The sequence below is a fragment of the Nonomuraea sp. NPDC005983 genome (genome assembly GCF_040614375.1).
In the GTDB taxonomy this organism is placed as follows: Bacteria; Actinomycetota; Actinomycetes; order Streptosporangiales; family Streptosporangiaceae; genus Nonomuraea.
In genome coordinates, this window is the sequence record NZ_JBEXUP010000074.1 from 1 (window position 1) to 43,854 (window position 43,854).

The 43,854-nt window shown below is 68.9% G+C and carries 46 protein-coding genes and 5 pseudogenes; 37 read left to right on the forward strand and 14 right to left on the reverse strand.

Translation table 11 applies throughout. From position 1 onward, the window contains the following. Positions 1–108: 108 nt before the first annotated feature. Positions 109–534: a hypothetical protein gene (locus tag ABZ297_RS28230; protein WP_355351782.1), complete on the reverse strand. Its 426-nt coding sequence runs from the start codon at positions 532–534 to the stop codon at positions 109–111. A 203-nt stretch (positions 535–737) separates the two neighbouring features. Between ABZ297_RS28230 and ABZ297_RS28235 the strand changes: the two genes are divergently transcribed. After that, on the forward strand, positions 738–4,502 hold the full coding sequence (locus ABZ297_RS28235; RefSeq protein ID WP_355351784.1) for an AAA family ATPase: 3,765 nt from the start codon (positions 738–740) through the stop codon (positions 4,500–4,502). Between the two features lie 265 nt (positions 4,503–4,767). Here the strand turns inward: ABZ297_RS28235 and ABZ297_RS28240 are convergent, their stop codons facing one another. Beyond that, positions 4,768–4,917, reverse strand: coding sequence for a hypothetical protein (locus ABZ297_RS28240; RefSeq protein ID WP_355351786.1), 150 nt, complete (start codon positions 4,915–4,917; stop codon positions 4,768–4,770). 420 nt (positions 4,918–5,337) lie between these two features. On the opposite strand from ABZ297_RS28240, the gene ABZ297_RS28245 reads away from it, so the two are divergent. Then, complete coding sequence (locus ABZ297_RS28245) at positions 5,338–5,553, forward strand: hypothetical protein (protein WP_355351788.1); 216 nt, start codon at positions 5,338–5,340, stop codon at positions 5,551–5,553. Beyond that, a complete protein-coding gene (locus ABZ297_RS28250; RefSeq protein ID WP_355351790.1) occupies positions 5,540–6,121 on the forward strand; it encodes a DUF6262 family protein in 582 nt (193 codons plus the stop codon). Before ABZ297_RS28245 ends, ABZ297_RS28250 begins: the two co-directional genes overlap by 14 nt. 11 nt (positions 6,122–6,132) lie before the next feature. Here ABZ297_RS28250 and ABZ297_RS28255 read toward each other — a convergent pair whose 3' ends face one another. Both ABZ297_RS28255 and ABZ297_RS28260 read right to left on the reverse strand, forming a co-directional pair. Beyond that, on the reverse strand, positions 6,133–8,547 hold the full coding sequence (locus ABZ297_RS28255; RefSeq protein ID WP_355351792.1) for an FtsX-like permease family protein: 2,415 nt from the start codon (positions 8,545–8,547) through the stop codon (positions 6,133–6,135). After that, the gene (locus tag ABZ297_RS28260; protein WP_355351858.1) at positions 8,547–9,215 is read right to left on the reverse strand and encodes an ABC transporter ATP-binding protein; all 669 of its coding nucleotides are present in this window, start codon (positions 9,213–9,215) and stop codon (positions 8,547–8,549) included. Before ABZ297_RS28260 ends, ABZ297_RS28255 begins: the two co-directional genes overlap by 1 nt. Positions 9,216–9,390: 175 nt before the next feature. Between ABZ297_RS28260 and ABZ297_RS28265 the strand changes: the two genes are divergently transcribed. The 6 genes and pseudogenes from ABZ297_RS28265 (at position 9,391) to ABZ297_RS28290 (ending at position 14,082) form a co-directional block, all read left to right on the forward strand. After that, positions 9,391–10,065 carry a response regulator transcription factor gene (locus tag ABZ297_RS28265; RefSeq protein WP_355351794.1) on the forward strand — a complete coding sequence of 225 codons (675 nt, stop codon included), beginning with the start codon at positions 9,391–9,393 and terminating at the stop codon, positions 10,063–10,065. Then, a complete protein-coding gene (locus ABZ297_RS28270; protein WP_355351796.1) occupies positions 10,058–10,330 on the forward strand; it encodes a hypothetical protein in 273 nt (90 codons plus the stop codon). The genes ABZ297_RS28265 and ABZ297_RS28270 overlap by 8 nt, the downstream gene beginning before the upstream one ends. Continuing rightward, a pseudogene (locus tag ABZ297_RS28275) lies at positions 10,297–10,527 on the forward strand (HAMP domain-containing protein); the annotation flags it as partial. The gene ABZ297_RS28270 and the pseudogene ABZ297_RS28275, both read left to right, overlap by 34 nt. A 49-nt stretch (positions 10,528–10,576) precedes the next feature. After that, positions 10,577–11,209: pseudogene (locus ABZ297_RS28280) on the forward strand (Tn3 family transposase); the annotation flags it as partial. A 138-nt stretch (positions 11,210–11,347) separates the two neighbouring features. Continuing rightward, positions 11,348–12,916: an SMI1/KNR4 family protein gene (locus ABZ297_RS28285; RefSeq protein WP_355351798.1), complete on the forward strand. Its 1,569-nt coding sequence runs from the start codon at positions 11,348–11,350 to the stop codon at positions 12,914–12,916. Between the two features lie 308 nt (positions 12,917–13,224). After that, positions 13,225–14,082: a recombinase family protein gene (locus ABZ297_RS28290; RefSeq protein ID WP_355351800.1), complete on the forward strand. Its 858-nt coding sequence runs from the start codon at positions 13,225–13,227 to the stop codon at positions 14,080–14,082. Between the two features lie 51 nt (positions 14,083–14,133). Here ABZ297_RS28290 and ABZ297_RS28295 read toward each other — a convergent pair whose 3' ends face one another. Next, positions 14,134–14,808, reverse strand: a complete 675-nt coding sequence (locus ABZ297_RS28295) for a hypothetical protein (protein ID WP_355351802.1) — start codon at positions 14,806–14,808, stop codon at positions 14,134–14,136. 125 nt (positions 14,809–14,933) lie between these two features. On the opposite strand from ABZ297_RS28295, the pseudogene ABZ297_RS28300 reads away from it, so the two are divergent. Beyond that, positions 14,934–15,197: pseudogene (locus ABZ297_RS28300) on the forward strand (arginase family protein); the annotation flags it as partial. Between the two features lie 20 nt (positions 15,198–15,217). Here the strand turns inward: ABZ297_RS28300 and ABZ297_RS28305 are convergent. The 3 genes from ABZ297_RS28305 to ABZ297_RS28315 are packed head-to-tail and all read right to left on the reverse strand — an operon-like array spanning position 15,218 to position 18,337. Beyond that, the gene (locus ABZ297_RS28305) at positions 15,218–15,448 is read right to left on the reverse strand and encodes a hypothetical protein (RefSeq protein ID WP_355351804.1); all 231 of its coding nucleotides are present in this window, start codon (positions 15,446–15,448) and stop codon (positions 15,218–15,220) included. A gap of 15 nt (positions 15,449–15,463) precedes the next feature. Continuing rightward, entirely contained in the window at positions 15,464–17,443 is a 1,980-nt protein-coding gene (locus ABZ297_RS28310) for a histidine kinase (RefSeq protein WP_355351806.1), read from the reverse strand. A 9-nt stretch (positions 17,444–17,452) separates the two neighbouring features. Further along, positions 17,453–18,337, reverse strand: coding sequence for a hypothetical protein (locus tag ABZ297_RS28315; RefSeq protein ID WP_355351808.1), 885 nt, complete (start codon positions 18,335–18,337; stop codon positions 17,453–17,455). 508 nt (positions 18,338–18,845) lie between these two features. On the opposite strand from ABZ297_RS28315, the gene ABZ297_RS28320 reads away from it, so the two are divergent. The 10 genes and pseudogenes from ABZ297_RS28320 to ABZ297_RS28365 all read left to right on the forward strand — a co-directional run bounded on the left by ABZ297_RS28320 (position 18,846) and on the right by ABZ297_RS28365 (position 25,936). After that, positions 18,846–19,955: a hypothetical protein gene (locus tag ABZ297_RS28320; RefSeq protein WP_355351810.1), complete on the forward strand. Its 1,110-nt coding sequence runs from the start codon at positions 18,846–18,848 to the stop codon at positions 19,953–19,955. A 312-nt stretch (positions 19,956–20,267) separates the two neighbouring features. Beyond that, a pseudogene (locus ABZ297_RS28325) lies at positions 20,268–20,486 on the forward strand (DUF4158 domain-containing protein); the annotation flags it as partial. After that, positions 20,479–20,709, forward strand: coding sequence for a hypothetical protein (locus ABZ297_RS28330; protein ID WP_355351868.1), 231 nt, complete (start codon positions 20,479–20,481; stop codon positions 20,707–20,709). The pseudogene ABZ297_RS28325 and the gene ABZ297_RS28330, both read left to right, overlap by 8 nt. 309 nt (positions 20,710–21,018) lie before the next feature. After that, positions 21,019–21,189, forward strand: coding sequence for a hypothetical protein (locus ABZ297_RS28335; RefSeq protein WP_355351812.1), 171 nt, complete (start codon positions 21,019–21,021; stop codon positions 21,187–21,189). A 47-nt stretch (positions 21,190–21,236) separates the two neighbouring features. Beyond that, positions 21,237–22,124 (forward strand): RNA polymerase sigma-70 factor, encoded by an 888-nt coding sequence (locus ABZ297_RS28340; RefSeq protein WP_355351814.1) that lies wholly within the window; start codon positions 21,237–21,239, stop codon positions 22,122–22,124. A 100-nt stretch (positions 22,125–22,224) separates the two neighbouring features. Continuing rightward, a complete protein-coding gene (locus ABZ297_RS28345) occupies positions 22,225–22,962 on the forward strand; it encodes an NAD(P)H-binding protein (protein ID WP_355351816.1) in 738 nt (245 codons plus the stop codon). Further along, positions 22,959–23,357: a hypothetical protein gene (locus tag ABZ297_RS28350; protein WP_355351818.1), complete on the forward strand. Its 399-nt coding sequence runs from the start codon at positions 22,959–22,961 to the stop codon at positions 23,355–23,357. The genes ABZ297_RS28345 and ABZ297_RS28350 overlap by 4 nt, the downstream gene beginning before the upstream one ends. A gap of 34 nt (positions 23,358–23,391) precedes the next feature. Then, positions 23,392–24,576: a cytochrome P450 gene (locus tag ABZ297_RS28355; RefSeq protein ID WP_355351820.1), complete on the forward strand. Its 1,185-nt coding sequence runs from the start codon at positions 23,392–23,394 to the stop codon at positions 24,574–24,576. Positions 24,577–24,581: 5 nt separating this feature from the next. Beyond that, positions 24,582–24,779, forward strand: coding sequence for a ferredoxin (locus ABZ297_RS28360; RefSeq protein WP_355351822.1), 198 nt, complete (start codon positions 24,582–24,584; stop codon positions 24,777–24,779). Then, positions 24,776–25,936 carry an FAD-dependent oxidoreductase gene (locus ABZ297_RS28365; RefSeq protein WP_355351824.1) on the forward strand — a complete coding sequence of 387 codons (1,161 nt, stop codon included), beginning with the start codon at positions 24,776–24,778 and terminating at the stop codon, positions 25,934–25,936. The genes ABZ297_RS28360 and ABZ297_RS28365 overlap by 4 nt, the downstream gene beginning before the upstream one ends. Positions 25,937–25,972: 36 nt before the next feature. Here ABZ297_RS28365 and ABZ297_RS28370 read toward each other — a convergent pair whose 3' ends face one another. Next, positions 25,973–26,419: a recombinase family protein gene (locus tag ABZ297_RS28370; protein ID WP_355351826.1), complete on the reverse strand. Its 447-nt coding sequence runs from the start codon at positions 26,417–26,419 to the stop codon at positions 25,973–25,975. Between ABZ297_RS28370 and ABZ297_RS28375 the strand changes: the two genes are divergently transcribed. Both ABZ297_RS28375 and ABZ297_RS28380 read left to right on the forward strand, forming a co-directional pair. After that, a complete protein-coding gene (locus tag ABZ297_RS28375; protein WP_355351828.1) occupies positions 26,402–26,713 on the forward strand; it encodes a DUF6247 family protein in 312 nt (103 codons plus the stop codon). The two genes, ABZ297_RS28370 and ABZ297_RS28375, sit on opposite strands and share 18 nt — an antisense overlap. Before the next feature lie 15 nt (positions 26,714–26,728). Continuing rightward, entirely contained in the window at positions 26,729–26,956 is a 228-nt protein-coding gene (locus tag ABZ297_RS28380; RefSeq protein ID WP_355351830.1) for a hypothetical protein, read from the forward strand. A gap of 82 nt (positions 26,957–27,038) precedes the next feature. Here ABZ297_RS28380 and ABZ297_RS28385 read toward each other — a convergent pair whose 3' ends face one another. Both ABZ297_RS28385 and ABZ297_RS28390 read right to left on the reverse strand, forming a co-directional pair. Further along, the gene (locus tag ABZ297_RS28385) at positions 27,039–27,227 is read right to left on the reverse strand and encodes a tyrosine-type recombinase/integrase (RefSeq protein WP_355351860.1); all 189 of its coding nucleotides are present in this window, start codon (positions 27,225–27,227) and stop codon (positions 27,039–27,041) included. Positions 27,228–27,402: 175 nt separating this feature from the next. Next, a complete protein-coding gene (locus ABZ297_RS28390; protein WP_355351832.1) occupies positions 27,403–28,086 on the reverse strand; it encodes a helix-turn-helix domain-containing protein in 684 nt (227 codons plus the stop codon). A gap of 146 nt (positions 28,087–28,232) precedes the next feature. On the opposite strand from ABZ297_RS28390, the gene ABZ297_RS28395 reads away from it, so the two are divergent. The 7 genes from ABZ297_RS28395 to ABZ297_RS28425 all read left to right on the forward strand — a co-directional run bounded on the left by ABZ297_RS28395 (position 28,233) and on the right by ABZ297_RS28425 (position 34,479). After that, a complete protein-coding gene (locus ABZ297_RS28395; protein WP_355351834.1) occupies positions 28,233–29,441 on the forward strand; it encodes a cytochrome P450 in 1,209 nt (402 codons plus the stop codon). 5 nt (positions 29,442–29,446) lie between these two features. Continuing rightward, complete coding sequence (locus ABZ297_RS28400) at positions 29,447–30,391, forward strand: ATP-binding cassette domain-containing protein (protein WP_355351836.1); 945 nt, start codon at positions 29,447–29,449, stop codon at positions 30,389–30,391. Then, on the forward strand, positions 30,388–31,146 hold the full coding sequence (locus tag ABZ297_RS28405; RefSeq protein ID WP_355351838.1) for an ABC transporter permease: 759 nt from the start codon (positions 30,388–30,390) through the stop codon (positions 31,144–31,146). The genes ABZ297_RS28400 and ABZ297_RS28405 overlap by 4 nt, the downstream gene beginning before the upstream one ends. Positions 31,147–31,154: 8 nt before the next feature. Continuing rightward, the gene (locus ABZ297_RS28410; RefSeq protein WP_355351840.1) at positions 31,155–31,490 is read left to right on the forward strand and encodes a hypothetical protein; all 336 of its coding nucleotides are present in this window, start codon (positions 31,155–31,157) and stop codon (positions 31,488–31,490) included. A 308-nt stretch (positions 31,491–31,798) separates the two neighbouring features. Then, entirely contained in the window at positions 31,799–32,704 is a 906-nt protein-coding gene (locus tag ABZ297_RS28415) for an LLM class flavin-dependent oxidoreductase (protein ID WP_355351842.1), read from the forward strand. A gap of 50 nt (positions 32,705–32,754) precedes the next feature. Then, the gene (locus ABZ297_RS28420; protein ID WP_355351844.1) at positions 32,755–34,179 is read left to right on the forward strand and encodes an FAD-binding oxidoreductase; all 1,425 of its coding nucleotides are present in this window, start codon (positions 32,755–32,757) and stop codon (positions 34,177–34,179) included. 129 nt (positions 34,180–34,308) lie between these two features. Then, on the forward strand, positions 34,309–34,479 hold the full coding sequence (locus ABZ297_RS28425) for a cupin domain-containing protein (RefSeq protein WP_250575337.1): 171 nt from the start codon (positions 34,309–34,311) through the stop codon (positions 34,477–34,479). 60 nt (positions 34,480–34,539) lie between these two features. Here ABZ297_RS28425 and ABZ297_RS28430 read toward each other — a convergent pair whose 3' ends face one another. Then, positions 34,540–34,683: a hypothetical protein gene (locus ABZ297_RS28430; RefSeq protein ID WP_214327565.1), complete on the reverse strand. Its 144-nt coding sequence runs from the start codon at positions 34,681–34,683 to the stop codon at positions 34,540–34,542. A gap of 225 nt (positions 34,684–34,908) precedes the next feature. After that, complete coding sequence (locus ABZ297_RS28435; protein WP_355351846.1) at positions 34,909–35,601, reverse strand: TetR/AcrR family transcriptional regulator C-terminal domain-containing protein; 693 nt, start codon at positions 35,599–35,601, stop codon at positions 34,909–34,911. Positions 35,602–35,654: 53 nt separating this feature from the next. Between ABZ297_RS28435 and ABZ297_RS28440 the strand changes: the two genes are divergently transcribed. Then, positions 35,655–36,839, forward strand: a complete 1,185-nt coding sequence (locus tag ABZ297_RS28440) for an NAD(P)/FAD-dependent oxidoreductase (protein WP_355351848.1) — start codon at positions 35,655–35,657, stop codon at positions 36,837–36,839. Positions 36,840–37,200: 361 nt separating this feature from the next. Here the strand turns inward: ABZ297_RS28440 and ABZ297_RS28445 are convergent, their stop codons facing one another. After that, positions 37,201–38,151: a helix-turn-helix domain-containing protein gene (locus ABZ297_RS28445; RefSeq protein WP_355351850.1), complete on the reverse strand. Its 951-nt coding sequence runs from the start codon at positions 38,149–38,151 to the stop codon at positions 37,201–37,203. A gap of 238 nt (positions 38,152–38,389) precedes the next feature. Between ABZ297_RS28445 and ABZ297_RS28450 the strand changes: the two genes are divergently transcribed. The 7 genes and pseudogenes from ABZ297_RS28450 to ABZ297_RS28480 all read left to right on the forward strand — a co-directional run. Beyond that, entirely contained in the window at positions 38,390–40,027 is a 1,638-nt protein-coding gene (locus ABZ297_RS28450) for a serine hydrolase (RefSeq protein WP_355351862.1), read from the forward strand. 3 nt (positions 40,028–40,030) lie between these two features. Then, on the forward strand, positions 40,031–40,276 hold the full coding sequence (locus ABZ297_RS28455; RefSeq protein ID WP_355351864.1) for a hypothetical protein: 246 nt from the start codon (positions 40,031–40,033) through the stop codon (positions 40,274–40,276). 87 nt (positions 40,277–40,363) lie between these two features. Further along, positions 40,364–40,603: a hypothetical protein gene (locus ABZ297_RS28460; protein WP_355351866.1), complete on the forward strand. Its 240-nt coding sequence runs from the start codon at positions 40,364–40,366 to the stop codon at positions 40,601–40,603. After that, on the forward strand, positions 40,518–40,973 hold the full coding sequence (locus tag ABZ297_RS28465) for a hypothetical protein (protein ID WP_355351852.1): 456 nt from the start codon (positions 40,518–40,520) through the stop codon (positions 40,971–40,973). The genes ABZ297_RS28460 and ABZ297_RS28465 overlap by 86 nt, the downstream gene beginning before the upstream one ends. A gap of 259 nt (positions 40,974–41,232) precedes the next feature. Next, a complete protein-coding gene (locus tag ABZ297_RS28470) occupies positions 41,233–42,033 on the forward strand; it encodes a GntR family transcriptional regulator (protein WP_355351854.1) in 801 nt (266 codons plus the stop codon). A 124-nt stretch (positions 42,034–42,157) separates the two neighbouring features. Continuing rightward, positions 42,158–43,618: a carboxylesterase family protein gene (locus tag ABZ297_RS28475; RefSeq protein WP_355351856.1), complete on the forward strand. Its 1,461-nt coding sequence runs from the start codon at positions 42,158–42,160 to the stop codon at positions 43,616–43,618. Positions 43,619–43,706: 88 nt separating this feature from the next. Next, positions 43,707–43,854: pseudogene (locus ABZ297_RS28480) on the forward strand (IS630 family transposase); the annotation flags it as partial.

A 43,854-nucleotide genomic window follows, 5' to 3' on the forward strand; every position in this document is an offset into this window, starting at 1 on the left:
TCTACCGATGGGGACGGGCCCCGGGTCGCGCGGCCCCGGCGGTCCGGTCCGACGGCCTCCGTGGCGTCGGACCGGACCGGTTCCGCTGGATTACCGGCGGATGCGAGGCTACGCGGCGCAGTTTTCCCTTCTCCACTGGATCCGGGTGACGGTCACGGGGGAGTCGACCGTCTCGTGTCCCGCCCCGAGGTCACCGTCCTCGGCGCGGTGAATGCACTTCGAGTAGGCGGCGCCGTTCGAGTAGACGTATGAGACAAGGACGTGGTCATAGGTGGCGACCACGCCGTTGTTGAAGAAGGATCGGACGCCCTTATACGGGCTGCTGGCCGCGCTGACCGGCCCGTAGTCTTCGCCCCGGCCGATGCTGATCTTCGTGCCTTCGGAGATGACCTCTGTCGAGTACACGCAGAAGTCTCCGGCCGCGCAGCCGTACGCCTTGTAGGAGGAAAGGGCCTCCGCACTCGCAGGCGGCGCCAACGCCAGCCCTGCCAGGGAGGCGGCGACGACGACTGCCGGGAGGAACCTTCTCAGCATGACTTCTCCTCGCTTTGTTGCCTGGGCGGTCCCAGGTCCTGAAATGGCCGGCCCGCCGAGCGGATAACGGCAGGCAGTGGCCAGTCTTGGTGGCTGCTGAATTGTCTGGAACCCCGATTCGTCCCCTGGACAAAACTTGATCATCTTCATATGGCTGGGTATGTTGTGCTGGTTTGCCCGTATTCGGGGATATGGGGGATCGTGTGGGGCGTCGTGAACGGCCGGTCGATCCGGCGGACGGCCCGATGGCCGCCTTCGCCGTGGAACTGCGCAAGCTACGCCAGGAGTCGGGTGGCCCGTCCTATCGCGCGATGGCCGCTCGGGTGCCGTGCTCGGCCGCCACGCTGGCGAAGGCCGCCGCGGGAGACCTGTTACCCACCCTGCCGGTCACCCTGGCCTACGTGCAGGCGTGCGACGGCGACGTCGAGTGGTGGCGGACTCGGTGGGAGGAGGCCCTCGCCGCCGTCCGTGAGGCCACCGGCTCGGGCGGCGAGGTGGCGCGGGCGCCGTATCGAGGGCTGGCCAGATTCGAGACAGCCGATCAGGCGTACTTCTTCGGCCGGACCGCGCTGGTCGAGCGGGTGGCCGAACTGGTGGACGCGCATGGCCTGGTCGTGGTGGTGGGCCCGTCGGGCTGCGGCAAGTCCTCGCTGCTGCGTGCGGGGCTGGTACCGAAGCTACGGCCGCGCGCGGTCCGGGTGATGACACCGGGCGCCCACCCGCGGGCCGCGCTGGCAGAGGCCGGCACGGGCGAGGTGATCGTGGTCGACCAGTTCGAGGAGACGTTCACACTGTGCCAGGACCCGGACGAACAACGAACGTTCATCGACGCCCTGGTCACCGCCGGCACCGACGATCGAGGCAGCCGGGTGGTGCTGGCCGTCCGCGCGGACTTCTTCGACCACTGCGCACGCCATCCCGCGCTGATGGAAGCCGTCCGGGACTCCACGGTCCCGGTCGGACCGATGAGCCGATCGGAGCTGCGTGAGGCGATCACCAGACCGGCGGCGGCCACCGGGCTGATCGTCCAGCGTGAACTGACCGCCACCATCATCGAGGAGGTGGCGGGCGAGCCCGGCGGGCTGCCGCTGATGTCGCACGCCCTGCTGGAGACCTGGCGGCGCCACCACGGCAAGGCACTCACCCTGGCCGACTACCAGGCCACGGGTGGCATCCGCGGCGCTGTCGCCCACACCGCCGAAGACCTTCACGCCGACCTGGCCCCCGCCGAGCGGCAGCGGTTGCGCGAGCTGCTGCTGCGCCTGGTCACGCCGGGCGAGGCCGGCGCGCAGGACACCCGCCGCCCGGTACGGCGTGCCGAGCTGCTCACCGCCGGCCCTTTCGACCCTGGTCTGGTGCTGCTGGAACGACTGGCCGCCGCCCGGCTGATCACCCTGGACGACGACACCGCCGACCTGGCCCACGAGGCACTGCTGACCGCCTGGCCCCGCTTGCGCGACTGGGTGGAGGAAGACCGCGAACGGCTACGCGTCCACCGCCGCCTGACTGAGGCGGCCATGGCCTGGAGCGATCACGCCCGCGACCCCGGCATCCTCTACCGCGGACTCCAGCTGGTTACCGCCCGCGAACACCTCACCCAGCACCTCGACACGCTCACCCCTGTAGAACGGGACTTCCTGCAGGCCGGCTCAGCGGCCCACCACAGCGCACGCCGCCGCCGCAGGCTGCGGACCTTGGTCCTGTCGGTCGTGGTCACGCTCGCGCTGGTGGCCGCGTCGCTGGCCTGGCAGCAGAACACCGTCAGCAGCCAGCAGCAGCGCGAGGCGCACGCCCGCCAGATGATCGGAACCGCCGAGAGCCTGCGCCAGTCCGACCCGCGCCTGGCGATGCAGCTCAGCCTGGCCGCCTGGCGCCTGGCCGACCTCCCCGAGACCCGCGCCGCCCTGCTGACTGCGAGCCGGCAACCCCAGCAGGACACCTTCACCGACCCCGACCCCGCCCCGGCCACCATGCGCTGGCTCAGCACCGACGGCCGCACCCTCATCAGCGCCGGCGCCACCCAGGTCACCCGCTGGGACCTGGACAGCCAGCGGACGATCTCCACCGCTCCCGGCCTGGCCGGGCGGTTGCCCGACGCCGTCCTGGGGATGGGCGATGCCCGCCGGCTGCCCTTCTTCAATCTGGGTGCCAAGGACACGAACGTGATGCTGTGGGACATGACCACCGGCCACTACGACCCATCCCCGTTGGACACCACCAGCCAGGGGGCCGAGGTCAGCCGCAGCGGGAACCACGTCATCGTCTACCAAGCGGATGGCTCCCGCTACCGCGTCCGCGTGTGGGACCTCGCCACCCGGCAGAAGATCCTGCAGGTGAGCACCAGCCGGAAGAAGTCCGGCCCGCGCGGGTGGGGCAGAACGAGCTTGGAGGCCATGGCACGCATTCAAGGGCGGGAGAGCGTCGAAACCGACGCTCCCGACGCCACCATCAGCGCGAACGGCAAGATCATGGCGCTGTGCGTGCCCGGGGCGCCGCTCCAGCTGTGGAACCTGGACGACGGGCGCAGGATCACCGCGTCCTGGGCGCCGACGCTGTCGGCCCCTCAGTGCCGGGAAGGGCGCCTGTTCCTGGCTCCCGACGGAGGACGACTGCTGCTGGCCGAAGGCGGGCAGGTCCGGCAGTGGCGCCTGCCCGACGGCAAGGAGGCTCCCGCTCTCGTGGCACCGGGGGTGTATGAGGTCGGATTCAGCCAGGATGGCTCCTTCCTGGCCACGGTCGGCATGGATGAGCTTCTGGTGTGGCGGTTGAGCCAGACCGATGATCCACTGTTTCGGCACCCGCTCGGCGGTGAACTCGCCTTCGACCTCAAGATCGACCCGGCCGCCGGCCGAGTCCGCTACCTTGCCGGGGCACTCACGGGTTTGATCTCCTCGACACTGACCACGGTCCGCACGCTTCGGTTCAACGCCTTCTCCGACAGCGGTTGGAGAGACGAACGCGTCACCCGCGCGACCTTCAGCCCCGACGGCCGCCGTCTTGCGATCACGTACTTCGACCGTGTCGAGCTACGTGATGGCACCAGCGGGCTGCGTCTGCCCGGCCCGCCACCACTGCGCTGTTCGGTGTCCGCCCCCGAAGGGGCAGCGTGCGTTGAGATCGCCTTCCGGCGTGACGGCCGGGTGCTTGCCTACAGCGACGTTCTTCGGTCCCCGCCGTTCAGGGCATGGCTGTGGGATATCGACGGCCGACGCGTCAGCGCGACCTCGCCACCCCTCCAAGACGGACAGAGCCTCGCATTCGCGGGCGACAGCATCCTGATCGGTGGGACTCCCATCCTCGGCGACGATGCCTCCCGCCTCAGTAAGACCATCGTCTGGGATCCGATCAAAGGTCGTATCTCCGCGACCGTGCCCTTCATCAGCGGCCGCCTCGCCGTCGACCCCACCGAGCGGCTGCTGGTCAGTACGCAGGGGCACATCGCCGATCTCGTCGCGAGAGTGCCGATCCCTCGCGAGGGCAGAGTAGGTGCGGCCCGCGCGCTGGCATTCAGCCCCGACGGACGCTTCCTCGCCGTCGGCAAGGGGAGCGGGCAGACCGCGCTTTGGGATGGCAGCGTGCGACGCTACCTCGGCACCCTCGCATCGACGACTTCGGCCGCGGACGTCAGCGCCCTCGCCTTCTCCCCAGATGCGCGCGTGCTGGCCGTGGGAATGGCCAACGGCGCGATTCAGCTGTGGGACACCGAAACACGGCAACCCATGGGAGCACCCATCATCACTTCCGGCGGCAGGATCTTCGCCATGACCCTGCACGACAACGCCCTTTACGTCGCATCCGGGCACATCCCCTACCAGCGATTCGACCTCACCCCGGCGGCCGCTGCTGCGGCCATCTGCCAGCGAGCAGGGCACGGCCTCACGCGTGAGAACTGGGCCACCTACTTGCCCGGCTACCCCGACCAGCCCATCTGCGGTGACAACGGCACTCCTCCTGGAGCTGCGCGATGAGCGCCGGAATAGCGCTCTACGAAGGACAAAGCCGGTGCCCCGCGGGCAGAGAAGACCGGGCCAGAGCGGCATGACCATGTTCAGGGCGGTCTGACATGGCGATCCGTCCAAGACCAGACTGCAGAGGTTCACTGCGGCTGCTGTCCTGTGATCTACCTGGCAAGGCGGCGTTCCCGTCGCCTGCCAGCGCGGCAAGCCTCTCAAGTCCGCGCACGGCAGGCCCGTTCGGTTCGGGCCTGACGCTCGACGCAGTTGATGAGTCTGATCAGGTTGAGCCCACCAGAGGGCTGTTGGGGCACTTGGCGGCCTCAGCGGTCAGCGTAGCCTTCTCCTGCTCATCGACGGTCAGCTCCCACTGGCGTTTCACCTTGGTCCATTCGGCGATGTACCGGCAGCGGACCTGCTCGATCGGCATCCACTGGGCCGAGTCTTTGTCCGCCTTCTGCTGAGCATCCTTCTCGCCGGTGGCCTGCGGATTGGAGAGGCTCTGGGGCTACGGCGCGAGGACATGCATCTGCTGCCGGACGCGACTCACCTGGGCTGCATCCACCGGGGCGCGCACCTGCACGTGCGGCCGCGGCAGGACAACGTCAACGGAGCTCGCGCGAAGGGCGGCCGTCCGACGACACCACGATCTTGCGGCTCGAACCGGTAGTCTTCACTCGAAAAGTGCTCCAGAACGTGGCGCGGACAGGACCTTCGACAAGCCCTATCCTCCCAGTTCAGAGAGCACTTTTCCCATGTAAACGATCAGATCCCTCGCCGCCCAGACGAAAGCCCGAGGCTAGAACAGCAGGTTGCCGAGCTGCGGGCCGACAAGGAAGTAGCCCTCGCCATGTGCGCGGCCGACTGGGTCATCCGCAACTTCGACGACCAAATCACTAGCTACGTTAAGACACTTAGCCAGATGCGGCGCACCCTGGACGAGCTGCCTGAACAGGAGAGGGCAGTCGTTGAAGACGCGGCCCGAGAACTACGCAAGGCGCGCTCAGTCGCCGCCTTTATTCCGGTGGACAGGCTGACGATCCGGAGTGCACGTGAACAGAGCTGACTCCTCCCGCGACGCCCGCGTCGCCCGCCTCCGCCAGGCCCGCCAGACGGACAGCGCAGCCAAGACGGCTCGCACCAAAGGAGCCATCCGCGATCTCCTCAACGCCGGGCAACGCATCTCCTTCGCCGGAGTGGCACGAAAAGCCGACGTATCGACCTGGTTCGTCTACAACACCCCCGCCATCAGAGACACAATCCGGCAGGCGATGAGTGAGCAGGCCCAGCACGGTGTGCAAGCAGCCGCGGTCCCCCGACCCGAGCGAGCCACCCCCGCCAGCCTGTACACCGACCTTGCGATGGCCCGCGAAGAAATCCAAGAACTGAAACGAGAGCGCGATGCCTTGAAACGCCGCCTCCAGCTTGCTCTGGGCGCGGAAATCGACAACGCGGCCCAACCCGAACTCGTTCAGAGAGTGCAGGACCTGGAAGGCCGCACCCAGGCCCTGACCCGAGACCTCGCCGAGGCACGTGCCCAAGCTACACGCCTCACCGAACAACAACAGGAATCTGACGAGACCATCGCCTCGCTCCGGCTCGCCCTGCGCAAGGAGATGCGCACCGTCCCATGATCCGCGGACCCTCAGTCGAGTGACAGTTCTGCGACCGGACTCACCCGGGCGGCCCGGCGTGCGGGGAGAACGGCGGCGAGGAGTCCGGCCAGGGCGGCGATGAGGACGACGACGCCGAGCGACAGCCAAGGGACGTGCATGGTGGCGTCGCGGAGGGCCCGTTTCACGATCGTCTCGCAGGCGGCCCAGGCGAAACCGACGCCGAGCACGGTGCCGAGCACGGTGGCCACCAGCGACAGCAGGACGGCCTCGGCCGCCAGCATCCGCCGGAGCTGCCCGCGGGTGAGCCCGAGCGCGCGCAGCATCGCGTGTTCGCGGGCACGTTCGAGTACGGAGAGCCCGAGGGTGTTCGCGATCCCGATCAGGGCGATCACGATGGCGATGCCGAGCAGGCCGAGCGCTGACCAGGTGTAGATCTGCAGCTGCTGGTCCAGCGACTCCCAGGTGCGCAAACCGTTCTCGATCGTCGCGCCGACGGGATCGGCCAGCTCGTCCAGGTCGGCGCCGAGCCGAGCCGGGTCGGCGCCGGTGGAGGCGCGGATCCAGACGGCACGCGGCTCGGGGGCGTCGGTGAGCGTCGCCAGCGTCTCGGGCGCGACCACGCCCGCTGGGCCCCAGCCGGTGCCGACGGCCACCTGCAGCTGGGCTCGCCGGTCGCCGACGCGCACCGTGACCCGGTCACCCGGCCGCAGAATCAGGCCCTTGCCGAAGGCGTCGGAATCGATTCTGATCTTCCCTGGCTCGACCCGTGCGAACACTCCGCCGTCGCGGGCCACTTGCCCGGCGGAGGGCGCGGTGACGACCGGGATCGAGTCGTGGAGCCCGGCCACCTGGGCCACGGCGCCATACACGGGAATCGCCCGCTCCACACCGGGAGCGCGACGTATCCGGGTGAGGAGGTCAGTGGTGAGCAGACCCTTGGGCGAGGTGAGCGTGATGTCTATGGGGTGGTCTCTGCCGATCTGCTCATTCAAGGACGTACGCCATGTGGCCATCCCGGTGAGTACGGCGATCGTCAGGGTGACGCCGACCAGCAGGGAGGCGGTGGTGGTGGCGGTCCGGCGCGGATTGTGTGCGGCGTTCTCGGCCGCGAGCCGTCCGGTGGGGCCGAGCGGCGCGCCTGCGATCCGGACCAGGCGGGGGACGAGCACCGGGCCGAAGAGCAACACCCCGGCGAACACCGATCCTCCGCCTGCCAGCATGAGCGCCGTGCTGCTCCTGACCATCGCCACCCCCAGCAGGGCCAGTCCAGTGACCAGCAGGAGCGCGGCGAGCGCAGGTCGCGCCAGGCCGGTGCTGGTGCGCGCGTCCACCCCGGCGTCCGGGCGCAGCGCCGCCAGCGGGCTCACCAGGACCACGCGCCGGGTCGGCAACCAGGACGCGACCATGGTGACCGCCAGGCCGACGGCGAACCCTCCCAGCAGCCAGGGCACGGGCAGCTCGGCGGCGCCCATCGGCACGGCGGACGCGAGGGCGTCGATCAGGGCGATCAGCCCGTAGCCGAAACCGACGCCGACCAGTGTCCCGGTCAGCGACGCGAGCACGCCGACGACGGCCGCCTCGCGGCGTACAGAACGCACCACCTGCCGCCGGGTCGCGCCGATGCAGCGCAGCAGCGCGAAGTCGCGGAGTCGTTGCGCGAACAGGATGGAGAAGGTGTTCGCGATGACGAGGATCGAGACGAAGAGCGCGATGCCGGCGAACAACAGCAACATCACCGACAGGCTGTCGACCCTGTTCTGCACGTGGGTCAGCCGCTCAGCGGTGAACGCCTCCGGCGACAGCGCCTTCGCGCCTTCAGGGAGCGGGCCCACCTCGCCGCGCACCGCCACCGAGCCCAGATGGAGGTGGTCGCGCCACAGCAGCAACTGGGGCCAGGTGACGTACATCGAGGCCTGGGCCGGGGGAGAGGGCGACTCCACGAGACCGACCACCTGGACGTCGGCCGCGGCGGCTCCCACCCCGATCCTGATCCGGTCGCCGACCGCGATGTCCTCGGCCAAGGCGACATACACGTCCACCGCGGCCTCGCCCGTACGTGAAGGGAAACGGCCCGAGCTGAGCTCCTGCCAGCGCCACACCTGCGAGGTGGCGATCGGCCCTACTGTCGTCGTGTCCGAGAGCTGCCGGCTTCCGGCGCGCGCCGGAAGCGTCGCCCGGCCGATCGCGGACGCGTTCTCGCCGTGCCGCTCGGTGAAGGCGATCACGGCCTCCGGGTCCAGCTCGGACGACGGCCACCCCTCGGGGGAGACCACGTGCTCGGCATTGCGGTACGGCGTCCCCAGGCCGTCCATGAGCCCGCTTTGCGCGCCGGAGGTGAGCATGCCGACCACGACGACGAAGGCGACGGCGACGGTGACCGCGACCGCCGCCGCGACGTACCTGCGGATGTACGTGCGCAGCGACGCGAGGAAGACGGCACGCATCAGGCGATCCGCCCGTCCTGCATGGTGACCACGTGGTCGGCGTACGCCGCCGCATCCCGCTCGTGGGTGACCATCACGACGGTCTGGCCGAGTTCGCGTGCCGAGCGGCGCAGGTGGTCCAGCACCTCCGCCGACGTGGTGCTGTCCAGGTTTCCTGTGGGCTCGTCGGCGAACAGCAGGTCCGGCTGCGTGATCAGGGCGCGCGCGATCGCGACCCGCTGCTGCTGGCCGCCGGACAGCTCCGCGGGCCGGTGAGCGAGCCTGTCGGCCACGCCGAGGATGTCGGCGAGCAGGTACGCGCGCTCGCGTGCCGCATCGTCGATCCGGCGGCCGCCCAGTTCGAGCGGGAGCACGATGTTCTCGCCCGCGGTGAGCATCGGCAGCAGGTTGAACGACTGGAACACGAAGCCGACGTGCTCGCGGCGGAAGATCGTGAGCGCGTCGTCGTCGAGCAACCCGAGGTCGGTGCCTGCCACGGTGACGGTGCCGCCGCTGGCCTGGTCGAGTCCGGCCAGGCAGTGCATCAGCGTGGATTTACCCGATCCGCTCGGGCCCATGATCGCGGTGAACCCGCCTCGCGGGAGGTCGAGGTCGATGCCGCGCAGTGCATGGACCTGGGTTTCGCCCCGGCCGTAGGTCTTGGTCAGGTTCCGCGCGCGGGCGGCCACGGCGTCGGGGCTCGCGGCCGTCCGGGGAAACCGCGGGGCCGGGTCATGCCGTGAGCCGGTCACTGCTGGGTCCTCGCTTCGCTGTAGGCCATGCCCGCAGTCAAGGCGGCGCGGTGTTGTCAGCACGTATGCGGTTTCCGATACGCCGACGATACGCCCGGGCTCCTAGCATCGAGTGCGTGTGTTGATCGTCGAGGACGAGCCCTACCTGGCAGAGGCCATGCGCGACGGGCTGCGCCTGGCGGCGATCGCCGCCGACATCGCCGGTGACGGCGACACCGCGACGGAGCTGCTGAGCGTCAACGCCTACGACATCGCCGTCCTCGACCGCGACATCCCCGGCCCCTCGGGCGACGAGATCGCCAAGCGCATCGTGGCCTCGGGCAGCGGCATGCCCATCCTCATGCTCACCGCCGCCGACCGGCTCGACGACAAGGCCTCCGGGTTCGGGCTCGGGGCCGACGACTACCTCACCAAGCCCTTCGATCTCCAGGAACTCGTGCTCCGCCTCCGGGCACTCGACCGCAGGCGCGCGCACAACAGGCCGCCCGTACGCGAGATCGCCGGCCTGCGCCTGGACCCGTTCCGCCGCGAGGTCTACCGCGACGGCCGCTATGTCGCGCTCACCCGCGAACAGTTCGCCGTGCTCGAAGTCCTCGTCGCCGCCGAAGGCAGTGTCGTCAGCGCGGAAGAACTCCTGCAGCGGGCGTGGGGCGAGAACGCCGACCCCTTCACCAACGCCGTCCGCATCACGGTCTCGGCGCTGCGCAAACGGCTCGGCGAACCGTGGCTCATCGCCACCGTGCCCGGCGTCGGCTACCGCATCGACGCAGGAGGCGAGGGTGGATAGGGCGCGCGGGATGAGCGTCCGGCTCAAGCTCACCCTCAGCTACGCCGGATTCCTCATGCTCGCGGGCGCGTTGCTGCTCGCCGCCGTGTGGGTGTTCCTCCTGCGGTACGTGCCCGACGGCTGGCCCGCCCTTCTCTACGTGGCGCCCAACCGCATCCTCCTCCTGGGGGCCTTCGCCCCTGCGGCGGCCGCGGTGATGGCGTTCCTGCTGGTGTTCGGCCTGCTGGGAGGATGGATTCTCGCCGGACGCATGCTCGCCCCCTGACCCGCATCACCGACGCCACGCGCGTGGCCGCGAACGGATCGCTCTCCCACCGGATCCGGTTGCCTGGCCGCGCGGACGAGTTCCGCGAACTCGCCGACGCCTTCGACGCCATGCTCGTACGGCTCGAAGCACACGTCGCCGAGCAACAGCGATTCGCGGCCAACGCCTCACACGAACTCCGCACCCCGCTGGCGATCTCACGGGCGCTTCTCGACGTGGCCCGCCGCGATCCCGACCGTGACACCGGCGAACTACGGACTGCTGGAGGCGATCGCCCGGCAGAAAGTGAACCTGAGCAAGATCACCACGCAGTGGCCGGACATGGTCCGAGTCGCCGGGTCGCTGGTTACCAACCAGGTCCGGGCCTACGACCTGCTGCGCATGTTCGCCCGCAACGGACGTCCGACCCCGCTCGGACAGGCATTCGCCGAGTACGGCCGGATAGACAAGACCCTGCACCTGCTGTCGGTCCTGGACCCGATCGACAACACCTACCGCCGCACGCTCGGCCGCCAGCTCAGCATTCAGGAGTCGCGGCACCGGCTCGCCCACAAGATCTGCCACGGCAACGGCGGGAAGATCCGCCAGGCCTACCGGGAAGGGCAGGAAGACCAGCTCGCCGCCCTCGGCCTGGTCGTGAACGCCGTGGTGCTGTGGAATTCGACGTACCTGTCGGCGATCGTCGACCACCTGCGCGCCCAGGGCTGGAAATCCACCGACGGCACCGGTGTGACCGACCAGGACGTGGCCCGCCTGTCCCCGCTCGGCCACGCCCACCTCAACTGCCTGGGCCGCTACGCCATCACACCTTCCGGCCCCAGCCAGGGGCTGCGGCCGTTGCGCTCACCCGCCGGCGGCCAGGACGAGGAAGAAGACTGACCGGAATGACTGTCCTTTGCGCGAAGCCCCGCCGTGGATTACGCCGCGTCTCATCTTGATCGGATGATCTGCCGTTGTCCGGTCGGGATGCTAAGAACTACCTGTTGGACGACCTTTCCTGACGGAGTGTGCGTTTCTATGACGGACGGACCGAAAACCTCTGAGCTCTCCGAGATTCTGCGTGAGATGTGCACACAGATCGCCGGGGCGGCGCCGGAGGGCTGGCTGCGGGCGACGGTGAACGGTTTTGTCGACAAGCAGGGCGTCGGGCTTGCTGGTGTGTCGTACAGGCCGGCCGCCGGTGACGAACAGGCTGTAGAAGTGGATCTGCGGCGCGGCCTGCGCCATGCGTACAGGGTGTCAGGTCTCTCGGAACAGGGTCTCAGCATCGAGCTCACCGTCGACGCCTCCGGACGGTTCGAGGCGGTCACCGGGTGTGGGGTGAGCAGGGTAAGCCATCCAAAACGTGGCTTTCTGTACGTGATCAAACCTGAGACTCTCCCGCCCGACCCTGGGGATGAGCAGGACGGCCCCGCGGAACTCACGCCGGCAGGCGACCCGGAGGAGGCCGTCTGGCTGCTGCGGGAATACCTCAGGCGGCGGGCCGAGTGCCTTGGCGGCATGCTGGAAGACCCGTCCGGCATACTGCCCGCCCCGCTGCCGTCCGCGCGGCTCGCGGAAATGGAGAGCAGGCTGAACGTGGCGCTTCCAGCGGACCTCCGGGCGTTGTACGGCGTGGCCGACGGCGATGGCCAGGTCGGGCTCTTCGGGCGCCTGTCCTGGTGGATGGATGCGTTGGGGGTGGCCGCGGTGCACGGAGGTGACCGCCATTGGGCGCCGCGCGGCTGGCGAGACCGGCCTTTCCAGCCTTTCTGGCCCTTCGTCCACGACGCCGACCCTCCCGGGACGGTCCGGCGGTCAGTGGATCGACGCGGCTGGATCCCGTTCGTGATCGGCACCGATGGCAACTACCTCGCGGTGGACATGGATCCGGCCAGTGGGGGCCGGCCCGGGCAGGTCATCCGCATTGGCCCCGGCTACTACCACGGCCCCACATATGTCGCAGACTCGGTGACGACCCTGCTTCGCCGCTATGTGGACGCACTCGTTCGCGGCGACCACAGGATCGGCGAGGACGGCGACCTGCGGATCGACGTGCCGGAACCACACAAGGGTGCAGGCACACACCTCCAGACGTTGCGGGTGACCGAAGGTGGCGAAGCCGACCTCCAGCTCGCACGCCAGGCCCCGTTCCTGCGTGCGGTGGAACTGTCCCGCTGCCCGTCCGCCGACCTCACGGCGCTACGCGAGGCTCCGATCGAGACGCTCGACATCGATCTCAAGACGATCGACCTGGCCCCACTGGCTGGCCACCCGACCCTGCGGGCCGTGACTCTGACCACGCCTCACCCCGTTGACCTGGACACGCTTCGCGCCCTCCCCCACCTGGAGGGACTGGATCTGTCCCGCGCGTCCACCCGCGGCATCCAGGCGATCGCCGAGCTGGACGGATTGCTGTACCTGGCGCTGCGCTACGAGCAGTGGCAGGAGCTTTGGGCGCACACCGATCGGATACCTGCGCTCACGGCCGCGTTGCTGGCTGGCAAGGCTCCGTACGACAAAGTCGCCGACTGGACGGCCCAGTTCAACGCCCGTACCGTTGACCGGCGCCCTACCGCCCAGCAAATCCATTACGGCCATCGATGACCCAGCACACCGGTTCCGTTGGCGCCAAGCCCGCTGATCTGACCTGCCTCAGCTCCGATGGCCGACAGGAGCCCCACCCCAGCGGCACCAGCAGCGCAGCGCCGCCCACTGCCCCCACACTCAGCAGCCCGTACAGGGTGTGTCCCACAACCGTTGCTCGTCTGACGTCCCTAATGCCGGGCCGATCTGTTTCATAGGTGTCGCCTATGAAACAGCGCCGTCGGGCAGGCGCGGCCAGCGCGTTCTGTGTTTCATAGGTCGGTGCAAACGACTTGATTCATGAAACGCACACATGAAACAGTTGGGCGGTGCTCGACGACTTCCAGCGGGTGGAGTCCCGCGACTGCCCGATGTCCTCCTGCGCCGCCCCGGTCGGCTCACCGTGCCGCACCGCGAAGGGCAAGGTCGCCATCCAGTACCACACCGCCCGGTTCCGGCTGGTGCCCTCGCTCGCCAAGGCGCTGAACGTGCCCACCCCGGCCGCACGTAAGCCGGGGACGGCCTGGATCGAACTGCCCCGCCCCGCCCCGGCGGGCGGCGAGCCGACCGGGCACGTACGGATCGGATACGCCCGCGCCTCCACCCTCCGCCAGTCCCTGGACACCCAGCTCGACTCCCTCACGAAGGCCGGCGTCACCCGGATCTTCTCCGAGAAGATCTCCACCCGCGCCACCCGGCGACCCGAACTCGAACGCGCCGTCGCCTTTGCCTGGGAACTACGGGCCTCCGGCGTCGCGGCCACCCTCGTGGTCCACGAGCACAAGCGGCTCGGCCGTGGCATCGACCTGGCCACCCTCGCCGAGGAACTGAAGGCGGCGGGCGTCGGCCTGGAGTTCCTCACCGGGGAACTGCAAGGCTCACACGACCCCTCCGGCGTCGTGTTCACCGTGCTGGCGGCCCTGTCCGGGATGGAACGCGAATACATCCGCGACCGCACCCTGGAAGGCCACGAATCCGCCCGCGCCCGGGGCAAGACCATCGGCGGCGCCACCATCACCGACGACCACATGCTCTCCATGGCCCTCCACCTGCGCGGCCAGGACCTCAGCCTGCGCGACATCGCCGCACGGCTCGTCATCACCAGCGGCGCGAAGAAGGGCCGGCACCCCTCCCCGGCAACCGTCATGCGCATGCTCCGCGAACACGACCAGCAGACCGCGACCTGACTGGCCAGGCCCACCCTCAGGCCCCTGGGAACGGCTGAACGCGGCCGGGGCCTACCGCAGGCGGATCGCCCCGGCAGCGCGGTAGCAGACCGGGTAGGCCGGGTCCCCGTCAGCGTCCAACCCCTCCACCAGGCGGTCATCGGTCACCACGATCTCCCACTCGCCCGGGGCGACCATGCCCAGCACCAGCCCCGGCAGCCACGGCCACGACTTCTCGTCCTTGTCGTCCTCCGTGAGCGGGTGGCGGACCTGCACCAGCGTCTGGTCTGGGAACGGGTTCGCCCGCCGTGACAGCGCCCTCACCAAGGTCTCCATGCCCAACTCCAGGTCCGACTTGGCCAGCGTCTTCTCGATCGTGCCCGCGGCCAGCTCATCGGCCAACGCCAGGACGACCGTGTTGCTCGCCGCGAACGCCTCCACCGCCGCCACGTACTGGTCGACCTTCGCGGCCGCGGCCGTGTTCAGGTCCTGGGCCTGCCAGCGCTCGCCGGTCTCGACCCACAGCCACATGTCATCGCGCTGCACCCCGAACACCTGCTTGATCCGCTCAACGGTGTGGTCGTCCAGCAGATGCGGAGACCGCCGCGCCGGCTCCAGGGTCCGCAACTGCTCACGGTTGGCACCCAGCTGCTCCAGCACGATCGCGGTCATCATGTCCACGTCGCTCACCGGCCGCCAGACAGGCTCGTCCCTGCCGTTCCTGCCGCCACCATCACCACGCGCCATGCCTCAGATCATCCCAGACCAACACCAGCCGCCCTCCCAACCTTCACCACACCGAGACCCGGACTGCCCACCCACACCATGATCATTCTCAGCGCCAACCGCTGTTCCTGGATTCCTCAACCCCGTACACGTCCATCGACATCGACGTGGTCGACCCGGCGCGCGCCCGGCGCAGGGACGCCGGAGGTGGGCAGGCTGACCAGCAGGGAGCTAATGGAGATCCTGCATGGCCTGGCCTCGGCCCACCCGATCGGCGCGGACGTGGTGGAGGTCGCTCAGGCCTACGAGCACGCCGAGATCACCTCGGTCGCGGCCTCGCACGTGCGTACTGCCCGGTCAGCCTCTTCGCGCTCGACGAGAGTCGTGGCAGAGCCGCCAGCCGCGGGTGAGCCGGCGGTCTGCGGGCACGTCAGGCCAGGACGCCGTCGCGAACGGTGATCCGAGCGGCCTTGACCACGAGCGAACGCGGGGGCTTTCCCGCCACCGCCTCCGCCGGGGTGCGGGCCGGGATCGCGACGAGGTCGGCGGGGTCCCCTGGCCGCATCACATACCCGTCGAGCCCCATCACCTGGGCGCCGCCGTACGTGACGGCATGGAGGGCGAGCTCGACCTGGCTGTCGGTGCGGGCGTGCATCGCCACCGAGGCGGGCTGGATCTAGGCGGGGACCCAGGAGCGCGTCGGCACCGTCGCGGCCAGCTCGAACCACTCGCCGTCCCGGGCCAGGTCCAGCCGCCCGTCCAGCTCGGCCAGGCGGGTGGTCAGGTTGCCCATCCCGGCCGAGCCCCGGCGGATCGGCTTGGCCTGCGCGCCGTCGTTGCGTACGGCCAGCCGTACTTCGCCGTCGTGCGCGTCCGTGCTGATCGCGCAGTGGCGGGCGGAGCTGTGCCGCAGCACGTTGGTGACCGCCTCGCGCAGCACGGCGCCGAGGGTGGTCTCCACCTCGGTGCCGAGCGTGCCGTGGCCGAGCTCCACCGTGACCTCGATGCCCGCGGCCGCCAGCACCGAACGCGCCGAGTCCGCCTCGCTCGTCAGCGACAGCTTCCCCCGCTCGCCGGAGACGGTCCGCAGGTCGCCCATGGCCTGCTCGGTCATGGCCAGCACGTCGTCCAGTTCGGCGCGGGCGAGTTCGGGTTCCAGCCGCCTGGCCAGCTCGCTCTTGAGCAGGATCGCCGCCAGCGTGTGCCCGAGTAGGTCGTGCAGGTCGCGCGCGGCCCGCAGCCGCTCCTCCACCACCACCGACCTGGCCAGCCCGTCCCTGGCCGCGCTCAGCTCCCGGTCCAGCCGCGCCAGCGTGAACAGGCCGTAGATGACCAGCCCCGTCACGAGCGTGCTGACCGTGTAGTTCACCACCAGCGGGTACGGCAGGCCGATCACCAGCCCGGCGACCCCCACCACCGCCATGACGGCGGCCACCAGCGGCACCGCCACCCTGAGCCGCAGGGCCAGCAGCAGCGGCCCGGTCAGGAACCCGGTCACCCCCAGCCAGGCCTGCTCGAACACCGGGATCGGGGCGAGCGTCAGCACGCCCATGACGATCAGCGCGATCGGATGCCTGCCTTCGATCGAGCGCAGGTGGATGAAGATGATGACGAGCAGCAGGGGAAGGGGCCACCACGAGTCGGCCAGCAGCAGCGCCTTGGCCGAGAACCCGACCAGCACCGCCGCGAGCAGCGCCGTCGACAGCTTGATGGACAGGGCGGGCGGGTCTGGCAGCGTGGTGGTGGGCAGCGCCACCTCCACGAAGACCTGGGCGTTGTCGTCGACGCCGGTGGTGAGCGTGCCGCCGGCCGCCGCGACCTGGGCGGGGAGATCGGCCAGGGATTCGTCCGTGGCACTGGGGGTGCCGTCGTGGGCGATGCTCAGCCGTACGGTGTCGTCTTCTGTGGCGGACTCGATCACGCAGCGGGAGGTGGCGCGGCGCCGGACGATCTCGGTCACGGCCTCGCGCAGGACGGTGGCCAGCAGCGCGCCAGCCGGGCCGAGCGGTTCCGCGTGCCGCATCCGCACCTCGGTGGCGATTCCCGCGGAGACCAGCATGGCCTTGGCGGTGGTGAGTTCGGGGGCCAGCGACATCGCGCGGTAGCCGACGGCGGCGGCCCTGGCCTCGCTCAGCGAGTGCCGGGCCGATTCCACGTCAGGCATGCCCTCCCGGGCGCTAGCCGCGATCGTGTCGAGCGCGGCGCCCAGGCTCTGGTTGAGTTCCGCCGCGATACGGAGCCGTTCCTCGGCCGCCGCGGTCATCGCCAGCGACAGGCGAGCGGCGGTCACTTCCTCGATCCGGTCCAGCATCGTGGCCAGGCCGTAGATGATCAGGGCGATCAGGATCATGCTGATCACCGGGTCTGCCGGCCCCAGCAGCAGCGCGCTGCCCGTCACCACCAGGGCGAGCGGCCAGGACCTGGTCAGCAGCAGCGAACCGGCGACGAAGCCGAGGATGCCGACGGAAGTGTCGAACACGAACACGGAGCCGTAGGCGGCGGCGGCCTGCAGCACAATCAACCACCGGGACCGGCGCCGGGTGAAGAGCACCTGTAAGCCGAGTACCGCCAGGGCCAGGGGTGACCCGGCTATCGCGTAGACGCCTGCCAACCCGGCCAGCACCAGAAGGAAGGTCCACTTTGCCCACGTTTGCACCCACGTAGCCTACGAGCGCCGCAGGACCGCCGTTGCTGCCGCCACCACCGCGAGGAGCCCACCGGCGGCGAGCAGGGTCGTCCCGTCGGGGTGGATGAGCGCTTGGCCGCGCTGCGCCTGCCAGATCAGCAGCCCGGTGAGACCGGCGTATCCGAACGCGACCACGATCACCAGCGGGACCCGGCGCACCCACAGCGCGATCAGCGGCAGCACCTGCAGCGCGTGCAGCCCGACGAAGTGGGCCACCCGCAGGTCGCCGCCACCGGTCGCCCAGCCGAGCAGCGGCATCCCCGCGCCGCCGTCCAGCGCGCCGACCGTGTGCGCGCCGATCGTGATCATCTTGACGCCGCTGGCCAGCGCGTGCGCCTGCTCCGGCGTCGGCGCGGTCATCAGGTAGCCGACCGACATGCCCGCCAGCGAGATCGCCACCCCCAGCGGGATCGCCCAGGCCATCGCCCGGTTCACCCGGCGCTGCATCACCAGGAAGATCCCCAGCGCCAGCGTCAGCGCCCAGCCCAGGTAGGCGGCCCCTCCCATCAGCATGAACACCGACTTGTCGAGCGTGGTGGCGAAGTTGAAGTGGCTGCGCACCCCGCGTACCGCCTGGAAGGTGATCGCCGAGATCTCCGGCAGCACGAACAGCGCCACCGTCACCGTGCCCAGCCACCACAGGGTCCGCCGCCACCGCTCCACCTGGCTGATCATCCAGGCGAGCGTGAGCGCGTACAGGCAGAAGGAAGCGGCGAACTTGAACGGCTTGAGCCACACCCCTTCGCCCATGACGGTCCGCCCGTCGACCACCAGGCCGACGCCGCTCACCAACGCGAGCACCGCCATCGCGATAGCGCAGGTGATGAGCGGGCCGTGCCAGGTTCTCCAGCGCAGGGCAATCATGACGTCTCCTTCAGATCGACTGAAGACAACACTGCTGGCCAGGCGCGATACGAACCAGAGACGTGATCATCGGCTCCACATGACATCGTCATGAATCGGGCAAGCAGCGCGCAGAAACGGCTGAACCGCCCGGGTGCGGGCCCGGGCGGTTCAGGTCATGCCGTCAGCGCAGCGCGAACGTCTTCAGCGTCGTCTGCTCCACAGTCTCACGCAGACCAGTCTCACGATGGCGGCTGGGCTGGCTGCTGTTACGGCGATATCTAACTTGCGGGAATCTTGCCTTCTCGCAAGTTGGCTGCGCTGCTCGCGACGCAACGAATCAGAATTTCTGAATATGAATTTCTAGAAAACCAGAAAATGCTAGGCTCCGGCTGTGGTTGCGGAGACTGGCGCGGTGACGCCGTGTAAGCACTGTGGGACGCCCATCGAACAGCGGCAGGGGAGGGGGCGGCCGAAGGCGTACTGTCCCGAGGGGAACTGTCAGGCTGCGGCCAAGCGCGAGCGAGAGTTGCGCCGGGCCACCCCTGGGCTGGAAGGAGCACTGGCCAGGGCTGAGCAACTGTACGACCGGGTGGAGAGCGGCCTCGCCGCGGCCATCGAGCCCCTGGCTCGGGCGCTGGCTGACGAGCTGAGTCCCGCTGGGGTCGAGGCAAGGTTGAGCGCCGTGCAGGCGGAGGCGCACACGCGCGTCGCCATCGCGCGTACCGAGCGGGAGCAGGCGTTCGAGCAGGTGAGGCTGGCACGCGAGGCGGCTGAACACGCGCGCCGCGAGGCCGCGGCGATGCGGTTGAGGGTGGAAGAGGCCGAGGCCGAGCGCGATACCGCGCTGGGCGACGCCGAGCAGGCGAGGGAGCAGGCGCTCGCCGCGCTGCGTGAAGCGTCCAGTACTGAGCGGCAGGCTCTGCAGACCGCCGAGGAGGCCGGGCGGCGTGCGAAGCTGGCCGAGCGACGGGCCGAGGAGGCCGCTCGGCGGGCGGAGCTGACCGAACAGGCCCGCGACCAGGCCGTCCAGGAGCTGGCCGAGCGGATGGAGGCGGCCGAGGCCCGCACAACTGAGGCGCAGGCGCAGGCCGTCCAGGCGGAGGACGACGCCGCACTCGCGCGGACGGAGCGTGACCAGGCCCTCGAGAAGGTGACAGCGGCGACGCGCGCCCGGACACGGGCCGAGCGGGACGTCGCCGCGGCCGACGCCAGGGCCGAGGCGGCAGGGGAGGAACGCGACCGAGCGGTCGCGCGCGCACAGGTTGCGGAAAAGGCCGTCGCGGAGGCGCAGCGGGATCGGGCCGTGGCGCTCAACGAGGCGGCTCAGGCGGGGGAGCGGGCTGAGCGCGACGTCGCCGAGCTACGCGAACGGCTTGCGGCCGCCGAAGACGTCCTCGTGCGGGACAAGGAGGCCTGGGAAGCCGAGATCCGGCAGGAGAGGCAGCGGAGCGGCGAGGCGCTGGCGGCCGAGCGGGCGCGGGCCGACGCCGTGACCCAGGAGCGTGACCAGGCGCAGATCGAGTTGCGCTTGGAACGGGCACGCCTGGACGACGCACGCGCCCAAGTCGAGGCCGCACGAGCGGAGGCCGCTCAGTTGCGGGAGCGTGCGGTGGCCGCGGAACTGCGCTCGACGTAGGAAGCGTGCGGTAGAAGGGGGCAGGCCAAGTACGGGTCCAGCCGAGATACGGGAAACCGGCCATGGGTCGATCTTGACTGCGATTTCGCAGGTAGAACCCGCGATTAGCGATCGATCGTGATCAGGTTGAGGGCGTCTTCCTTGTCCTTGCCGGAGGGCAGGCTGTAGCGGCGGGTGGTTTCCAGGCGGGGCGTGGCCGCGGATCGGGGCATGACGAGCATCCGAACGGAAAGTCCCGTTAGTAGAAGTCGCAGCTAACTATCTGATCTTCAGCTCGACCAGCCAGCAGGGATTGCCCTACTTTCGGCGGCTATGCCAGTTGAGTTCTTGAGTGATGACGAGGCTGCCGCCTACGGTCGGTTCTCGGGCGCTCCGTCGCAGGCGGAGCTGGAGCGGTTCTTCTTCCTGGATGACGCGGACCGCGCCCTGATCGCCGAGCGGCGCGGTGTACACAACCGTCTGGGCTTCGCCCTCCAACTGACGACGGCTCGGTTCGTAGGGCGCTTCCTGACCGATCCGCTGGATGCGCCTGACCCCGCGCCAACGGGTGATCCTGGAGTTGCTGCTGGAGGTGCCCGAGGGCAGGCGGGCCTCGGACCTGGAACGGTGGCGCAAGAGCCCGGCTGGGACATCGGGCAGGAACCTGGAGAAGGCGCTGGAGCGCGCCGCTGAGATTCTCGGGGTTGGGCTGGGGAGGCGAGGCGGTGACCGCGATGTCCACTCTGGTATGCGTGACGGCTACGCGAACGGGTAGCCGCGAAATCCGCCCGGCTCCAAGAATCGCCGAAAGGCCGCACACTACGAGGTCGGCCGCGTCCTGGCCGCCGGCGAGGCTTATCAGCGCCCGGCTCACCACAAGAAGGGCACCAAGCCCAGACGAAGGACATGAACCGCAGCCTGGAACAATGGCTCCAGGATTGCCAGGTACTGGAGGGTATGGACCACCCATGACAAAGCCGACGAACTTGAACCTTACCTCCAGCGGACCGGGGTCGGAGAAGCGCTCCGCACCCCTGGCAACCAGGGAGCGCTCCTGCTTCGCGGCGGCGACGACGGTGACCGTGTGGAGTTCACCCTGCTGACCTTCTGGACCAGCTGGGACGCGATCAAGGACTTCGCTGGCGACGACGTGACCAACGCCGTGCTCTACGCCGAAGACCACGCCTACTTCACCGACTGGGACCAACACGTTCAGCACCTGACAGTCGCGTCATGGAGTGGCATACACAGCTGATCACACGGCCACTGAGAGGTTAAAGACAAGCTGAGAGGCTGGTGGGTGTGACAGTTGATGCGGTTGGGGAGTTCGAGCGGCATCGCTCGAAGCTGTTCGGATTGGCCTATCGGATGCTGGGTTCGGTTGAGGAGGCCGAGGACGTCGTCCAGGACACCTTCCTGCGTTGGCATCAGGCGAGCACTGTCGAGTCGCCGTGGGCGTGGCTGGCCAAGGTTGCCACCAACCTGTGTGTGAACCGGTTGACGTCCGCGCGAGCGCGCCGGGAGAGCTATGTCGGTTCCTGGCTGCCGGAGCCGGTGCTCACCGGGGGCGGCGCGCTGGGCCCGCTGGACAGCGCCGAGCAGCGGGAGTTCGTCTCGATGGCCTTCCTGGTGCTGCTGGAAACGCTTAATCCGGTGGAGCGCGCGGTGTTCGTCCTGCGTGAGGCCTTCGACTACAGCCATCGGGAGGTGGCCGAGGTCATCGACTCATCCGAGGCGAACTCCCGGCAGCTGTACACCCGAGCTCGCCGGCGCCTGGCCAACGCGCGTGTCGGCTCCCCCCGCCAGGCGGACCAGGCCCGCCGCGACCTGGTGGAGAGCTTTCTGGCCGCGGCCGAGCAGGGGGACCTGCCGGGGCTGGAGAAGGTGCTGGCCGAGGACGTGACCGTGTGGGTAGACGGTGGCGGCAGAGTAGGCGCTGCCCGGCGGCCCGTCTCCGGCCTCTCCCAGGTGGCGCGCTACCTGGCGGGCTCATTGAACATCGCCGGTCCAGGGGTGAGGCTGTCGGTTGCGGAGGTGAACGGCGCACTGGGGCTCCTGGCCCGCGCCGGTGAGGAACTGGTCGGTGTGCTGGTGCCGGAGACGTCGAACGGCCGGATCAGCGCGATTCGTATCATCGCCAACCCCGACAAACTTCGGTTGTCACATTCCGGAGGGCTATCCGGTTCTTAATGGGTGACCGCGAACGCCGGGACCCCGGCGTGAGGCGGTGACCTGAGAGCCGCGCGAGGCCGGAACGCTCCGGCATCGCGCTCACCGTGGGGGTTTACCCGTGACGAATTCGATTCTGGTGACGGGCGGTACCGGCCGGCTCGGCCGCGCGCTCGTGCCACAGCTTCTGTCGGCCGGTCATACTGTCCGCGTGCTGAGCCGCAAGCCGCCATCAGATGACCAGATATGCCGCGGTGACCTGCTCACCAGCGAGGGCCTGGTAGAGGCGATCGACGGCGCCGGCACGATCGTCCATTGCGCGACCGGTAACAATCGCGCGGACATCGATGGCACGCGCAACCTCATCCAGGCGGCGGTGCGAGCCGGACGCCCACATCTGTTGTATATGTCCATCGTCGGCGTCGACCAGGTGGACATGTCCTACTATCAGGCGAAGCTGGCCTGTGAGCAGCTTGTGGAACGTTCCGGCCTCCCCTGGACGATCCAGCGCACGACCCAGTTCCACGAACTCATCATCTGGATGTGCACCAGCCAGCGGTGGCTGCCGGTGATCGCGATGCCCAGCGGCGTCAGCTTCCAACCCATCGACGCCAGCGAGGTAGCCGCCCGCCTGGCCGCGCTGGCCGACGCGCCACCGGCCGGCCGGGCGCCGGACCTGGGCGGGCCCGAGGTGCGCCCCGCCGCCGATCTGGCCCGCACCTATGCTCGCTCCCGCGCCAGCCGCCGACCGGTGATATCGGTGCCCATGCCCGGGATGCGCGGCTACCGCGAAGGGGGACATCTGACCCCCGAGCACGCCGACGGACGGATCACCTTCGAGCAGTTCCTGGCCGCATGAGCGCCCGCACCTGGCTGCGCGCGGGCCTGGCCTTCCTCGCCGTGGCGCAGTTCGCCGTCGGGGGCTGGGCGCTGCTGTTCCCCCGCTCGTTCTTCGACATCCCCTGGGTGGGGATGCGCATGCCGTACAACGCGCATCTGATGATGGATTACGGCGCGATGAGCCTGGCCACCTCGGTGGCGCTGGGCGTGAGCTTTTTCATCGTACGGCGGAGCATGACCCGCACGGCGCTCGCCGTGTACCTGGTGTTCGCCGCGCCGCACCTGGCGATCCACCTCCAGTTGCTGCACCATCTCAGGCCCGGCGAGCGCGTGCCGTTGCTGGCCGCGCTCACGGCGGCTGTGGTGATCCCGCTGCTGCTGCTTCCGCTCACCAGCCGGCTCGACAAGGCGTAGTTCCTCCACATCTCCGCAGAAAGGCGTCTTTGCCATGCCAGAAAACATTCCGTTGCCGATCCGCAGGGACGCGGCCTGCCCGTTCAGCCCCGACCCGGAGCTGGCCCGGCTGCGTGAAACCAATCCCGTCGAGGCCTCCCAGGCCCTGCTGCCGACCGGCGATCTGGTCGACGTCCATCTGGTCACCGGGTACGGCACCGCCCGCGAAGCGCTCGCCTGCCCGCACTTGAGCAGCCGCCCGGATGCCAAGCTGAGGAAGCTGATCGGCGAGCAGGCCGGGTTCCTCGTAGCCATGGACCCGCCCGACCACACCCGCATCAGACGGCTGTTGACCGGCGAGTTCACCGTCCGGCGCATCAACGCGTTCCGCCCTCGCTTCGTCGAGCTCCTCGACGAAGCCCTGGACAGGATGGAGCAGGCCGGCGGTCCAGTGGATCTGATGACCGCCTTCGCGCTGCCGCTGCCATCGTTGGTGATCTGCGAGCTGCTCGGCGTCCCGTATGCGGACCGCGCCGACTTCCAACGGCACAGCGACACCATGCTCGACCTCAGCCTCACGATGGAGGAGCAGTTCGCCAACGCCATCGAGATGCACACCTTCATGGGCGGCCTGGTGGCCGCCCAACGCGAGAATCCCGGCGCGGACATCCTCGGCATGCTGGTCCGCGAGCACGGTGAGGAGCTCAGCGACGACGACCTGATCGGCATCGGCAATCTCCTGCTGATCGCCGGGCACGAGACCACGGCCAACATGCTGGGCCTCGGTACCCTGCTCCTGCTGCGCCACCCCGACCAGCTCGCGCTGGTGCGGAAGGAGCCCGCGGTGGTCAACGGCGCGATCGAGGAGATGCTGCGCTACCTGTCGATCGTCAACAACGGCGCCATCCGCACCGCGACCGAGGAGTTCACCCTCGCCGGCCAGGTGATCCACAAGGGCGAGCGGGTGGCGGTCTCGCTGCCCTCGGCCAACCGCGACCCGGCGCTGATGGCCGAGCCCGACACCTTCGACGTCACCCGCCGCCCCAGCGCGCACGTCACCTTCGGGCACGGCATCCACCAATGCCTCGGCCAGCAACTGGCCCGCATGGAGCTCCGCATCGCCCTGCCCGCACTCCTGCGCCGCTTTCCCACGCTACGGCTCGCCGTACCGCAGGAGGAACTGCGCTTCCGCGAGCTGGCACCCGTCAACGGCGTGCTCTCCCTCCCGGTGACCTGGTGAGCGCCATGAAAATCATCATCGACCAGGACAAGTGCGTGGGCGGCGGCCAGTGCGTCATGGCCGCGCCAGAGGTCTTCGACCAGCGCGACTCCGACGGCGTCGTCGAGCTCCTCGACGCCACGCCGCCCGCCGACCAGCAGGAGGCCGTGCGAGACGCCGTCCTGTTCTGCCCGGCGGCGGCCATCCGGCTGGAGGAGAGGTGAGCTCGCCGTCCGATGTGCTCATCGTCGGCGCCTCGGTGGGTGGGCTCACGGTGGCCCAGGCACTGCGGCGCAAGGGCTACACCGGCCGCATCCGGCTGGTCGGCGAGGAGCCGCACCCGCCGTATGATCGCCCGCCGCTGTCGAAAGAGATCCTGACCGGCGCCTGGCCCGCGTCCCGCGCTCAGCTGAACCTGGACGGGCTGGATGCCGACCTGATCTTGGGGGTGCGTGCCGTACGCCTCGATCTGTCCGCGTGGCAGGTGCACCTCGACAATGGGCGTCGCCTGCCATACGGCACGCTGGTGATCGCCACCGGGCTGTCCCCCCGCCGGCTACCCACCCAGCAGAGGCTCGACGGCGTGCACACCTTCCGCACCCTGGACGACGCCCTCGCGCTGGGCCGGGATCTGCGGAACGCGGAAAGGATCGCGGTCATCGGCGCCGGGGTACTCGGCTGTGAACTCGCCGCCGCGGCCCGCGCCCTCGGCCGGGACGTGACCCTCATCGATCCCGCATCCGTGCCCATGGCCGGGCAACTCGGCGACCAACTCGGCACTCTGATGGCGTCGCTGCACCGGCGACACGACGTGAAGCTACGCACCGGCGCCGGAGTGGCCACCCTCACCCATGTGCGAGGGCGCGTCACCGGGGTCGCGCTGACCGATGGCAGCGCCGTTGCCGCGGACCTGGCGATCGTTGCCATCGGATCCACCCCGGCCATCGGCTGGCTGGCCGGAAGCGGCTTGAGGCTGTATGACGGAATCGAGTGCGACGCCTACGGCCGCGCCGGGCCCGGCGTCTACGCGGTCGGTGATGTCGCCCGGCCGTTGGGGAGCGTCCGGCTGGAAAATCGGGCGAACGCCACCGAACAGGCGGTCACGGTCGCGGCCACCATCCTCGGCGACGGGCGTCCGTACACGCCCGTCGCCTACTTCTGGACCGAACAGTACGACGCCAAGATTCAGGTGTACGGCACGATCACGGCAGGCAGCCGGCTTCGGCTGATCGAGGGGCAGCTCGACGAGGAACGCTTCGTCGCCCTGGCCGAGACCGGCGGCACAGTCACTGCGGCGATCGGCTGGAACCATCCCTGCGGCGCCCGGTCAGCCCGCCAACACCTGATGAAGGTCCCGGGCAAGCCTGTAGGGCAGGAGTAACCAGGGCCAGACCATTGCCAGACGACACATCCCAGGTCAGCCGCCAAGGCGCGCGGTCGCCAGATATCGGTGCAGCGACGTCTTGGGGATGCCGGTCTTGGCGGCGATCTGCGCCAGCGAGTCGCCTTCGGCTTTGAGCAGGCGCGCGTAATCGATCTTCTCGGCGGGGTGCGCGATGGGACGACCGACGTGCTTGCCCGTGGCCTCGGCGACGCTGCGGGCGTGCGCGGCGCGCTCGGCGGTGAAGATGCGCTCCATCTCGGCGAACAAGGCCAGCAGGAGGAAGGCGATGCGGGCCATGCCCTCATCGGCGGTGTTGATGGGCAGCGGGTCGGCCAACGTGCGAACGCCGATGCCGCGTGCGGCCAGCTCGTGGACGAGGTTGAGGACCTCGCGCAGGTTCTGTCCGACCTGCTCGATAAGCTGAGGAGGCACGTGCTGCCCGGCAGGAGGTGAGGCGCCGTCATGACCGTCCAGCGACACGACAGGCCCTATCCCCGTATCGAGCGGACCTTCACCGCCGTGCGCGCGGCGCTGCCGGCGGCCAACGCTGCCGCCTTCGACGCCGAACTCGAAGCGATCACCCACGCGCCCGTCGTCGACCTGGCGGCGCTGGACGACTTCCTGTCCTCCTGGTGGCGCATCGCCACCCGCGCCGCCGCCGACCCGGCCGACTGGCAGCATATGCACGAAGAGGCAGAGCAACTCCAGTCCGGAGCGCGCACGGCAGGCCCGACCCTGGCCGAGGTGCTGGCCCGGCGCGGAGTCCAGCTGTAGGTGTACACCATCCGCATGGGCAGCGACGTCGCCGAAGCCCAGATCGACGGCCTATCCGATCCCGAGGTCGATGTCCTGCTGGAGATCTACGAGGTGCTCCGGCTGACCCCCGACAACGGTCGCCGGCTCAGCCCGACCGGCAACATGTATGTCTGGGACTACAAAGGGCTCTCGGTCACCTACGTCGTGCTCGACCCACAACGCGAGGCCGCCGTACTCAGGGTGGACCGCTTTCCCTTCTGATCCGGGGATGTCACACTCGCCCGCCTCATCTCACGGCCCTGACCTGCGGAGATCCATCTGCGAAGCGCATCCGAACGGAATGTCACGGTAAGCCGCTGAACTCTGCTCCGTTAACGGGACTTTTCGTTCGGATGCTCGTCATGCCCCGGATCTCGGCGACCAGGACGAGGTCGATCTTGCCGCGGTCCAGGGTGGTGGCGAGCGTGTGGCGCAGGACGTGCGCGGTGGTGGGGGCGTCGAGGCCGGCCGTTTGGGCGATTGCGGCGATGATGCCGCCGGCGGCGCGGACGGTCGGCCGTCCGCCCTTGGCCGCCGACCGGCGCGGGCTGACGCCGCTGTTCTGGCAGCACGTCCAGCCCTACGGCGAAGTGCGGCTGGACGTCGCCGAGCGACTGGCGCTGAGCGGGGATGTCGCGCAGCCGGGCAGCCCGTTCCCTGCGGTCTGATCACGGTGGGAGGTCGCGCCAGCGTTCGGCCGAGGCCAGAGCGTCCAGGCTGATCCGCTCCAGGAACGCACCGCCCCTGGCCAGGCGGCGTCCCACAGGCGTGTCGAGCCCGAGCGTCTGCCCCGCCGCCTTCGTGATCTCCGCCGCCGCGAGCGTCTGCCGCGAGCTGATCACCGTCGAGTGGTACCAGGCGTCGTCGTCGACCACGTAGATGTCGCGCCGCCGCCGCGGATCGCGTTCGCGCCTGATCAGCCCCTGCTGGGTCAGGTAGCCCACCGCCATGGAGATCGAGGCGGGACTGACTTGCAGCCCGCGCGAGAGCTCGGCCGCGGTGAGCCTGCCGTCCTCGCTCAGCCACAGGCCGATGAGCACGCGCGCCACCATTTTCGGCAGGCCCATCCCGACCGCCATCTCGACGGCTCCCTCTTCCACCTCGAAGACCTTGCGGTCCTGGGGTTCGGCCTCGGGCGAACGTGACGGGGTGCCGCGCCGCGCCCGCCGCGCTGTCGCCTGGTGCGCCCGCTCGGGGCGGTAGTCGCTGGGGCCGCCGTTGCGGCCGACCTCACGGCTGATCGTCGAGGTCGGCCGGTCCAGCCGCCTGGCGATCTCGGCGTAGGAGCGGCCTTCGGCGAGACCGGTCGCGATGCGCCGGCGGTCCTGCTGGGTCAACCTTCCTTCTGACATGACACCACTATTGCGTTCGGCGCCACGCAATGCAATGTTTCATTGCATTCAGCTTCAGCGTCAACGCACCAATTTATCGGCTTTGACCTGCATTTATGTGCATCGATTGATTGACAGAATTTCTGAAAGCAACGTAGCTTTCAATCATGTCGAACACGTACTATCGCGACGAGCCGGTCACTCCGTCCCTCGACCGCGCACCCGCCTGTCCCTTCGATCCCGCCCCCTCGCTCACCGCCCTGCGCGCAGAGCAGCCCATCGCCCGCCTGGCCGCGCCCGAGGGCGCCCCCGGCGTCTGGATGATCACCGGATACGACCTGGTCCGCCAGATCCTCGCCGACCCACGGTTCAGCTCCCGCTACGAAACCCACTACCACCCCCTGGCGGGCGGGCACCTGCCGCCCGCCCCCGTCGGCGACCTGACCGGCATGGACGCCCCCCAGCACACCCGCTTCCGCAAGCTGCTGGCGGGCAAGTTCACCGTCCGCGGGATGAACCTGCTCACCGAGCGGGTCACCGAGATCACCCGTGAGTGGCTCGACGCGATGGAGCGGCAGGGGCCGCCCGCCGACCTCGTCGAGGTCTTCACGCAGCCGGTTCCAGCGCTGATGATCTGTGAGCTGCTCGGCGTGCCGTACGAGGACCGCGACCAGTTCCAGAGCACCACCCGGGCCCTGTCGGAGGCCGGGACCGCTGAGGCGCAGTACGCCGCCTTCGTCGAGCTCGGCACGTACCTGCGGGAGCTCGCGCTCGCCAAGCGGGCCAAGCCGACCGACGACCTGCTCAGCGACCTGGCCGCCGGCGGCGACCTGACCGACGAGGAGCTCGGCGGCGTGGCCGCGTTCCTGCTCGGCGCCGGGCTCGACACCACCGCCAACATGCTCGCGCTCGGCACCTTCGCCCTGCTGCGCAACCCGGCCCAGCTCACCGCCCTGCGCGGCGACCCCGACCTGGCCGTCGGCGCCGTGGAGGAGCTGCTGCGTTACCTGTCCGTCGCCGCCACCGGTATGCGCGGCGTGCTGGAGGACGTGGAGCTCGGTGGCAGGCAGCTCAAGGCGGGCGACACGGTCGTCATCGCGATCAACGCCGCCAACAGGGACCCGGCCAGGTTCTCCGACCCCGACGTGCTCGATCTGCGCCGCTCGGCCGCCGGGCATCTGGCCTTCGGCCACGGCGCCCATCAGTGCCTCGGTCAGCAGCTTGCCCGCATCGAGATGCGTGTCGCGTTTCCCGCGCTGCTCATCCGCTTCCCGACGCTGCGGCTCGCCGTACCGGCTGAAGAGCTGTCGCTGCGCACCGACCCCTCGCAGGTCTACGGCGTGCACAGCCTGCCCGTCACCTGGGATCGGGGGTGAACGCGATGCGAACCTTCGTCTCGGTGACGGGGCTGCGTAAGTCCTACGGCGCCCACCGCGTCCTGGACGGCATCGACTTCACCATCCCGCAGGGCACCGTCTTCTCGCTGCTCGGCCCCAACGGCGCGGGCAAGACCACCACCGTGCAGATCCTGTCCACCCTGATCAAGGCCGACGCGGGCGATATCTGGGTCGCCGGGCACGACCTGGCCAAGGAGCCCGATGAGGTGCGTGCCGCGATCGGCGTCACCGGCCAGTTCTCCGCAGTCGACAGCTTCCTCACCGGCGAGGAGAACCTGCGGCTCATGGCCGACCTGCTCCACCTCGGCCGCGCCAAGGGCCGCAGGCGCGTCCGCGAACTGCTGGAGCGCTTCGACCTCACCGACGCCGCGCGCAAGCCCGCGGTCACCTACTCGGGCGGCATGCGCCGCCGGCTCGACCTCGCCATGACCATGGTCGGCACGCCCAGGCTCATCTTCCTCGACGAACCGACCGCAGGCCTGGACCCGCGCAGCCGCCGCACCATGTGGCAGATCGTCCGGGACCTCGTCCAGCAGGACGGCGTGACCATCTTCCTGACCACCCAATACCTGGAGGAGGCCGACGAACTCGCCGACCGCATCGCGCTGCTCAGCCAGGGCCGGCTGGTGGCCGAGGGCACCCCTGAGGAGCTCAAGCGAATGGTCCCCGGCGGCCACATCGTCGTGCGCTTCGCCGACCCCGACGGGTACCGCAGGGCGGCCGGCCACGTCGGCGCCACCTCCAGCAACGACGCGGCGCTCACCGTCCAGATCCCCGACTCCGGCGGGGTCAGGACGCTGAGGAAGCTCCTGGAGTGGCTGGACACGCAGGCCATCGACGTCGCCGAGCTGTCGGTGCACACCCCCGACCTGGACGACGTCTTCCTCACCCTGACCCAGGAGCCCTCGACCAAGGAGCCCTCCCGATGAGAGCGATCACCGACTCGGCGACGATGCTGCGGCGCCAGGTCAAACACATCTGGCGCTACCCCACGCTGATCCTCACGTTCGCGTCCGTGCCCGTGGTGTTCCTGCTGCTGTTCGTCTACGTCTTCGGCGGCACCATGGGCGCGGGCATCGGCGCCGACCGCGCCGCCTACGTCGGTTACCTCACCCCCGGCATCATGATCACGACGATCGTCGGGGCCGCGCAGGGGACCGCGATCTCGGTGGCGACCGACATGACCGAGGGCATCATCGCCAGGTTCAAGACCATGGCCATCGCCCGCGTCTCGGTGCTCACCGGGCACGTACTCGGGGCGATGGTGCAGACGTTCCTCGCGATTGCCATGGTGACCGTGGTGGCGCTGCTGATCGGGTTCCGCCCGTCCGCCTCGGTGCTGGACTGGCTCGGCGTGGTCGGTGTGCTGGCCATGTTCACCTTCGCCATCACCTGGCTGTCGGTCGCGCTCGCCATGGTCACCAAGAACGTGGCCACGGCCAGCAACCTGCCGATGCCGCTGATGCTGCTGCCGTTCCTCGGCAGCGGCTTCGTCCCGACCGAGTCGATGCCGGCCGGTTTGCGCTGGTTCGCCGAGCACCAGCCGGCCACCCCTGTCATCGAGACACTGCGCGCGCTGCTGGCCGGGCGTCCGGCCGGGCCCAGCTTCCTGGAGGCGGCTGTGTGGAGCGCGGGCATCGCCCTGGTCAGTTATCTGTGGGCACGCAGGCTCTACAACCGGTGAGGGTAGACGTGTTCAAACGCATTCTTCCAGCACCTGGCCTGCTGGTTCTCGCGCCGCTGGTCGGCGAGTATCTGCTTGGCAACATCGCCATCAACGCCCTACCGATGATCATCAGGCTGATTCCGCTCTATGGCGGTGGCGCGCTGCTGATCCGTGAGGTCGCCCGCCGGTGGCGGCTGGGATGGCCGGGGATCATCCTGCTCGGGCTCGCTTATGCCGTGATCGAGGGGGGACCCTGGCACAGGTTCGCCCTGGGAGCTGCCGGCCTGGCCACCTACACGTGGCACGGCTTTTCGCTGATCAGTGGAACCTCATCAACGCCGGATTCCGTTCCAAATCTCTGACCTCCGTCCCAGACCGCGCGGACGGTGTCTGGGGCGGGGATCAGCCCCAGTTCGGTGGCCTCGGCGAGCTGCTTGGCGAACCGCTCGGAGCGGTCGGCCAGCCCCCCCGGCGGTCCCGGTCGGTGGGCGCCTGTTCGGCGGCGGTCAGGTGGGAGATCCCCGGAGCGTGTCCGACCCGTACAAGACCGATGCCAATCTCGCTGAATATCGTCACGGCTGTGCGCCTCGGCGGGCGCATGAGGACGGCCGGAAATGGACTGTCCGGATCGTTGTGCCCGTAGTGAGATCCTGGTTGAGACGGAGTGCTCGTGAATATTGGAATTGGTCTGCCGATCGCCGTTCCCGGACGTCCTGCGCGGGAGGTCAAGCAGTGGGCGGAGGACAGCGAGCGCCTCGGCTTCCACTCCCTGGGATCCATCGACCGCCTGGTCTACGACATCCTGGACCCGCTGGTCTCCCTCGGCATCGCCGCGGCGGTGACCGAGCGCGTCCAGCTGTTCACCAGCGTGCTGAACGTCGGATGGCGGGGCAACCCGATCCTGTTCGCCAAGCAGCTCGCTACCATCGACCTGATCTCGGAGGGCCGGCTCACGGCGGGCCTGGGCATCGGGGGCTGGCCGGACGACTTCACCCTCAGCGGTGCTCCCGAAAAGGGCCACGGCAAAATCTTCGACGACACCCTGACCGAAATGCGCCGTGTCTGGGACGGGGAGGTCACCAGCGTCTCCGGCCCCACCCCGCTGCCCGGCAAGGGCCGTCCCAAGCTGCTCATCGGTGGCCTGATCCCCGCGGGCTATGCCCGCGCCGCCCGCTTCGGCGACGGCTGGGTGGCGCCGACGCTGAGCCTGGACCTGCTGGTGAACGGCGTGCAGGGCGTCACCGAGGCATGGGCCACGGCTGAGCGGCCCGGCAAGCCGCACATCCTCACTGGCCGCTACTTCTGCTGCGGTTCCGAGGCCGTCCAGCTCACCGACGAGTACGTGGCTCACTACTACGGCTCCAAGGAGTCGCCGTACTACGAGCCGGTCCGCGCCGACTCGCTCGACTCCGACGAGCGCCTGCTCAAGGAGCTGATCGCTTTGTCGGACGCGGGCGTCGACGACCTGGTGCTCTACCCGGTCAGCAGTTCCCTGGACCAGGTCCACCTGCTGGCCGAGGCGCTGGAGCGGGTGGGGGCCCGGCGGAACCCGACCTTCGAGTTCACCACGGGCTGACCTGGACCGGCCGACGCGCCACCTGAACGACGACACGTGAGGACATGCCAGTGATTGAGCAGATCCAGCCGACGGGTGGCCCCACTCTGACCGCCGGGGCGGTGATGAGACTCGCCGACAGCGTCAAGGGCCCGGTCTTCCTCCCCGGCGACCCGGGGTACGCCGAGGAGGCGGAGGGCTTCGACCGCTCCGTCGTACACCACCCGGCCGTCATCGTCGGCGCGGCGGGCGCCGACGACGTGGTGGCTGCGGTGCGCTTCGCCCGCGACCACGGCCTGGGCGTCGCCGTACAGGCCACCGGCCACGGTGTGGGGCTACCCGCCGACGGGGCCCTGCTCATCTCCACGCGGCGCATGGACGGCCACCGGGTCGACCCCGAGCGCCGCGCCGTGCGGCTGGAGGCGGGCGTGCTGTGGCGGGAGGTCATCCAGTCCGCCGCCCGACACGGCCTGGCCCCGCTGAACGGCTCGGCGCCGTTCGTCGGCGCCGTCTCCTACACGTTGGGCGGCGGCATCGGCGTCCTGTCCCGCCGCTACGGTTACGCCGCCGACCACGTCCGGTCCATCGAGGTCGTCACCGCCGACGGCGAACTGCGCACCGCCTCGGAGGAGGAGAACACCGACCTGTTCTGGGCGCTGCGCGGCGGCAAGGGCAACTTCGGCGTGGTCACCTCACTCGAGACGGAACTGGTGGAGGTGCCGCGGATCTACGGCGGCGGTCTGTTCTTCCCGGCCGAGTCGATCCGTGACGTGCTGCACTTCTACCGCACATGGGTCACCGAGGTGCCCGACGAGCTCAGCTCCTCCTTCTTCCTGATGCCCTGGCCCGATGTGCCCGAGGTCCCCGAGGAGTTGCGCGGGCGTTTCGCCATGCACCTGCGCCTGAGCTACCTCGGCTCGCCGCAGGACGGTGCCCGGCTCGTCAAGCCGCTGCGCGAGATCGCAACGCCGCTGCTCGACACGGTCACCGACATCCCGTACACCGAGGTCGGCACCATCCACAACGATCCGCCGACGCCCGGCTCGTACCACATCAACACCTTCCAGCTCACCCACCTCGACCATGACGCCGTCGAGGCGATCCTGGCGCTGGTGGGCCCCGGATCGAACAGCACGGTCAGCATCGAGATCCGTCATCTCGGCGGCGCCCTCGCCCGGCCGCCGCGCCTACCGAACGCGGTCGCGCACACCACCGCCCAGTTCCAGCTGTACTCCGCCGGTGTCCTCGGCATCGGCGAGGACGAGGCCGTATACGCCGGGCACGACCGGGTCATCCAGACCCTCACCCCATGGAACAGCGGGATGCGCACGCTCAACTTCATGGCGGGCGTCGCCCACACCGACCCGGAGGACGTGCGCCAGGCGTTCACACCGGAGGCGTACGAGCGACTGGTCGCCGTCAAGACGGCCCACGACCCCGGCAACATGTTCCGCTTCAACCACAACATTCCGCCAGCGGCCGGAGGGAGTCGATGATGAAGGACGTCGACACGCCCACCGAGGAGCTGAAGCGGGCCCCGGCAGCCTTCACCGACCGGGTCACCGCCGACGGCCGCTTTGGAGGGCAAGTTCCCCTGGCATTACCACGATGAGGACGAGTTGTTCTTGTGCTGGGACGGCAGCTTTGAGATCCAATCGGAGGGGCAAGACCCGGTGGTGCTGAATGCGGGCGAACTGTTCGTCGTTCCCAGGGGAATGCGGCACCGTCCCGTTGCCGACAAGACCGCTCAGGTCCTGCTCATCGAGCACCCGGACACCAAGCAGTACGGGAACTGACGCAACGCGCCCCAAGACCCGGTCTTGATCCAGCTCACCCCTCAGGGAGTCGGGGGCTGGTCAGTGGGGTTTGCCCTCGGCAGCGGCTGCGAGGGTCTTGTGGACGACACCGACGGAGACCTTCACCCCGGCGGCGATGACGCGGATGGATTCCCCGCGCCGGCGGCGGTCGAGGATCGCGGCGCGCTTGTCATCGTCGACCACGGGGCGTCGGCCGCCGAGCTTCGACCGCCCACCGGTGCGGGGTTAGGCACCCGGCTCTACCCCTGCGGCCTCGCCACGGCTACGCCGTAGTCCTTCGCCGTGGCCTCCCAGCCCAGACTGTCAATACCCGATCGGGAGTTCCCCGCCCGTGACCAGAGGAGCAGGTGGGTGCGCAGTCTGGCGGCGTCATGCGGCACCACGGATGTCACCTGGAAATCCTGAACGTCACGCCGGCGGCCGGGCGAGTTTGGCGGCCACGGCGTCGAGGACCCAGTCCAGCCCGGTCGCGAAGGACGCCTCGGCGTCCACCTCCGTGCCGTCGTGCACGGCCTTGGCCAGCGCCGGGAAGCGGCCCGTGGCCAGCATCCTCCTCACATGCGGGCCGGAGGCGCGCTGCCAGTCGCGCTTGGACAGGCCCGTGGCGCGCTCGGCCCGCAGATTCGCGATCTCGCGTCTGATCGCGCCAGTGAAGTAGGCACTGACAGTCTCCACGGCACGCATGACGGTGTCGAGGTCGGCGAGGCCGTCGAGAGCGGCCAGCGTGGCCTCAGTCACGGCGAGGGCGTTTGGGCCCAGGGTCGGACGGCCGCCGAGCAGGTCGGCCAGCCATTCGTGACGGAGAGTGGCCTGCCTGGTGCGGTCGGCGCGGATGCGCAGCACCTCCCGCCAGTCGCCGGGCTGCTCCTCGGGGAGGATCTCGGCGTAGACCTCGTCCACCATGAGGTCGAACAGCTCCTCCTTGGTGGAGATGTATCCGTACAGCCGCATCGGGCCGGCGTCCAGCCGGGCGGCGACCTTGCGCAACGACACCGCCTCCAGCCCGCCCTCGTCGGCCAGCGCGATGGCGGCGGCTACGATTCGCTCCCGGTCGAGCGGCACGGGGCGAGTCGGCGGCTCCGGCCGGTCCCACACAGTCATGGTTACATCGTACTGTTGCGATACATCGTAATAGCTAAATACACTGTATCGCCATGAGACATCGTATCGCCGTGATTGGGGGCGGCCCCGCCGGCCTCACCTTCGCCTGCGTCCTGCACCGCCACGGTCACCCCGTCACCATCCTCGAACGCGATCCCGCCCCCGACGCCCGTCCCCCGGGCGGCACGCTCGACCTACACGAAAGGATGGGCCAGCTCGCGCTGAGCAAAGCGGGGCTGCTGGCGAAGTTCCAGGCGCTGTCCCGTCCCGAGGGGCAGGCCATGCGCATCCTGGACGTAGACGGGACCGTCCTCCGCGACTGGCAACCCCGTCCGGGTGACCGGGCCAATCCCGAGATCGACCGCGGGCAACTCCGTGACCTGCTGCTCGGCCCTCTGGACGTTCAGTGGGGGAGGGGCGTGACGGAGGTGGTGCCGGGAACCCGGGATGGCGTGCTGGTCCGTTTCGCGGACGGGCGACAGGAGACGTTCGACCTCGTGGTCGGCGCGGACGGCGCCTGGTCCCGGGTCCGCCCGGCAGTCTCGTCCGCGACGCCGCACTACACCGGCGTCACCTTGGTCGAGACCTCCCTGGACGACGTCGACACCCGCCACCCCGACCTCGCCCGGCTGGTCGGCGACGGTTCCCTGGCTGTGTATGGCGTGAACCGCGCCCTCGTCGCCCAGCGCAACAGCGGCGGCCACGTCAAGGTGTACGCCCAGTTCCGCGCGCCGCTGGACTGGCACACGAACCTGGACCGGCATATGGGCCTGAACCGGCGCGCGGGCCTGGACGCAGGCATGGACGAGGGCCTGGACCTGGCCGACGTAGAGGCCATGCGATCAAGCCTGCTGGCTCTGTTCGACGGCTGGGCAGCTCCCGTCCTCGACCTCCTTCGCCACGGCACCGCCTTCGTCCACCGCCCCCTCTACGTCCTGCCCGTGTCCTACACCTGGGCCCATGTTCCCGGGGTGACGCTACTGGGCGACGCTGCCCACCTGATGCCCCCATTGGGGGTGGGCGCGAACCTCGCGATGCTGGAAGGCGCCGAACTGGCCGAGTCCGTCGCCGCCGCCCCCGGCCCTGGCGACCTGGACGAGGCCGTCCGCGCCTTCGAGGAGCAGATGTGGGCACGGGCCGGCAAGTGGGCGAAGATCACGATGGCCGGTCTGGAACGCCTCGTGAGCCCGGACCCCGCCGAAGCCCTCGCCCTCTTCGACGAAGTTCAGCCATCCTGACTGCCGATCGCGAGAGCACCAGAGGCCGTGCGCCGCCGCCTCGGCCACACCTCCACCGAGACGACGCAGTTGTACGCCCTGCTGGACGACAAGGTCGCCGACAGCGAGATCCGCGCCGCACGCCGACGCCGGGACCAGGCAACGAGCTGAGGAAGCCGCACAAACAAAGAACGACGTCGCTCGCTGCAATCAAGATCCTTCTCAGTGCCAACGACTGTCCACCGGTTCCTCACCCCCGGTGACCTCGGAAGTCACACCTGGGAGTGCACTTCCGAGATGGCGTTGATCTCGGAACTGCGACGCTGTCCGGCAGGCGCGCGGGTGGCTGGAGGATCGCGGTTGCGACGTCTGTACGGCTTCGTCATTTTCGAGTCTCTCGGGTCGAGTGCGGACTGGCGATCAGTGCGTCGCGTTGCGCGGAGCTCAGGCGGTCCGGCCTCGGGGTGATGGCGTACGCGCCGCGTCCGACCTGCTCCACGGTGAGCGGGTCGGAGAGGATCGGACGACGGCTGATCGCGTCCAGGGCGTCGGCTGCCCGCTGGATGGGCCAGTCCAGTGCCGTGGAGAGTTCGTCCACGGTGAGTGGCCGAGCGGCGTACACCAGCGCGGCCAGCACTGTCTGCGAGTCGTGCACGACGGCGTCGGTGAGGCCGCTGTCGTTCATCTGGTCACTGATCCAGGTGAAGAACTGAGCCATCTGGCCCAGCCGGGTACCGGCGGGCGTGCCGACGCCGACGATCTCGATCCCGTGCCGCGCAGCCGCCGCGACCTCGGCGTGTGCCCCGGTGTCGGCTTTGATCGCCCGGAGCCAGACGTCGTCGTCGATGAGGTACCGTTCGCGGCGGCCGGAATCCTGTGTGCGTCTGACCAGCTCGATCGCCTCGAGGTAGCCGATGGCCTTGGACACCGACGCCGGGCTGACCTGTAGCTGGCGTACGAGCTCGGCGGACGTCAGGCTTCCGGAGTCGGAGGTGAGCAGGCAGACGAACACGCGAGCGGGCATCCGGGGAAGGCCGGTCCCGACCAGCAGCGTCGCGAACTGCTCCACGAAACCGCGCACGGACTCGGCCGGGCGCCCGTCGGCTGGTGGCTCCGTGGCCTGAACCGGTCTGCGGCGGCGGGCGCGCTGCCCGGCGGCCTGCTGGGCGCGGTCGGCCAGGTAGCCGCTGGGCGCGATGTTGCGTGCCACTTCGCGGCTGATCGTGGATGTGGGTCTGCCCAGCCGCCTGGCGATCTCGGCGTATCCCAGCCCTTCGGCCAGCCAGATCGCGATCTGCCGGCGATCCTCGTGGGTCAGTCTGCCTCCGGGCATCGGCTCGTTTCCTGTCGGTTCGGGTTCATGGGTGCGTTCACCAACAGTACATTGCAACGGCTGGTCGGCGTGGATTGCATTTATCAACAATGCTGTTGCAACGATCGGCATGAAAGTGCAGCACTAAGCACATCAACAGGGGGTTTCTCGTTGACGGGACTTGAAATGCAACGTAGCCTTTTCTTGTTTGGAAAGAATCCGGCATGACGAGGAACCCCTTATGACAAGAGCGTTGGATGTGACCCGGATGCGAGCTCGCGTCTCCGAGCTGCTCGCGGAGTACCGGATTCCGAGTGCTGCGATCGGCGTCCTTCGCGACGGGGAGATCACTGACTTCGCGGTCGGCGTCAAGAACATCTCCACGCGGGAGCCCGCGACGACCGACACCATCTACCAGTGCGGCTCCGTATCCAAGACATGGACCGCCCTCGCCTTCATGCAGCTCGTCGACGAGGGGAAAGTCGCCCTGGACGAGCCGGTGCGGAGCTACCTCCCTGATTTCCGGGTCGCCGACCCAGGCGTCAGCGCCAAGGTCACACCCCGCCATCTCCTCAACCACACCAACGGCATCGAGGAGAGCTACGGAGATCCGGGCGAGGACGACGATGTGTACGAGCGCATGGTGGAGAACATCGCCGGCGCGCGCCAGGTCCACCCCTTGGGCCACACTCACGGCTACAGCGCGGCCCTGGGCTACGCGATCCTCGCCCGCATCATGGAGGTGATCGACGGCAAGCGGTGGGACGACATCATGAAGGATCGTCTGTTCAACCCCTTGGGGCTGACCTCGACGAGCAGCCGGCGTGAGCACACGGACCAGGACCGGGCCGCGACCGGATACCTGATCCGATCCCTCCAAGAGGGGCCCATCCTCTCACCGCTGGGTCACCTGCCGCGCTCCTTCGGCCCCGGAGGCAACGTCAGCACGACAGCCCGGGAATTGCTGACGATGGCGTACGTCTTCCTTAACCAAGGAAAGGCGCCGAACGGGACCAGAATCGTCTCACCCGGCGTCATCCGTGAGATGACGGAGTCGCGGGTCCCCATACCTGACCCATACATGTTCGGGCCGGAATGGGCGCTCGGCCTCATCGTGTGCGATTGGCACGGCCAAACCGTCTACGCCCACGACGGCAGCGCAGTCAGCCAGAGCGCCCGCCTGCGGATCCTGCCGGAATCGAACATCGCCGTCTCGATGCTGGCGAACGCCGGGCCGCGCGACAGCTTCTACCGGAAGGTGTTCAACGAAATCCTGGCCGACCTTGGCGCGGTCACGATCCCCGACCTGCCGGAGCCCGACCCGACCCTGGCCCTCGATCTGTCCAGGTACGAAGGCTCCTACGAACGCCCCGGCACCCGCTACGAAGTGGCGGCCGAACGCGGAAAGCTCCACCTCAAATTCACCCTGAACCCCATGGAGGCGCAACTCCTCAATAAACCAGAACAGCTCGACTACGAGCTGCTCCCGATCAGCGAGACCCACTTCTTGATGCCTTCGGACGATCCGCTCGAGGATCCTCAGACCGTCGCGATCTACGACTTCAAGAATGGTGCCGCACAGTACCTTCACACCAATTGCCGAGTAAATCCGAGAGTCAACGAGGAGAGTGCCACCGTGCACGTCATGGCTGTTTCCACGATTTCTGACAACGACGGTTTCTGGGATTCCATGAAGAAGGCGTACGGCCAGCTTCCCAAGGGGGCCAAGTGGACGCTGGCGGTGGCGAGCACCGACGGGACCAAGGCGGTGAACGTCATCGTCCATGACTCGATCGACGGCGTCAGGAGCTTCTTCGAGGATCACGCCGGCCTCTTCGCCGCGACGGAGTACTTCGAGGCTGACGCGTCCAACGCGGTCGGCCTTCCGACGATCTAGCGCATCTACGCGGCCATGGACGAAATCTTGCAGCGTTCCTGCGAACACCAGATCATCGTGACGCACGGTGGCTCCCTGGCGGTCGTCCTGGCGTCCTGGATCGAGATGCCGATCAAAGCGGTCGGCCATGCCTTTTTCCGGGCGCCATCCGGCAGCATCGCCACGCCGCACGAAGACGACTTCTACCACAGCCGCCAGGCCGTCAACCTCGGTGACACCCGCCATCTCGACTCCGCCGAAACTGGCTGACTTCTGCCTGGCCCGCTTCGGCAGCTAACGAGGTGAGGCGCTACTGCTGAGCATCAGGTTTCTTAGTTCAGTGAATACAGCAACACCCTGATGCTCCAGGACGTCCTGGCCACCCCGGAGCGGGCCAGGCACCTCAAGCCTGAGGATCGGCGCGGACTGACGCCGCTGTTCTGGCAGCACGTTCAGCCCTACGGCGAAGTGCGCCTGGACGTTGCGAAACGTCTGCCGCTGGGGACGGCCGATGATCGTGCTCGACCAGCACTGGTTCGGCAGCAAGGAGGGCTTGTTCGCCGAGGCGGTGATCAATGTCCCGTTCGACCTCAATGAACTCGTGGAGCGGTTGCTCGACGGGAACGCCGACGACCTCGGCCGGCGGATGGTGCGCACGTTCCTGACCAACTGTGACACCGTCGGCGGAGGTGTGTTCGTCGCGCTCCTGCGCAGTGTTACCAGCCATGAGCAGGCCGGCCACGCGCTGCACGACTTCATGATCAAGCACATCGTGGTACGAGTGCTGTACTCGGTCGAGGTGGATCAGCCGGAGTTCCGGGCGACTCTGGTGGCCGCGCAACTGGCCGGGCTGGGCGTGATCCGGTACGTCACCGAGTACGAACCGCTGGCATCCGCCGAGATCGACAAGATCGTCGCTGCGGTCGCGCCGACCGTCCAGCGCTATATCACCGGCGACATCGCCTGAGCATCGGGCGCGGCGGTGGTGCGGCGGCCGGAGTCTGCGTGCCAGACAGGGGCCCCTGTCCGCGCCGATGACCGGCGCACCTGCCGCAGCCGTGCGGCCCGACCTCCTGCTGCCTGGACGGCCCCTCGGGCGCGTGCATCCGATCGCTCGTTCAGTGAGATCCCGGAGACTGCCCGGTGAACACTATCGCTTTGACACCTAGTCTCTAGGTGACTTAGTGTCGAGGGGGTTGTGGGGTCGCGCGGGATGGAGATATCTCATGGATGAGGCAGCATCGATCCCCAAGATCACCCGCGGCCGAGTCGCCGACCAGATCCTGGCCGATCTTCGTCGGCGCATCCTCAGCGGTGAGCTGGCAGACGGCTCAAAGCTGCCGGCTGAGCGTGACTTGGCGGTGGCCTACGGCGTCAGCGGCGCAACCGTCCGGGAAGCCGTTCGTGTCTTGTCCGCAACCGGCCTGGTCGACGTTCGGCACGGCAGCGGGTCATACGTGCGTGCCAACGCCGACACACTGATCGCCACTTTGCTGGCATCGGTGGTTGAGGTGGAGCGGACTGGCCTCTTCGATCTTCTCGACGTGGCGCAGGCCCTGAACGCCCGTGGCGCCCAGCTGGCCGCGGAGCGGGCCACGGCCGAGGAGCTGGCCTCCTTGCGCCATGTCGCCGGGGAGGTGCCGGAGGGGAGTGTCGGCGATGTCATAGGCGGCTTGAAGCGGTTTTTCACCACGCTGTGGGTCGCCGCCCACAGCCCGCTGTTGACCACCTTGGCCAAGGTCCTCATGGACATCCAGCTGGGTATCGCCCTCGAACTGTCAGAGGGGCGGCTCGATCGGTGGCAGCTGGCGGCCCGTGAACTGGCCGATAAGCGCGTCACCCTGGTCGACGCCTTGGAAGCGCGAGACCCGGAACGCGCCGCGGCCTTGGTCGCCGAATACCACGCGCACCTGGTCTCGATCATTGATTCGCTCCTGAACGCAGCCGAGTCCAAGGTCGACGATCCCGAACTGGCCGCGCTCCTGTCCTCGTTCGTCGCAGCCCGGGTGGGTGACCCGCAGCCATAGCGCGGCGCTGGTATCCGCGCCGCCCCGGGACCACCACGCGGGCCTGCGCGGTCCGCAGCCGCACTCCGTCTCGGTCCCCGGTCAGCCTGGGCTTCGACGTCCCTCACGGAGAAAGGAATCCACCATGCATCCACGGGTCCACACCCAGCAGGGCGATGTCGAGGGACGCCAACAGGAGGGGATCTTCTGGTTCCTTGGCCTGCCCTTCGCCCGGCCTCCTGTCGGTGATCTGCGCTGGCGGCCTCCAGCACCTCCCGAGCGCTGGGACGGCGTGCGGCCGGCCACGCGGTTCGGCCCGGCGTGCCCGCAGTTCATCCCGGCGATGTTCAACCTCCGCACGCAGGACAAGTCCGAGGACTGCCTGTACCTGAACATCTGGACGCCGGAGCTGGGAGGTCAGGGGCGCCAACCGGTGATGGTGTGGATCCACGGCGGCGGCTACCTCTACGGCGCCGGTTCCGAGGACGGCTTCGACGGCGCACGCCTGGCCTCGCGCGGGGTCACCGTGGTCACCGTCAACTACCGTCTCGGCGCCTTCGGGCTGGCCGCGCACCCAGCCATCGGCGCCAACTTCGCCATCCTCGACCACATCGCCGCGCTGACCTGGGTCGCGGACAATATCCAGGCCTTCGGCGGCGACCCCGGCAACGTCACCGTGTTCGGCCAGTCCGCCGGCGCCGTCTCCGTACGCAGCCTGCTCGCTGCGCCCAAGGCACGCGGGCTTTTCCACCGGGCCATCATGCAAAGCGGCGGTGGCGAACCGATCGCCGCCGCGCCCAACCCTCCCGCCGCACCTGCGAGGGCGGTGACCGCGACCGCCGAGTTGTTCGACCGGTTGGGCGGCGCCGACCTGTCCGTCCTGCGGCACGTCCCCACCGCGCAGATTGCCGCGCTGTCGCATGAGTTGTCCGGCGCCGTGCCGCCTGCCGGTCAGGTGCACACGCCCGCGAACCTGGTGTGGACGCCCCTTCCCGACAACGACGTGCTGTCGGCCACCGGCTTCCCCGGCGCGCCGACGGAGCTGCCGATCCTGCTCGGCCACGTCACGAACGAGGCCCGCTACTTCATCAAGCCCACCGGCACCTATCCCGACGCCATCATCGAACGCATGGCGCGAGCGCTCGCCGGCGCCGAAGCCGACGACGTCCTGGCCGAACTCCGCTCACACCAGCTGACCAGCTATGAAGCGCTGGACCTGCTGTTCACCACGGCCATCTTCGTCGAACCGGCATATGCGGCGCTCCAGCGGTCCAGCCTCCTTGGCCACCCCGCCTACTACTACCGCTTCGACCGCGTTTCGCCAGGTGGCCGGAGAACGGGTGAACTCGCCAAGCACACCTGCGACATTCGGTACGTCTTCGGCAACCTGGACCCCGCCGACGACTACGACCAGATAGACCGAGGGGTATCCGATGCCATGCAGTCCGCCTGGGTCGAATTCGCCCGAACCGGCGTACCGGCCAGCGGATCCGCCTGGCCCCGGTTCGATCCCGCCGCACCGAAACTGTCCGTCATCGCGGACGCCGTGCGACTCCGCCCCCTGGTCACTGCCAAGCTCACCGAGATCATCGCCGCGCAACGCTAGTGCTCTGACCGGGAACGTTTACCGGGTTGGCGGCGGCGGGGCCGGAACCGGTTGGATGAGACGGACATCCGACGGGTTTGGGGGCGTGGTGGCGGAGCTGGTCAAGATCAGGAGGCTGACCGACCAGGAGGGCCAGCAGTTACAACGGATCGTGCGCCGGGGCAGCACCAACACAGTGCGCTATCGACGGGCGATGATGCTGCTGGCCTCGGCCGGCGGCAACCGAGTTCCAGTGA

Excerpts from the sequence above, each read along its gene's own strand:
- ABZ297_RS28360 (WP_355351822.1), top strand. The coding sequence starts at position 24,582 with ATGAAAATCATCATCGACCAGGACAAGTGCGTGGGCGGCGGCCAGTGC.
- ABZ297_RS28465 (WP_355351852.1), top strand. The coding sequence starts at position 40,518 with ATGATCGTGCTCGACCAGCACTGGTTCGGCAGCAAGGAGGGCTTGTTC.
- ABZ297_RS28230 (WP_355351782.1), bottom strand. The coding sequence starts at position 534 with ATGCTGAGAAGGTTCCTCCCGGCAGTCGTCGTCGCCGCCTCCCTGGCA.
- ABZ297_RS28405 (WP_355351838.1), top strand. The coding sequence starts at position 30,388 with ATGAGAGCGATCACCGACTCGGCGACGATGCTGCGGCGCCAGGTCAAA.
- ABZ297_RS28435 (WP_355351846.1), bottom strand. The coding sequence starts at position 35,601 with ATGACTGTGTGGGACCGGCCGGAGCCGCCGACTCGCCCCGTGCCGCTC.
- ABZ297_RS28380 (WP_355351830.1), top strand. The coding sequence starts at position 26,729 with ATGGGCAGCGACGTCGCCGAAGCCCAGATCGACGGCCTATCCGATCCC.
- ABZ297_RS28350 (WP_355351818.1), top strand. The coding sequence starts at position 22,959 with ATGAGCGCCCGCACCTGGCTGCGCGCGGGCCTGGCCTTCCTCGCCGTG.
- ABZ297_RS28440 (WP_355351848.1), top strand. The coding sequence starts at position 35,655 with ATGAGACATCGTATCGCCGTGATTGGGGGCGGCCCCGCCGGCCTCACC.
- ABZ297_RS28375 (WP_355351828.1), top strand. The coding sequence starts at position 26,402 with ATGACCGTCCAGCGACACGACAGGCCCTATCCCCGTATCGAGCGGACC.
- ABZ297_RS28285 (WP_355351798.1), top strand. The coding sequence starts at position 11,348 with ATGACGGACGGACCGAAAACCTCTGAGCTCTCCGAGATTCTGCGTGAG.
- ABZ297_RS28245 (WP_355351788.1), top strand. The coding sequence starts at position 5,338 with ATGTGCGCGGCCGACTGGGTCATCCGCAACTTCGACGACCAAATCACT.
- ABZ297_RS28395 (WP_355351834.1), top strand. The coding sequence starts at position 28,233 with ATGTCGAACACGTACTATCGCGACGAGCCGGTCACTCCGTCCCTCGAC.
- ABZ297_RS28470 (WP_355351854.1), top strand. The coding sequence starts at position 41,233 with ATGGATGAGGCAGCATCGATCCCCAAGATCACCCGCGGCCGAGTCGCC.
- ABZ297_RS28390 (WP_355351832.1), bottom strand. The coding sequence starts at position 28,086 with ATGTCAGAAGGAAGGTTGACCCAGCAGGACCGCCGGCGCATCGCGACC.
- ABZ297_RS28355 (WP_355351820.1), top strand. The coding sequence starts at position 23,392 with ATGCCAGAAAACATTCCGTTGCCGATCCGCAGGGACGCGGCCTGCCCG.
- ABZ297_RS28400 (WP_355351836.1), top strand. The coding sequence starts at position 29,447 with ATGCGAACCTTCGTCTCGGTGACGGGGCTGCGTAAGTCCTACGGCGCC.
- ABZ297_RS28255 (WP_355351792.1), bottom strand. The coding sequence starts at position 8,547 with ATGCGTGCCGTCTTCCTCGCGTCGCTGCGCACGTACATCCGCAGGTAC.
- ABZ297_RS28330 (WP_355351868.1), top strand. The coding sequence starts at position 20,479 with ATGCGCCTGACCCCGCGCCAACGGGTGATCCTGGAGTTGCTGCTGGAG.
- ABZ297_RS28315 (WP_355351808.1), bottom strand. The coding sequence starts at position 18,337 with ATGATTGCCCTGCGCTGGAGAACCTGGCACGGCCCGCTCATCACCTGC.
- ABZ297_RS28475 (WP_355351856.1), top strand. The coding sequence starts at position 42,158 with ATGCATCCACGGGTCCACACCCAGCAGGGCGATGTCGAGGGACGCCAA.
- ABZ297_RS28295 (WP_355351802.1), bottom strand. The coding sequence starts at position 14,808 with ATGGCGCGTGGTGATGGTGGCGGCAGGAACGGCAGGGACGAGCCTGTC.
- ABZ297_RS28240 (WP_355351786.1), bottom strand. The coding sequence starts at position 4,917 with ATGCCGATCGAGCAGGTCCGCTGCCGGTACATCGCCGAATGGACCAAG.
- ABZ297_RS28445 (WP_355351850.1), bottom strand. The coding sequence starts at position 38,151 with ATGCCCGGAGGCAGACTGACCCACGAGGATCGCCGGCAGATCGCGATC.